General features: G+C 73.4%; 45 protein-coding genes and 1 pseudogene (1 of these 46 only partly in view). 25 read left to right on the top strand and 21 right to left on the bottom strand.

The genetic code is table 11. The features are described from left to right. Together ABTZ58_RS28485 and ABTZ58_RS28480 are read left to right on the top strand one after the other, a co-directional pair. Positions 1–293: the 3' portion of a DUF5997 family protein gene (locus ABTZ58_RS28485; RefSeq protein ID WP_351362567.1), read on the top strand. 91 nt of this gene lie to the left of the window's left edge; only the last 293 of its 384 coding nucleotides appear in the window; its start codon lies off the left edge, out of view; its stop codon occupies positions 291–293. Between the two features lie 311 nt (positions 294–604). Then, the gene (locus ABTZ58_RS28480) at positions 605–1093 is read left to right on the top strand and encodes a hypothetical protein (protein WP_351362625.1); all 489 of its coding nucleotides are present in this window, start codon (positions 605–607) and stop codon (positions 1091–1093) included. On the opposite strand, the gene ABTZ58_RS28475 is transcribed toward ABTZ58_RS28480, so the two are convergent. Continuing rightward, complete coding sequence (locus ABTZ58_RS28475) at positions 1059–1391, bottom strand: hypothetical protein (RefSeq protein ID WP_351362564.1); 333 nt, start codon at positions 1389–1391, stop codon at positions 1059–1061. The two genes, ABTZ58_RS28480 and ABTZ58_RS28475, sit on opposite strands and share 35 nt — an antisense overlap. Positions 1392–1674: 283 nt before the next feature. Between ABTZ58_RS28475 and ABTZ58_RS28470 the strand changes: the two genes are divergently transcribed. Further along, positions 1675–2901, top strand: a complete 1227-nt coding sequence (locus ABTZ58_RS28470) for a GAF domain-containing protein (protein WP_351362561.1) — start codon at positions 1675–1677, stop codon at positions 2899–2901. A gap of 106 nt (positions 2902–3007) precedes the next feature. Then, positions 3008–4525 carry an aldehyde dehydrogenase gene (adh, locus tag ABTZ58_RS28465; RefSeq protein WP_351362558.1) on the top strand — a complete coding sequence of 506 codons (1518 nt, stop codon included), beginning with the start codon at positions 3008–3010 and terminating at the stop codon, positions 4523–4525. A 57-nt stretch (positions 4526–4582) separates the two neighbouring features. On the opposite strand, the gene ABTZ58_RS28460 is transcribed toward adh, so the two are convergent. From ABTZ58_RS28460 to ABTZ58_RS28450, 3 genes are all read right to left on the bottom strand, one after another. Further along, positions 4583–4816: a DUF4115 domain-containing protein gene (locus ABTZ58_RS28460; protein ID WP_351362555.1), complete on the bottom strand. Its 234-nt coding sequence runs from the start codon at positions 4814–4816 to the stop codon at positions 4583–4585. Between the two features lie 29 nt (positions 4817–4845). Then, entirely contained in the window at positions 4846–5970 is a 1125-nt protein-coding gene (locus ABTZ58_RS28455; protein ID WP_351362552.1) for a serine/threonine-protein kinase, read from the bottom strand. A gap of 132 nt (positions 5971–6102) precedes the next feature. Continuing rightward, the gene (locus ABTZ58_RS28450) at positions 6103–7380 is read right to left on the bottom strand and encodes a DEAD/DEAH box helicase (protein ID WP_351362622.1); all 1278 of its coding nucleotides are present in this window, start codon (positions 7378–7380) and stop codon (positions 6103–6105) included. 456 nt (positions 7381–7836) lie between these two features. On the opposite strand from ABTZ58_RS28450, the gene ABTZ58_RS28445 reads away from it, so the two are divergent. The 7 genes from ABTZ58_RS28445 (at position 7837) to ABTZ58_RS28415 (ending at position 15547) form a co-directional block, all read left to right on the top strand. Beyond that, complete coding sequence (locus tag ABTZ58_RS28445) at positions 7837–8751, top strand: ABC transporter ATP-binding protein (protein WP_351362549.1); 915 nt, start codon at positions 7837–7839, stop codon at positions 8749–8751. Then, positions 8748–9626, top strand: coding sequence for an ABC-2 transporter permease family protein (locus ABTZ58_RS28440; RefSeq protein ID WP_351362546.1), 879 nt, complete (start codon positions 8748–8750; stop codon positions 9624–9626). Before ABTZ58_RS28445 ends, ABTZ58_RS28440 begins: the two co-directional genes overlap by 4 nt. A gap of 74 nt (positions 9627–9700) precedes the next feature. Then, the gene (locus ABTZ58_RS28435; RefSeq protein WP_309095435.1) at positions 9701–10405 is read left to right on the top strand and encodes a response regulator transcription factor; all 705 of its coding nucleotides are present in this window, start codon (positions 9701–9703) and stop codon (positions 10403–10405) included. Continuing rightward, entirely contained in the window at positions 10402–11919 is a 1518-nt protein-coding gene (locus tag ABTZ58_RS28430; protein WP_351362543.1) for a sensor histidine kinase, read from the top strand. The genes ABTZ58_RS28435 and ABTZ58_RS28430 overlap by 4 nt, the downstream gene beginning before the upstream one ends. A 105-nt stretch (positions 11920–12024) precedes the next feature. Further along, complete coding sequence (locus ABTZ58_RS28425; RefSeq protein WP_351362540.1) at positions 12025–12531, top strand: MarR family winged helix-turn-helix transcriptional regulator; 507 nt, start codon at positions 12025–12027, stop codon at positions 12529–12531. A 205-nt stretch (positions 12532–12736) separates the two neighbouring features. Further along, the gene (locus tag ABTZ58_RS28420; protein ID WP_351362537.1) at positions 12737–14338 is read left to right on the top strand and encodes an MFS transporter; all 1602 of its coding nucleotides are present in this window, start codon (positions 12737–12739) and stop codon (positions 14336–14338) included. A 351-nt stretch (positions 14339–14689) separates the two neighbouring features. Then, positions 14690–15547: a hypothetical protein gene (locus ABTZ58_RS28415; protein WP_351362534.1), complete on the top strand. Its 858-nt coding sequence runs from the start codon at positions 14690–14692 to the stop codon at positions 15545–15547. 11 nt (positions 15548–15558) lie between these two features. Here the strand turns inward: ABTZ58_RS28415 and ABTZ58_RS28410 are convergent, their stop codons facing one another. From ABTZ58_RS28410 to ABTZ58_RS28400, 3 genes are all read right to left on the bottom strand, one after another. Next, positions 15559–16638 carry a sensor histidine kinase gene (locus tag ABTZ58_RS28410; RefSeq protein ID WP_351362531.1) on the bottom strand — a complete coding sequence of 360 codons (1080 nt, stop codon included), beginning with the start codon at positions 16636–16638 and terminating at the stop codon, positions 15559–15561. Continuing rightward, entirely contained in the window at positions 16631–17320 is a 690-nt protein-coding gene (locus ABTZ58_RS28405) for a response regulator transcription factor (RefSeq protein WP_351362528.1), read from the bottom strand. The genes ABTZ58_RS28410 and ABTZ58_RS28405 overlap by 8 nt, the downstream gene beginning before the upstream one ends. A 66-nt stretch (positions 17321–17386) precedes the next feature. After that, complete coding sequence (locus ABTZ58_RS28400; protein WP_351362525.1) at positions 17387–18097, bottom strand: VanZ family protein; 711 nt, start codon at positions 18095–18097, stop codon at positions 17387–17389. A 134-nt stretch (positions 18098–18231) separates the two neighbouring features. Between ABTZ58_RS28400 and ABTZ58_RS28395 the strand changes: the two genes are divergently transcribed. The 3 genes from ABTZ58_RS28395 to ABTZ58_RS28385 all read left to right on the top strand — a co-directional run bounded on the left by ABTZ58_RS28395 (position 18232) and on the right by ABTZ58_RS28385 (position 25805). Continuing rightward, the gene (locus ABTZ58_RS28395) at positions 18232–18621 is read left to right on the top strand and encodes a VOC family protein (protein WP_351362522.1); all 390 of its coding nucleotides are present in this window, start codon (positions 18232–18234) and stop codon (positions 18619–18621) included. Positions 18622–18919: 298 nt separating this feature from the next. Then, positions 18920–23188 carry a HAMP domain-containing protein gene (locus tag ABTZ58_RS28390; RefSeq protein ID WP_351362519.1) on the top strand — a complete coding sequence of 1423 codons (4269 nt, stop codon included), beginning with the start codon at positions 18920–18922 and terminating at the stop codon, positions 23186–23188. A gap of 97 nt (positions 23189–23285) precedes the next feature. Next, on the top strand, positions 23286–25805 hold the full coding sequence (locus tag ABTZ58_RS28385) for a SpoIIE family protein phosphatase (protein ID WP_351362516.1): 2520 nt from the start codon (positions 23286–23288) through the stop codon (positions 25803–25805). A gap of 33 nt (positions 25806–25838) precedes the next feature. On the opposite strand, the gene ABTZ58_RS28380 is transcribed toward ABTZ58_RS28385, so the two are convergent. Then, positions 25839–26435, bottom strand: coding sequence for a TetR/AcrR family transcriptional regulator (locus ABTZ58_RS28380; protein ID WP_351362513.1), 597 nt, complete (start codon positions 26433–26435; stop codon positions 25839–25841). A 139-nt stretch (positions 26436–26574) separates the two neighbouring features. Here ABTZ58_RS28380 and ABTZ58_RS28375 point away from each other — a divergent pair, with 139 nt between their 5' ends. Then, positions 26575–27501: an NAD(P)-dependent oxidoreductase gene (locus tag ABTZ58_RS28375; RefSeq protein ID WP_351362619.1), complete on the top strand. Its 927-nt coding sequence runs from the start codon at positions 26575–26577 to the stop codon at positions 27499–27501. A 35-nt stretch (positions 27502–27536) separates the two neighbouring features. On the opposite strand, the gene ABTZ58_RS28370 is transcribed toward ABTZ58_RS28375, so the two are convergent. The 7 genes from ABTZ58_RS28370 to ABTZ58_RS28340 form a co-directional block, all read right to left on the bottom strand. Continuing rightward, the gene (locus ABTZ58_RS28370; protein ID WP_351362510.1) at positions 27537–28889 is read right to left on the bottom strand and encodes a M1 family metallopeptidase; all 1353 of its coding nucleotides are present in this window, start codon (positions 28887–28889) and stop codon (positions 27537–27539) included. Between the two features lie 77 nt (positions 28890–28966). Continuing rightward, complete coding sequence (locus ABTZ58_RS28365) at positions 28967–32833, bottom strand: Pls/PosA family non-ribosomal peptide synthetase (protein ID WP_351362507.1); 3867 nt, start codon at positions 32831–32833, stop codon at positions 28967–28969. Positions 32834–33099: 266 nt separating this feature from the next. Then, positions 33100–34077 (bottom strand): pirin family protein, encoded by a 978-nt coding sequence (locus ABTZ58_RS28360; RefSeq protein ID WP_351362504.1) that lies wholly within the window; start codon positions 34075–34077, stop codon positions 33100–33102. 80 nt (positions 34078–34157) lie between these two features. Then, a complete protein-coding gene (locus ABTZ58_RS28355; RefSeq protein WP_351362501.1) occupies positions 34158–34625 on the bottom strand; it encodes a MarR family winged helix-turn-helix transcriptional regulator in 468 nt (155 codons plus the stop codon). A 160-nt stretch (positions 34626–34785) separates the two neighbouring features. Next, the gene (locus tag ABTZ58_RS28350) at positions 34786–36300 is read right to left on the bottom strand and encodes an MFS transporter (RefSeq protein WP_351362498.1); all 1515 of its coding nucleotides are present in this window, start codon (positions 36298–36300) and stop codon (positions 34786–34788) included. 216 nt (positions 36301–36516) lie between these two features. After that, entirely contained in the window at positions 36517–37161 is a 645-nt protein-coding gene (locus ABTZ58_RS28345) for a DUF5701 family protein (protein ID WP_351362617.1), read from the bottom strand. Positions 37162–37267: 106 nt separating this feature from the next. Beyond that, a complete protein-coding gene (locus ABTZ58_RS28340) occupies positions 37268–37720 on the bottom strand; it encodes an Lrp/AsnC family transcriptional regulator (protein WP_351362495.1) in 453 nt (150 codons plus the stop codon). Between the two features lie 111 nt (positions 37721–37831). Between ABTZ58_RS28340 and ABTZ58_RS28335 the strand changes: the two genes are divergently transcribed. Then, complete coding sequence (locus ABTZ58_RS28335) at positions 37832–38458, top strand: LysE family translocator (RefSeq protein ID WP_351362492.1); 627 nt, start codon at positions 37832–37834, stop codon at positions 38456–38458. A 36-nt stretch (positions 38459–38494) separates the two neighbouring features. Here the strand turns inward: ABTZ58_RS28335 and ABTZ58_RS28330 are convergent, their stop codons facing one another. Genes ABTZ58_RS28330 through ABTZ58_RS28315 form a run of 4 tightly spaced genes read right to left on the bottom strand, consistent with a single transcriptional unit; the run spans position 38495 to position 43454 of the window. Next, the gene (locus tag ABTZ58_RS28330; RefSeq protein WP_351362489.1) at positions 38495–39103 is read right to left on the bottom strand and encodes a sarcosine oxidase subunit gamma; all 609 of its coding nucleotides are present in this window, start codon (positions 39101–39103) and stop codon (positions 38495–38497) included. Beyond that, positions 39096–41942 (bottom strand): sarcosine oxidase subunit alpha family protein, encoded by a 2847-nt coding sequence (locus ABTZ58_RS28325; RefSeq protein WP_351362485.1) that lies wholly within the window; start codon positions 41940–41942, stop codon positions 39096–39098. The genes ABTZ58_RS28330 and ABTZ58_RS28325 overlap by 8 nt, the downstream gene beginning before the upstream one ends. Then, positions 41939–42220, bottom strand: coding sequence for a sarcosine oxidase subunit delta (locus ABTZ58_RS28320; protein WP_351362482.1), 282 nt, complete (start codon positions 42218–42220; stop codon positions 41939–41941). Before ABTZ58_RS28320 ends, ABTZ58_RS28325 begins: the two co-directional genes overlap by 4 nt. A gap of 13 nt (positions 42221–42233) precedes the next feature. After that, positions 42234–43454 (bottom strand): sarcosine oxidase subunit beta family protein, encoded by a 1221-nt coding sequence (locus tag ABTZ58_RS28315; protein ID WP_351362479.1) that lies wholly within the window; start codon positions 43452–43454, stop codon positions 42234–42236. 96 nt (positions 43455–43550) lie between these two features. On the opposite strand from ABTZ58_RS28315, the gene ABTZ58_RS28310 reads away from it, so the two are divergent. The 8 genes and pseudogenes from ABTZ58_RS28310 to ABTZ58_RS28275 all read left to right on the top strand — a co-directional run bounded on the left by ABTZ58_RS28310 (position 43551) and on the right by ABTZ58_RS28275 (position 53955). Continuing rightward, on the top strand, positions 43551–44228 hold the full coding sequence (locus ABTZ58_RS28310) for a GntR family transcriptional regulator (RefSeq protein ID WP_351362476.1): 678 nt from the start codon (positions 43551–43553) through the stop codon (positions 44226–44228). A gap of 116 nt (positions 44229–44344) precedes the next feature. Next, entirely contained in the window at positions 44345–46765 is a 2421-nt protein-coding gene (locus ABTZ58_RS28305; protein ID WP_351362474.1) for a SpoIIE family protein phosphatase, read from the top strand. Positions 46766–46865: 100 nt separating this feature from the next. Further along, positions 46866–47303 carry a DUF779 domain-containing protein gene (locus ABTZ58_RS28300; RefSeq protein ID WP_351362471.1) on the top strand — a complete coding sequence of 146 codons (438 nt, stop codon included), beginning with the start codon at positions 46866–46868 and terminating at the stop codon, positions 47301–47303. A 9-nt stretch (positions 47304–47312) separates the two neighbouring features. Beyond that, positions 47313–47831 (top strand): SRPBCC domain-containing protein, encoded by a 519-nt coding sequence (locus tag ABTZ58_RS28295; RefSeq protein WP_351362468.1) that lies wholly within the window; start codon positions 47313–47315, stop codon positions 47829–47831. Further along, a pseudogene (locus ABTZ58_RS28290) lies at positions 47828–48001 on the top strand (GNAT family N-acetyltransferase); the annotation flags it as partial. The gene ABTZ58_RS28295 and the pseudogene ABTZ58_RS28290, both read left to right, overlap by 4 nt. 453 nt (positions 48002–48454) lie before the next feature. Beyond that, the gene (locus ABTZ58_RS28285; RefSeq protein WP_351362465.1) at positions 48455–49843 is read left to right on the top strand and encodes a cytochrome P450; all 1389 of its coding nucleotides are present in this window, start codon (positions 48455–48457) and stop codon (positions 49841–49843) included. Beyond that, positions 49827–50834 (top strand): (-)-alpha-amorphene synthase, encoded by a 1008-nt coding sequence (locus tag ABTZ58_RS28280; protein WP_351362462.1) that lies wholly within the window; start codon positions 49827–49829, stop codon positions 50832–50834. Before ABTZ58_RS28285 ends, ABTZ58_RS28280 begins: the two co-directional genes overlap by 17 nt. 214 nt (positions 50835–51048) lie before the next feature. Continuing rightward, positions 51049–53955, top strand: a complete 2907-nt coding sequence (locus ABTZ58_RS28275; RefSeq protein WP_351362459.1) for an ATP-binding protein — start codon at positions 51049–51051, stop codon at positions 53953–53955. A gap of 82 nt (positions 53956–54037) precedes the next feature. Here the strand turns inward: ABTZ58_RS28275 and ABTZ58_RS28270 are convergent, their stop codons facing one another. After that, on the bottom strand, positions 54038–55519 hold the full coding sequence (locus ABTZ58_RS28270) for an MFS transporter (protein WP_351362614.1): 1482 nt from the start codon (positions 55517–55519) through the stop codon (positions 54038–54040). A gap of 186 nt (positions 55520–55705) precedes the next feature. Between ABTZ58_RS28270 and ABTZ58_RS28265 the strand changes: the two genes are divergently transcribed. Beyond that, positions 55706–55894: a response regulator gene (locus ABTZ58_RS28265; protein WP_351362456.1), complete on the top strand. Its 189-nt coding sequence runs from the start codon at positions 55706–55708 to the stop codon at positions 55892–55894. Between the two features lie 232 nt (positions 55895–56126). On the opposite strand, the gene ABTZ58_RS28260 is transcribed toward ABTZ58_RS28265, so the two are convergent. Next, positions 56127–57533: a cytochrome P450 gene (locus ABTZ58_RS28260; RefSeq protein ID WP_351362453.1), complete on the bottom strand. Its 1407-nt coding sequence runs from the start codon at positions 57531–57533 to the stop codon at positions 56127–56129. Between the last annotated feature and the right edge of the window lie 138 nt (positions 57534–57671).

The raw sequence follows: 57671 nt of genomic DNA, 5'->3' as shown, positions 1-57671 counted from the left end.
GGGAGGGTGTCGTCTCGCGCGCCGAGCTGAACGAGCTCCAGGCGAACCCGCCGCAGTGGCTGCAGGACCTGCGGCGCAACGGCCCGCACCCCCGCCCCGTGGTCGCCGCGAAGCTCGGCGTCTCCATCGCGGGCCTGGCCCGCGGGGGTGTCACCGAGGCCCTCACCACCGAAGAGATCGAGACGCTGAAGCAGGAGAGCCCCGAGTGGCTGGTGCGGGAGCGCGCCACCCAGGCCGAGGTCCGCAAGGAAGCGGCCCGCCTCAAGAAGAAGCACGCCGAACGCAACGACTGACCCTCGCCTCCCGTCTGAGACGGCCCCTAGAACGGAAGCCCTCCGGTGGGGGCCGTCGTCGCGCTCCCCCATGTGCGGCCGGGGTGCCGGACGCGTCCGGAGTTGACCGGGGGCTTTCGGGTCGGCACCTTGGCGTGCTTCCTTTCGACCGGGACATTGCCCGGCATAAACGCCAGGCCGCGCCACCCCTTCCAGCCCGTAGAAATATCTACGACCATGGCTGTGGCCGGGCGGCGCTCGGAACCCCGTGGGTCACCGGCCCGTGTCCCGCGCGCGCCACCGCGGCGCCGCCGACTGTGCCTGGGGTGGCCATGCAGAGCGTCATGTGGAAGCAAGCCGTCGAGTGGCTCGCGGCGGCCGCGACGGATCCCCAGGAGTGCAAGCGCGAGTGGGACTACGGCACGGGCACGGCGCTGGTGGAGGCCGGGCGGTACTGGGACGTGCTCAGCGTGCCCGACCGGCTCGGCCTGCTCGCGCTGGACCTCCTGTGGCGCGACCCGCTGCGGGTGCCGGGCCCCACCCTGGTGGACTCGGCCGCGCGCAGAGTGGGGTTCTTCCTGCCACCTGATCCGGTCAGCGAGTGGGTGGGCTTCGGCGTCCGGCACCTCGGCCGGGGTTCCTGGATCGCCGTGCCGCCGCCGTACCGGCCCGCGGGCCGCCTGGAGTGGCTCGTCCCGCCGGACGGCACCGGCGCGCTGCACGCGCCCGCTGCCCTGGAGTCCGCCCTGCGCGAGGCCACCGGCACGCTCGCCGTGCTGGCGCCGGTCAGCGCGGAGCCGGTGGTGCCGGACGGCTGGTGAGGAGGGAGCCCATGGAGCGGCCGGCGGCCGGGTGAACCCCGGATGTGGCGACCGGCCCCATGTGCGGGCCGGCCGTCCACGAGGGGACGGCGGTCCAAGTCTCGCTCTCGGTCGGCGCGGCGAAGGAGACCCACTGGCCGTCGCGGTGCTCGGGCACCGTGTGGCCCCTCGCCTCCCACTCGGCGACCAGGGCCGCGTAGATCGGCGGATGGCCCGCGTAGGCGCTGGTGATCTCGGCGTACGGACGGGACGTGGCGTCGCTGTGGGGAAGGCGCCGCGCCGTGTCAGTGCTGTCCATGCCAGGGAAACGGGGCGCCGCGCGCCGGTGGTACGCGGGTGGGACGCCGTCCGTCGGGTCGAGTGAACGCGTCACCCGTACGGCGGCACGCGGGCACCGGACAAACATCCAGTCAGGCGGTCGCCCGTTCAGCCCGGGGGTCGACTCCCGGCCGTTCGGTCATTTTCGAGCCACCTGCCCTGTGGAGTGGCGCTTCCGGTCGCGCCGGGCTTCTCGACCGGGCCGGGCACATCCGGTAACACTGACCCCACGCCGAGAACCGGTACGACGGCAGGGAGAGGCCATGTCACAGCGCCCTGACCTCCAACAGCGCAGGACCGTGCTGGAGCACGAGTGGTCCCGCTGGGTGCCGCGGCTGAGCGTCCCGGGCGTCCGCCCGGGCGGCACCGCCGCGCTGCGCCACGAGGTGACCGAGTCCTGGGCGCGTTCCCTGATCAGCGTGGATCCCGGCCGCGACAGCGCGCCGGTGACCGACGGGGGCCCGGTGCACCAGCGCTGGAGGTCCTCACCTCTGTACCGGCCGGTGACCGCCCTGGCCGGCGAACTGCGCAGCATCGCCGAGGACGCCGGGTTCGTCACGGCCGTCACGGACGCGTCCGGCACCATCCTGTGGACCTGCGGCGGGGCGACCATGCGCCGCCGCGCCGAGCGCGTCAACTTCGCGCCGGGCGGCCGCTGGGACGAGCAGGCCATGGGCACCAACGCCCTGTCCCTCGCCCTGCGCACCGGCCGCCCCAGCTCGGTCTTCTCGGCCGAGCACCTGGTGTCGGCACTGCACGGCTGGGTCTGCTACTGCGCGCCGGTGCACGGCCCGGACGGCCGGGTCCTCGGCGTCCTTGACCTGTCCACCACCTGGGACCGCTCGCACCCGCTGGCCATGTCGACCGTCCGGACACTGGTGTCCACGATCGAGGCCCGCCTCGGCACGGAGGCGGCGTCCCGGCCCGGCCAGGTGCGGCTCACCTGCCTGGGCACCGAACAGGCCACGCGGGAGGGCCACCGACTCGCCCTGCGGCCACGCCAGTTGGAGATCCTCACGCTGCTCGCGCTCGAACCCGACGGCTTCTCGCCGGAACGGCTGCGCGCCGCCCTGTACGGAGACCGGCCGGTCACCGCGTCCACCTTCAAGGCGGAGGTATCCCACCTGCGCCGCGCGCTCGGCGGTGGCGTCTCGCCCCGCCGCTACGCCCTCACCACACCCGTGTCCTGCGACGCCGTGGACGTGCTGCGCGCGCTGGAACAGGGCGACACGGACACCGCCCTGCGCCACTACGGCGGCCCGCTGCTCCCCCGCTCCGAGGCGCCCGGCATCGAGGAGTGGCGCACCCGCCTGGAGGTGGCCGTACGGGAGGCCGTGCTGGCGAGCACGCGCCCCGAACACGCCCTGCGCTACGGCGAACGGGCGCCGTACGACGCCGAGATCCACGAGCACGCGCTGCGCCTGCTGGGGCCGGACGACACCCGCCGGGCGATCGCGGCGGGCCGGCTGACGGCGGCGCTGCGCGACTGACGCACGGCCCGTGGCGGGCGCCAACCTTGCGCCAACCTGCCGGGAGCACAGTGAGGGGCGTCACGACGGCGTGACCGTCACATGCCCTGCCCCGAGGAGAGCCGCCATGGTGTACGCGCAACCAGGAACCGACGGCAGCATCGTCAACTTCGCCCGGCGCTACGACAACTTCATCGACGGCGACTGGGTGGCCCCCGTCGAGGGCCGCTACTTCGAGAACCCGACCCCCGTGACCGGCGAGGTCTTCTGCGAGGTGGCCCGCTCCTCCGCGGCCGACGTCGACCTCGCCCTGGACGCGGCGCACTGGGCGGCCGACGCGTGGGGCCGCACCTCCACCACGGAACGCGCGAACGTCCTCAACCGGATCGCGGACCGCATCGAGCAGCACCTGGAGAAGATCGCGGTCGCCGAGACCTGGGAGAACGGCAAACCGGTCCGCGAGACGCTCGCCGCCGACATCCCGCTGGCCGTGGACCACTTCAGGTACTTCGCGGGCGTCGTCCGCGCCCAGGAGGGCAGCATCGCGGAGATCGACGCCGACACCGTCGCCTACCACTTCCACGAGCCGCTGGGCGTGGTCGGCCAGATCATCCCGTGGAACTTCCCGATCCTGATGGCCTCCTGGAAGCTGGCCCCCGCGCTGGCCGCCGGCAACTGCGTCGTCATCAAGCCGGCCGAACAGACCCCGGCCAGCCTGCTCTACGTCGTCGACCTGATCGCCGACCTGCTGCCACCCGGCGTGCTGAACGTCGTCAACGGCTTCGGCGTGGAGGCGGGCAAGCCGCTGGCGTCCAGCCCGCGCGTGGCGAAGGTGGCGTTCACCGGCGAGACCACGACCGGCCGGCTCATCATGCAGTACGCGAGCGAGAACATCATCCCCGTCACGCTGGAACTGGGCGGCAAGAGCCCGAACATCTTCCTGCCCGACGTGCTGGCCGCCGACGACGACTTCCTGGACAAGGCCGTCGAGGGCTTCGTGATGTTCGCCCTCAACCAGGGCGAGGTCTGCACCTGCCCGTCCCGCGCCCTGATCCCCTCGTCGATCTACGACGACTTCATGGCCCGCTGCGTGGAACGCACCAAGGCCATCGTCGGCGGCGACCCCCTGGACCCGGCCACGATGATCGGCGCCCAGGCGAGCAACGACCAGTACGAGAAGATCCTCTCCTACCTCGACATCGGCCGGAAGGAGGGCGCCGAGGTCGTCACGGGCGGCAACTCCCGGACGGTTCCCGGCCTGGAGGGCGGCTACTACATCGAGCCGACCATCTTCCGCGGCACCAACGACATGCGGATCTTCCAGGAGGAGATCTTCGGCCCGGTCGTCTCGGTCACCACCTACGACTCGGTCGACGAGGCGCTGAAGATCGCCAACGACACGCTGTACGGCCTCGGCGCGGGCGTGTGGACCCGCGACGGCAACACGGCGTACCGCCTGGGCCGCGAGATCAAGGCGGGCCGCGTCTGGACCAACTGCTACCACGCCTACCCGGCCCACGCGGCCTTCGGCGGCTACAAGAAGTCGGGTATCGGCCGCGAGACGCACAAGATGATGCTCGACCACTACCAGCAGACGAAGAACCTGCTGGTGTCGTACTCGGCGAAGAAGCTCGGGTTCTTCTGAGGCCTCACGGGGCTCGCGTCGGTCCGCCTCCGCCTCTGTCTCTGTCTCTGTCTCTGTCTAGTCGCCCCTGCCGTAGGTGAGGCGTTCGACTCCACCGGGCGGGAAGTCGTTCGGGACCTCCCTGCCGTTGACGACGAGCCGGAGGAGGGAGGCGTCGCCGAGGACCAGGGTGATCCGGTCGTCGTCCGTGAAGTTCCTGGACTCGCCCTCGTCCAGGACTCCGTCGAAGAGAACGCGGTCGTCGTGGTCCTTCGCCGAGACCCAGCTCGGGCCGCGCGCAGCGGTCACCACGACGGTGACCCTGCCCTCGGGCGCTGCGCTCACCCGGGACGGCGCGGGCGTGGACGGCGGGGCGGAGGGCTGGGACGTGGCCCGCCGGGATTCCGAGGCGGAGACCGAGGGGCCACCGCCCTTGTCGTCGCCCACGTCCCTGTGAGGACGAGAAGGCCGGCCACGAGCGCGCTCGTCACGACCGCGGCCACGATCAGCGGGAGGATCAGGCGGGGTGTGCGCGGGGCTTCGGCCGGGGTGTGCCGGACAGGGGCGTCGGCGCGGCCGGGAGCGTCGGGAGGTTCGGCCGGGGCCGGCGGTGCGGCCCCGGGCAGATCAGGCGCGGTCGAGGCGAGTGCGGCCCGGTCCGGAGATGGGTCCGGACCCGGACCGAAGGAGCTCAGGAGCGCCTCGAGCGTGGGGCGGCCGGCCGGGTCCTTGGCGAGGCAGGCGGCGACCAGCGACCGCAACTCCCCGGGCACGGCGGAGAGATCGGCGGACTCGTGCACCGACCGGTACATCAGTCCCAGGGGGGTGCCGGTGCCGAACGCGCTGCCCCCGGCCGCCGCGACGAGGACGGCGCCGAGTGCGAACACGTCGGCGGCACCGTCGACTTCACCGCCCTGCGCCTGCTCGGGCGCGAGGTAGCCGGGGGTGCCGAAGGCCGCTCCCGTGGCGGTCAGCCGGGTGGACTCGACGGCCCGCGCGATGCCGAAGTCGAGCACGCGTGGGCCGTCGTCGGCCATGATGATGTTGCCCGGCTTCAGATCCCGGTGGACGAGCCCGCAGGCGTGGACGGCCTGGAGAGCCTCGGCCAGCGCGGCCCCGAGCGACCTCAACCGCCGTTCGTCCATGGGGCCTTCGCGCTCGATCAGCTCAGCGAGCGTGGGACCCGGAATGTACGCCGTGGCCAGCCAGGGCGCCCTGGCGTCGAGATCGGCGTCCACGACCGGAGCCGTGTGGAAACCGCCGACCCTGCGGGCGGCCTCGACCTCTGCGCGGAAGCGCGCACGGAAGTGCGGGTCGGCCGCCAGCTCCGGCCGGGCCACTTTGACCGCGACGGCCCGACCGCCCCGTGACCGGGCGAGGTAGACCGTCCCCATGCCGCCCGCGCCCAGCTCCCGCTCGACCGCGTACACACCGATCCGCCGTGGCAGGTCCGCGCCGTTCCCCATCGCCTGCACGCCTTCCCTTGCGCACGGGTCACGGTTGTGAGGCCATCCGCTCCGGCCGGTCTCCGGCCGGTCCCGCGTATCCGTCCAGCAGCGTAGACGAACCAGCCGCCCGGGCAGTCCGGGTAGCCGGGGTCAGCCGGTGCGGCGTACCCGGGCCGCCTTGCGGGCCTCCGCGAGCTTGCGGGCCTCGTTGGTCTTGCGGGACGCCCTGCCACCGGAGCCGCCCTTGGGGTCCTTGGTGTTGCCCAGGCCGCGGAACGGGACGTTGTGGTTCTTGGGGCGCGGCAGGGCCGGCCCGCCGTCCAGTGGTGTGCCGGGAGGGGTCCTGGCGCCGGTGATCCGGCTCAACTCCGCCTCGCCGGACCGCACTTTGGCGACCCGGGGGACGATGTCGGCGTCCGCGAGGACCTGGCTCGTCTCGCGGCGCTGCGCCGACAGGACGAGGGTCACGACGGTGCCGGAGCGGCCGGCCCGGGCCGTGCGGCCCGCGCGGTGCAGATAGTCCTTGGGGTCGGTGGCCGGGTCGACGTTGACCACGAGGTCGAGGTCGTCGACGTGCAGACCGCGTGCGGCGACGTTCGTCGCCACCAGTGCGGTGACCTGTCCGTTCTTGAACTGGGCCAGGGTGCGGGTGCGCTGCGGCTGGGCCTTCCCGCTGTGCAGGGCGGCGGCGGCCACGCCGCTGGCCCGCAGGTGCCGCGTGAGCTGGTCGACGCCGTGCTTGGTGTCCAGGAACAGCAGGACGCGACCGTCCCGGGCGGCGATCTCCGTGGTCACGGCGTACCGGTCCGGGCCGTGGACGACGAGGACGTGGTGCTCGATGGTGGGGACCGCGCCGGACGAGGGGTCCACGGAGTGGACGGCGGGGTCGCGGAGGTAGCGCTGCACCAGCTGGTCGACGTCGTGGTCGAGGGTGGCGGAGAACAGCATCCGCTGTCCGTCGGGGCGTACCTGGTCCAGGAGTTCGGTGACCTGTGGCAGGAACCCCATGTCGCACATCTGGTCGGCCTCGTCCAGGACGACGATGCGCACCCGTCCCAGTCGGCAGCCCTTGCGTTCGACGAGGTCGTGCAGCCTTCCCGGCGTGGCGACGACGATCTCGGCGCCGTCGCGCAGCGCGGCGGCCTGCCGTCCGATGGACACCCCGCCGACCACTGTGGCGAGTCGCAGCCGCAGCGCCTCGGCGTACGGGGTGAGCGCCTCACCGACCTGCTGCGCCAGCTCCCTGGTGGGCACCAGGACGAGCGCCAGCGGTTCCTTCGGCTGCGCCCGCCGGCCCGCCGTCCGGGCGAGCAGGCCGAGGCCGAAGGCGAGCGTCTTGCCGGATCCGGTGCGGCCGCGGCCCAGGACGTCCCGTCCCCCGAGCGCGTCGGGCAGCGCCGCCGCCTGGATCGGGAAGGGCACCGTCATGTCGCGTTCGCCGAGCGTCCGCAGGAGGTCGGCGGGCAGCCCCAGCCGCGCGAAGGACGTCGCCGTGGGCACGGCCGTGGGGTCGGTGGGTGCTGATTCGCTCACGTCGAGCCTTCCTCCGAGGGGACCGTACCGAGGCAGGCGCGGCGGGGACGCGGTCGCCGGCCAGGGGCACCGAACGGGCACCGGCACAGCGACGCTGCAAACGGGCAACGTTAGCACGGGGCGCGTCGACGGGTTCGCGGCGGTCGCGCCGCCGCGGCAGCGCTCTACATGGGAGTTTCATGGGAGTCCTCGCCCCGCGCAGCGCCTCCGGTGAGATCGTCCCAGGTCACGAGCCTGCCGTTGTCATGAGGCGCACATGTTCGTTCAGCTCCGGTCCAAGCAGGCCCCCGACAGTGGGGCAGCGCACACGGGTCCTCGTGTGCCTCGCTGACACCGGATCGGGAGTCCCGAATGATCGAAGTGCAGGGTCTGACGAAACGCTACGGTGACGTCCTCGCCGTGGACGATCTGACGTTCACGGTCCGGTCCGGGGCGGTGACCGGTTTCCTGGGGCCCAACGGCGCCGGCAAGTCGACCACGCTGCGCATCGTCCTGGGCCTGGACGCCGCCACTTCCGGTACCGCGCGCGTGGGCGGGCGGCCGTACGCCCGGCAGCCCGCCCCGCTGAAGGCGGTCGGGGCGGTGCTGGACCCGGGCGCGGTGCTGCCCAGCCGCAGCGCCTGGCACCATCTGCTGGCGCTCGCGGCCGGCAACGGTATCCCGCGCGGCCGGGTCGCCGAGGTGCTGGGGGAGGTCGGGCTGGAGAAGGCGGGCCGGCGCCGGGCTGGGACGTATTCGCTGGGCATGCGTCAGCGGCTGGGTATCGCCGCGGCGCTGCTGGGTGATCCACCGGTGCTGGTCTTCGACGAACCGCTCAACGGGCTGGACCCGGAGGGCATCGTGTGGATCCGCGCCCTGATGCGGAAGATGGCCGCCGAGGGACGCGCGGTGCTGATGTCCAGCCATCTGATGAGCGAGATGGAACTGACCGCCGACCATCTCCTCGTCATCGGGCGCGGGAAGCTGATCGCCGACACGACGATGAAGGACTTCATCGCGGCGCACTCCGCACGCGAGGTGGTGGTGCGCAGCCCGCAGGCCGATGTCCTGCGCGGCCTGCTCGTCGCCGCGGCGCAGGTGCGGGCCGAGAGCGCCGACACCCTGGTCGTGACCGGTCTGGAGGCCGCCGGGATCGGGGCTGTGGCAGCGGCCGCCGGCGTGGAGCTGCACGAACTCGCACCGCGCCAGGAGTCGCTGGAGGCTGCGTTCATGAAGTTGACCCGCGACGCGGTGGAGTACCGGGCGGAGAAGGGAACGGGCCGATGAGCCACACCACCACGCAGCCGTCCGTCACGCCGGCGACGACCGGGCGGGGACGCATGCGGCGCCCCCGGGCGTCCGGGGACCGGACACGGGACGGGAGGACGACCTTCTGGCACAGCCTGCACGCCGAATGGATCAAGATCCGTACGATGCGGTCGACGCTGTTCCTGGTCCTGGGCACGCTGACGTTCACGATCGGGCTGGCGTCGCTGAGCGGCTCGGCCGCCGGCAGCGACTTCGCGTCCATGAGCCCGGCGGACCGGGAGGCGTTCGATCCGCTGGCCACCAGCCTCCGCGGCTATCTGCTGGCGCAGATCGCGCTGGGGCTGCTGGGCGGCCTGACGATCACCTCCGAGTACGGGTCGCGCACCATCGTGCCCACCCTCACGTCGGTGCCGCACCGGGCACGGGTGCTGGCGTCCAAGGCCGTGGTGCTGGTGGGTGTGGCGCTGCCGGTCGGGATCACGGTGACGCTGGCCGGGTTCCTGGCCGGGCAGACGGCGCTGTCCGGGGCGGGGGCCCCGCATCTGGCGCTCACCGACGGCGTGGCCCTGCGCGGCATCGTCGGTGGTGGCATGTATCTGGCACTGGCGGGGCTCTTCGGTCTGGCTCTGGGCACGATGATCCGCTCCACCACGGCGACGGTGACCACCCTGTTCGGCGTGATGCTGATCGTCCAGGCCTTCGCTCCTGCGCTGCCCGGCAGGATGGGTGACTGGGTGTCGGCGTACTGGCCGCCGATCGCCGGCGGGCAGATCGTCACCAGTGTGCGGGATCCTGAACTGCTGGGCCCGTGGGCCGGGCTGGGCGTCATGGCCGGGTGTGTGACGCTCCTGACGGCGGCGGCGTTCGTCGTGTTCCGCAGGCGCGACGCCTAGGACCTGTCGTTCGGATCAGGTCGCTGCGGGGCGGGACAGTGGAGGCGGAGGATCATCGGTTGAGGACGGGTGCCGTGACGACGCAGCGACTGCTGGTGGTGGAGGACGAGCCGACGCTGCGTGAGCTGTTGTCCGCCAGCCTGCGGCTGGCCGGCTTCGAGGTGATCGCGGCCGAGACGGGCGCCCAGGCCCTGGACGCGGTCCGTGACCAGCGTCCCGACCTGATCGTCCTGGACGTGATGCTGCCGGACTTCGACGGGTTCGAGGTCGCCCGCCGACTCGGCCGGGAGCGTCCCGGGGCCGACGGGCGCGAGCACCCGCCGATCCTCTTCCTCACCGCCCGGGACGCCACCGAGGACCGGATCAGCGGTCTGCGGGCCGGCGGCGACGACTACGTCACCAAGCCCTTCAACCTGGAGGAGCTCGTCCTGCGCATCCAGGCCGTGCTGCGCCGCACCAGCGGCCACCACCGTGGCGGAGTGCTGGTCGTGGACGACCTGGAGCTGGATCCCGGCAGTCATCTGGTGACCCGCTCCGGCCGACCCGTTCAGCTGTCGCCCACCGAGTTCAGTCTGCTGCGCGTGCTGATGGAGAACGCCGGGCAGGTCCTGTCCCGGGATCAGCTGCTGGACCGGGTGTGGCACTACGACTTCGACGGGGACGACTCGATCGTCGCCTCCTACATCAGCTACCTGCGCCGCAAGATCGACACGGGTGAGCCGAAACTGATCCACACGGTGCGCGGCACCGGCTATGTGCTGCGCAGGCCGCGCGCATGAGTGCGCCTGTCGCGGCGGGGCCGTTCAGCCGTCTGTCGCTGCGGGGACGGGTGGTCTCCCTCACCTTGCTGCTCGTCGTCGCCGCGCTGCTCGCCAGTAACGCGCTGCTGGTCACCCTGCTGCAGCGGCACCTGGTCGAGCAGCTGGACGCGAGGCTGCGCACCGCTGCCACGGTGGTCGCGCGGTTGCCGTCGGCCCCGGCGGCCGGGGAACGGGAAGCCGAGCCGCGCGGTGCCGCGGAGGGTGAGCTGATCGGTGAGGTGTTCGTCGCCCACCTCGACGGCCGGGGCCGCGTCCGGCACACGCTGCGTGTGGCCACCGACAGCGCCCCGCGGCTGCCGGTGCTCGACCGCGCGGCCGTCGAGGCCCGTGCCGGGCGCCCCTTCCAGGTTCCGGCCCGGGGCGGGGGCGACGCCTGGCGGGTGATCGCGGTGCTGCCGGACGGCGCCGGCCGTCCGGCGGCGGCCACGGCGCCCGGCGCCGTGGTGGTGGCCGGTTCGCTGGCGCCGGTGCATGCCACGATCCGGCACCTGGGCGGGTGGATGCTGGTGATCGACTCGCTGGTGCTGGTGCTGCTGGGCGTCATCGCCTGGTTCGCCGTGCGGGCCGGGCTGCGGCCGCTGCGGCGCGTCGAGACGACGGCGGCGGCCATCGCGGGCGGGGATCTGTCCAGTCGTGTCCCGCAGCCGGCCGCCACCCGCACCGAACTGGGCCGTCTGTCGGCCGCGCTGAACGGCATGCTGGAGCGGATCGAGGCCGGGGACGCGGCCAGAGCGGCCACCAACGAACGTATGCGCAGCTTCATCGCGGACGCCAGCCACGAACTGCGCACCCCCCTGTTCGGGATCAAGGGGTTCACCGAGCTGTACCGGATGGGCGGCATGCCCGAGCGCGCGGACGTCGACGCGGCGATGAGCCGTATCGAGGGTGAGGCGGCGCGGCTGGTGCGCCTCGTGGAGGACCTGTTGCTGCTGGCCCGTCTCGACGAACAGGCCGCCGCCGGGGCCGGCCTGGCCCTGCGTCTGACCCCGATGGACTTGCGCACCCTGGCCGCGGACGCCCTGCACGATCTGCGAGCCCTCGCCCCCGAGCGCCCCGTCACACTCACCGGACCAGGCGGTGGCCCGCCCGGCCGTGCCCCCGTGCTGGGGGACGAGGCCCGCCTGCGGCAGGTGACGTCCAACCTGGTCGGCAACGCGATCGCCCATACCCCGCCCGGCACGCCGGTGCGCATCGGGGTGGGGACGCTGGAGGATCAGGCCGTCCTCGAACTCAGCGACCGGGGGCCCGGGATGAGTGCCGAGCAGGCCGCCCACGTCTTCGACCGCTTCTACCGCGCGGACACCGCCCGCGGCCGCACCCCGACCGGTGGTGCGGGGCTCGGCCTGTCCATCGTGCAGTCCTTGGTGAACGCGCATCACGGCCGGGTCGAGGTCGACACCGCCGTCGGCGAGGGCGCCACCTTCCGGATCCGGCTGCCGCTGCACGCCGACAGCGCGGTCACCGGTCCCTGACCGCTTCCCCGCACCCGACCGGAGCGGACCCGGGCCCTGTTCCCGAGGGCACCCGAGGAGATCAGTATGTTGACATAGGTTTCTCTGCATAGGTAACGTGCGGGCGTGACCGGAAGCAGTGAGGCTCGTGAGAGCCGGGGCGTCGACCAGGTGGCCGTCGGCCTCGTGGCCTGTCTGCCCGCGCTGAACCGGCAGCTCAAGCAGCTCATCGACCGCGAACTGCCCTATCCCAAGCTGCCCGAGCGGCAGTTGGCCCTGCTGCAGTACGTCGCCGAGCACGACGGCGCCACCGTCCACAGGGCAGCCGACGCGCTGCGCATGATGCCGAACAACGTCAGCGCCCTGGTCACCCGCCTCACCGAGGCGGGCCTGCTGGAGCGGCATCAGGACGACGCCGACAAGCGGGTGGCGCATCTGTGTGTCACCGCTCTGGCACGCCAGCGCATCGGCGAGGTGGAGAAGATCGCGGCGGCGCAGCTCGCGCCCGCGCTGCGCCACCTCACCGACGGTGACCTCGACGCCCTCGGCTCGGCGCTCGGCGCCCTCGGAGCTCTCACACGGCGCCTGCGCGACGAGTCCGTCCGAACCGGTCCGTCCGACCGGTCCCGCTGACCGGTCCGTCCGACCGGCCCGGCTCGCCGCTTCCCCCACCGCCCCCGCCGCTGTCGCCGCGGGGCAGGATCTGCCGCCCTCGCCACTCCCCCGCCCCCCTGCCGCTGACGCCGCGGTGGGGGCGGGGTGTCGCGCCGATGCGCAACTCCCCCTTCCGTCCACGCGCCCTCAACCGCGTGCCCCACGTATCGAGGACAACTCACCCGTGTCTGTCACCGCTGTCTCCACAGCGCCCAAGCCCGTGGCCGGCCGCCGCGGTCCCCGCGCCAACCCCTGGCTCACGCTGGTCGCCGTCGCCTTCGGCCTGTTCATGGTCGGGCTCGACGGCTCCGTCGTCGCGATCGCCAACGCCGAGATCGCCCGCGACCTGAACGCCACCACCGCCGAACTGCAGTGGGTCACCAACTCCTACCTGCTCGCCCTCGCCGCCACCCTCATCCTCGGCGGCAAGCTCGGCGACCGCTTCGGGCGCCGCACCCTCTACCTCGTCGGCGTCGTCGGGTTCACCCTCGCGTCCGTCGCGATCGGCCTGGCCGGGTCGGTCGAGGGCGTCATCGCCTTCCGTGCCGTACAGGGCGCCTTCGGCGCGATGCTCATGCCCAACACCCTCGCGCTGCTGCGTGCCGTGTTCCCGCCGGGGAAGTTCGGCATGGCGGTCGGCATCTGGGCGATGATCTCGTCCGTCTCCACCGCGCTCGGCCCCATCGTCGGCGGACTGCTCGTCGAGCACGTCGACTGGGAGTCCGTCTTCTACATCAACGCCCCCATCGGCGTCATCGCCCTCGTCTTCGGCCTCATGGTCCTGCCGCAGTCCAGGAACGAGGCGGCCGCGGGCCAGAAGTTCGACGTACCCGGTGTCGTGCTGCTCGCCCTCGGACTGCTCGCCGTCGTCTTCGGCGTCGTCAAGGGCGAGACATGGGGCTGGACTTCGGCCGGCACGCTCGGCGCGATGTTCGCGGGCGTCGTCGTCCTGGCCCTCTTCGGCCGGTACGAGACCCGCGTCGCGCACCCGCTCCTGCCGATGCGCCTGTTCCGCGACCCGGCCCTGACGATCGGCACGGTCGTCACCGCGCTGAACTTCTTCATCCTGCTCGGCGTGATCTTCTTCGTGATGCTGTACCTGCAGAACGTGCGCGGCTTCACCCCCGTCGAGTCCGGTGTGCGCACGCTGCCGCTGAGCCTCGCCTCCATGGTGGCCTCGCCGCTCGGCGCGAAGCTCACCGAGCGGTTCGGCCCGCGCCTGACCATGCCCCTGGGCATGGTGCTCCAGGCCGGCGCCGCCTTCACGATGCTCGCCTGGAGCGCCGACACGGCGTACCACACCCTGTGGCCGCCCTTCGTCGCGCTCGGTCTCGGCGTCGGCATGGTGATGTCCGCGTCCTCCGACGCGATCGTCGGCAACGCCCCCGTGCAGGACGGCGGCGTCGCGGGTGGCCTGCAGGCCACCTCGCTCCAGGTCGGCGGCGCGCTCGGCACGTCGGTGCTGGTCTCCCTCATCAGCAGCCGCGTCGGCGCCACGCTCGGCGGTTCGCTGACCGACGCGGGCGTGCCGCACGCGGTGGCAGCGCGCTTCGAGGAGGCGAAGGACGCCGTCGCCATGGGCGTCGCCCCGGTCTCGGAGGGCATGCCGGCGCAGCTCAGGGCCGCCGTGACCGAGGGCAGCCACACCGCCTTCATGAACGGCGTCCACACCGCCGTCCTCGTCACCGGCGTCCTCGCCCTCGTCGGCGCGGCCCTCGCGGTGCTCGGCCTGCGCGGCCGAAGCGACGCGAACGAAGCGGAGGCGCCGGCCGGCACCGGCCACTGACGCTCCGCCCCTCCGCACAGCGCACCGCGGACGCCGCCGTCACGATCCCGTGCCCCGGCGGTGTCCCGGCCCGCGGCCGCGCCCTCGGCACCACCGGCCCCCGTGCCGGGTCGGTGCCCGCGCCGATCCCGCCCGGCAGACGGCAGTTGGGCGGTGCGCCGGCCCGCGCGAACGGTGCGAACGCGCCCGGCCCGGGCAGCCGCGTGCTCATCACCGCCGAAGGCATGCGGCCCCGGGCGATCGAGTCGCCAACAGTCCGCGCTGCGGTGGCGTGCGGTTTTCCGGCGACCGAGAATGAAGAGAAGCAACTCTTCAAGGGACCGCGCCGCTTGCCAGACCTCGGACAGTGCCATGACAGATCTCGGCTTCGTGGGCCCGAGTCGGCCCGCCAACGACTACAGATTCCTGAGCGTCACCGACGGCGACACCCCGAACATCGCCATGGCGATCCGCATGGTGTCCATCGACACCCCGGAAAGCGACTTCGGCGGCGCCCCCGCCACCGCCCAGGCCGCTCTGGACCGCACCCGGGCACGACTGCTGGACGGCACCTACGACGCCCTGCCGCAAGGCCTGCGCGACCATCTCGTCTCCCGGATCACTCCCGACGCCGCGCAGCGGCATCAGGCCGCGGGCAAGGCGGCGGCCGAGGCCCACGCGGACATGGTGGCCACGCGCCTGACCCGCCCCGACGGCTCCCAGCGCAAGCTGGCCGTGCTCGCCACGGGCGAGCTCGTCGAGAGCAACGGACGTCTGCTGGCGTACACCGCGCCCTGGTTCGGCGGCGGTTCCTCCGATCCGCTGCCGCCGCGCGACGACCCGCGCCGGCGCACGTTCAACCTGGACATGGTCGCTCTCGGCTGGGCGGCCACCTTCCTCATCTACCCCTCCATCCCCTCCTCCGCCGACCTGAACCTGCTGCTGGACGAGGCCGAGCAGGCCTGGACCCAACAGCTCGGCGCCTGGGCGGAGTTCGGCGAGGACCTGCTGCTGGGGTACGAGTACCGGGCCTGCGTCAAACTCGGTGCCCGCGAGGTGACCGACCCGGCCAAGGCCATCGGGCAGGCCTACCAGCGGGTGTGCGTGGACCTGCGGACACTGACCGAGGTGGGCGTGTACGGCTACCACGGCGTGCCGCCCCAGCACCGCCTGTGGATCTGGGAGGAGGACCTCGAACAGGCCCGCGAGGACCTGCCGATCACGACCTGAGGGACTGGGGCCTATGAAGGCCCGCCGGGAAGGCGGACCGTGGCGACGAGGCCGCCTTCCGCGCGGGGGGTGAGGTCGAGGGTGCCGTCGTGGGCGCGGACGACGCTGTGGACGATGGCCAGGCCCAGGCCGACACCGGCGTGGTCGCCGGTGCGTGCGCGTTCCGTTCCGCGCTGGAAGGGTTCGGTGAGGGTGGGGACCAGCTCCGGTGGCACGGGACGACCCGTGTTCTCGACCCGCAGCACGCTCGCGTCGGGCCGCGCCTCGGTGTGGACGGTCACCGTGCCGCCGCGGAGGTTGTGGACGACGGCGTTCTGGACGAGGTTCGTCACCATCCGCAGCAGGAGTTCAGCGGAGCCACTGGTCCGTGTCGCCGTGCCGGTGACGTCGAGGTTGATCCGGCGCTCCTCGGCGAGGGGCAGCAGCGTTTCGGCGGCTTCCTCCGCGAGGAGGGAGAGGTCGACGCCCGCACGGACGAAGGTCCCGCGGTCGCTGCGGCTGAGCAGCAGGAGCGCCTCGGTGAGGCCGATCGCGCGGGCGTTGGCGGCGTGCAGACGTTCGATCAGCTCGTCCCGGTCCCGTGTGGGGTCCTTGCGGGCGACGTCGAGGAGCGCCCGGGAGATGGCCAGCGGGGTGCGCAGTTCGTGGGAGGCGTTCGCGGCGAACCTCCGCTGCTCGGTGACGTGCGACTCCAGTTGTTCGAGCATGGTGTCGAAGGCGTCGGACAGCTCGCGGAACTCGTCCCGGCGGCCCTCCATGCGGATCCGGTGGGACAGCGATCCGCTCCCGGCCCTGCGCGCCGCGTCCGTGATCCGGGTGAGGGGCGCGAGCATCCGGCCGGCCAGGATCCATCCCCCGACGAGGCCGAACACGAGCAGGAAGGCCATCGCCAGGGCCGCGGCCGGGGCGAAGGTGCGCACGAGGAGGTAGCGGTTGGGCGAGACACCCAGCAGGCCCTGGCTGTTGTCGGGTACGTAGCGCAGCAGGAACATCCACACCACGGCCAGCAGGAGAGCCCCGGCGACGGCGAGGAAACCGGCGTAGCTGAGGGTGAGCTTCAGCCGGGCGCTGAGCCCCGGGCGGCTACGCATGCGTCCGGTCGGGGCGGGCGCTGCCGGTGTCGATGCGGTAGCCGACGCCGGGCACCGTCGCGATGATCCATGGCTCGCCGAGCCGCTTGCGCAACGCCGAGACGGTGATGCGGACGGCGTTGGTGAAGGGGTCGGCGTTCCCGTCCCAGGCCCGCTCCAGCAGCTCCTCGGCGCTGACGACACCACCCTCGGCGGCGACGAGGACGTCGAGCACGGCGAACTGCTTGCGGGTGAGCGCGACATAGCGTCCGTCGCGGAAGACCTCCCGGCGGAAGGGGTCGACACGCAGCCCCGCGATCTCACGGACCGGGGGCCGGGCGTACGCGCGCCTGCGGTCGAGCGCCCGCAGGCGCAGCACGAGCTCGCGCAGTTCGAACGGTTTCGTCAGGTAGTCGTCGGCGCCGAGCTCGAACCCGGACTCCTTGTCGTCGATCCGGTCGGCGGCGGTGAGCATCAGGATCGGGATGCCGCTGCCGGAGGCGACGATGCGCCGGGCGATCTCGTCACCGGAGGGACCGGGGATGTCGCGGTCGAGCACGGCGAGGTCGTAGGCGTGCACGCCCAGCAGCTGAAGGGCCGTGTCGCCGTCGCCCGCGATGTCGGCCGCGATGGCCTCCAGCCGCAGTCCGTCACGGACCGCCTCGGCCAGGTGGGGCTCGTCCTCCACGATCAGTACGCGCATGTCCGCAGCCTAGGCAGCACGCCATATCGCGGGCGTATGGGACCTGTGCCCTGCGCGCGGGCCGGGTCAGCCCGCCCGTGCGTACGCGGGACCGGGCCGGCCGTCCGACGGCGTCCGCGCCGGCCCGCGCCACCAGCGGCGCGACGCCAGCGCGGCCAGTGCGGCGCCGGTGGCGTTGACGAGGACGTCGTCCACGGAGGACACGCGGTCCAGCCGCAGGACGTACTGGGCGGTCTCGACCAGGGCCGAGCAGCCCGCACCGAGCGCGAAAATCCGCGGCACGGACGCCGGTGCCGCCCATCGCGTCGGGGCGAAGAACCCCAGGGCCGCGAAGATCAGCAGGTTGCCGGCGATACCGAGCGGGCCCATCGTGACCAGGTCCCGCAGCGGCACGAGGCTCACCCGGGCGGGGACGGTGTCCGGGTCGGCGCCTCCCGGCATCATGGTCATCCACAGGAACGGCACCGTCCCGTGGACCATGCCCACCTCGGCCAGCGACGTCCGCCACGGTGACGCGGCACCGGCGGCCCGCCGGCGGTGGGCCAGCGCCCACCCGACGAGCGCGGCCGGCGGCAGCGCGACCAGTGTCATGAGCAGCACGCCGTTGAACGTGCCGAAGCAGCCGTGCCACCGCCCGGCCATGCAGGCCGGAGCGGCCATGGTGAGCGGCCGCCACAGGACGAGCCCGGCGCCCACGGCACCGAGGGCCACCAGGGCGAGGAGCACGATCCTGAGCGTGCGGCGCAGGAGGGCTGACAGGGATGTGCCGGCATTCATGGCTCCCATTGCAGACGGGGGGCCGTTGCGACGGCGTATGCGGTTCTCGATACGCCCGCCATACAGGGACCGGCACCAATCTGCCGCCTGGGCAAGGGAATTGAGCTGCTATGCCCGCTTGCTAGGCTGGCCGGATGGCATCGATCAAGCAGTTCCAGGTCACCTTCGACTGCGCGCAGCCCGAGCGCGTCGCCCGCTTCTGGTGCGAGGTGCTGGGGTACGTCGTACCGCCGCAGGCGCAGGGCGAGCAGGCGTGGTCCGCGTGCGTCGACCCCTCGGGCGCGGGTCCGCGCCTGTACTTCCAGCGGGTGCCCGAGGGGAAGGCCGTCAAGAACCGGGTGCATCTCGACGTGCGGGTCGGTACCGGGCTGGTGGGGGAAGCGCGCGTGACCGCGCTGGAGGCCGAGTGCGCACGGCTGGTCGAGCTCGGCGCGGTACGCGTGCGGCTGCTGCCCGCCGACGAGGACAACGAGTCCTGCCTCCTGATGCAGGACGTCGAGGGCAACGAGTTCTGCCTCGACTGAGCGTCCCGAGCCGGCCCCGTCACCCCTGCCCCGCCTCCCGAAGGAATTCCTCCGGGAGGTGAGGCATGTTTCCGCCGAGGGTGGGGACTCGGACAGATTTGCCCGCCCGGGTGCGGAGGTGGCCGTTCCGGGCAGGCTTTGTGAGGGACTCGAAACGTGGGTTAGCCTGCGGCGTATTTCTCATCGAGCAGATCCGTGACTGCACAAACGCATGCACGACAGCCAGGCCGCCGCCGCGGTCCTGGGAGTTCCGAGTCCTCGGCCACGAGGGCTCTTGGGGAGCGGAACGAGGGTGCGCATGACCAGCGACAGCGCCGGGGCCGTCGACGTGGTGCCGGGCGACCAGGAGCTGCGGCGGCTGCTGGCCGGCCTGACCGCCGTACGGGACGGGGACTTCGGTACCCGGTTGCCCGACGACGCGGACGGCCTCATGGGCGACATCGCCAAGGTCTTCAACGGCATGGTCGACCAGCTGTCCGTGTTCACCTCCGAGGTCACCCGCGTGGCCCGTGAGGTCGGGACCGAGGGCACGCTCGGCGGGCAGGCGGAGGTGCCGGGCGTCTCGGGCACCTGGGCCGACCTGACCGACTCGGTCAACGCCATGGCGGGCAATCTGACCACGCAGGTCCGTGACATCGCCCAGGTGGCCACGGCGGTGGCCAAGGGCGACCTGTCGCAGAAGATCGACGTGCCCGCCCGCGGCGAGATCCTGCAGCTGAAGGAGACCGTCAACACGATGGTCGACCAGCTCTCCGCCTTCGCCGACGAGGTCACCCGCGTCGCCCGCGAGGTCGGCAGCGAGGGACGCCTCGGCGGCCAGGCCCAGGTGCCCGGCGTGGCCGGCGTCTGGCGGGACCTGACCGACTCCGTGAACCACATGGCCGGCAACCTCACCAGCCAGGTCCGCTCCATCGCCCAGGTCACCACGGCGGTGGCCGAGGGCGACCTGTCGCAGAAGATCACCGTCGACGCGCGCGGCGAGATCCTGGAGCTGAAGTCCACCATCAACACGATGGTCGACCAGCTCTCCGCCTTCGCCGACGAGGTCACCCGCGTCGCCCGCGAGGTCGGCACCGAAGGACGCCTCGGCGGCCAGGCGGACGTCAAGGGTGTCAAGGGCACCTGGCGCGACCTGACCGACTCGGTGAACTTCATGGCCGGCAACCTCACCGGCCAGGTCCGCAACATCGCCCTGGTGGCCACCGCCGTCGCCAAGGGCGACCTGTCGCAGAAGATCACCGTCGACGCGCGCGGCGAGATCCTGGAGCTGAAGTCCACCATCAACACGATGGTCGACCAGCTCTCCGCCTTCGCCGACGAGGTCACCCGCGTCGCCCGCGAGGTCGGCACCGAAGGACGCCTCGGCGGCCAGGCGCAGGTGCGCGGGGTGTCGGGCACCTGGAAGGACCTCACCGACAACGTCAACGTGATGGCCTCCAACCTGACCGGCCAGGTCCGCTCCATCGCCCAGGTCGCCACCGCCGTGGCCCGCGGCGACCTGTCGCAGCGGATCACCGTCGAGGCCAAGGGCGAGGTGGCCGCGCTCGCCGAGGTCATCAACACGATGGTCGACACGCTGTCGGCGTTCGCGGACGAGGTCACCCGCGTCGCCCGCGAGGTCGGCACCGAAGGACGCCTCGGCGGCCAGGCGCACGTGCCGAACGTCGCCGGCACCTGGAAGGACCTCACCGACAACGTCAACTCGATGGCCAACAACCTCACCGGCCAGGTGCGCAACATCGCGCTGGTGACGACCGCCGTGGCCAAGGGCGACCTGTCGAAGAAGATCGACGTCGACGCGCGCGGCGAGATTCTCGAACTGAAGACGACGATCAACACGATGGTCGACCAGCTCTCCGCCTTCGCCGACGAGGTCACGCGTGTCGCCCGCGAGGTGGGCACCGAGGGCCGGCTGGGCGGCCAGGCCGAGGTCGAGGGCGTCTCGGGCACCTGGAAGCGCCTGACGGAGAACGTCAACGAGCTGGCGGGCAACCTGACCCGGCAGGTGCGGGCGATCGCCGAGGTGACCAGCGCGGTCGCCGAGGGCGATCTGACCCGCTCGATCAACGTGGAGGCGTCCGGCGAGGTCGCCGAGCTCAAGGACAACATCAACTCCATGGTGGAGTCCCTGCGCGAGACCACCCGGGCCAACCAGGAGCAGGACTGGCTCAAGACCAACCTCGCCCGGATCTCCGGGCTGATGCAGGGCCACCGCGACCTGCCCGTGGTCGCCGAGCTGATCATGGACGAGCTGGTCCCGCTGGTGTCGGCCCAGTACGGCGCCTTCTACCTCGCCGAGGACGGCGAGGACGGGCCCGAGCTGCGGCTCGTCGGCTCCTACGGCTACCCGGAGGACAGCACCCGGCCGACCCGGATCGCCTTCGGCCGCACCCTGGTCGGCCAGGCCGCGCGCAGCCGGCGCACCATCGTCGTGGACGAGCTGCCGCCCGACTACGTCACCATCTCCTCGGGGCTCGGCCAGGTCGTGCCGTCGGCGCTGGTGCTGCTGCCGATCGTGGTGGAGGGCCAGGTCCTCGGCGTCATCGAGCTGGCGTCCGTCACCGCGTTCACCCAGATCCACCGGGACTTCCTCGCGCAGCTGATGGAGACCCTGGGGGTCAACCTCAACACCATCGTGGCCAACGCGCGGACCGACGAGCTGCTCGTCGAGTCGCAGCGCCTCACGGCCGAGCTCCAGGCCCGTTCCACCGAGCTGCAGGTGCAGCAGGAGGAACTCCAGCGCTCCAACGCGGAACTGGAGGAGAAGGCCTCGCTGCTGGTGGCCCAGAACCGGGACATCGAGGCGAAGAACCTGCAGATCGAGCAGGCCCGGCAGGAGCTGGAGACCCGTGCCCAGCAGCTGTCGCTGGCCTCCAAGTACAAGTCTGAGTTCCTGGCCAACATGAGCCACGAGCTGCGCACCCCGCTCAACAGCCTGCTGATCCTGGCCCAGCTGCTGGCGCAGAACCCGTCCCGCAACCTCACGCCCAAGCAGGTCGAGTACGCGCAGATCATCCACTCCGCCGGTTCGGACCTGCTCCAGCTGATCAACGACATCCTCGACCTGTCCAAGGTGGAGGCCGGGAAGATGGACGTCGCGCCCGAGCGGGTGGCGCTGCGCCAGCTCATCGAGTACGTCGAGGCCACCTTCCGGCCCATGACGACGCAGAAGAGCCTGGAGTTCACCGTCACGACCGCGCCGGGCGCCCCCGCCGACCTGCTCACGGACGACTCCCGGCTGCGTCAGGTGCTGCGCAACCTCCTGTCGAACGCCGTGAAGTTCACCGAGCAGGGCGGCGTGGAGCTGAGCATCGAGCCCGCGGCGGACCACGAGGTGCCCGAGGGCGTGGTCCGGGGCGGCGCCGTGGTGGCCTTCCGGGTGAAGGACACCGGCATCGGCATCCCGGAGCAGAACCTGGAGACGATCTTCGGCGCCTTCCAGCAGGCGGACGGCACGACGAGCCGCAAGTACGGCGGCACCGGCCTGGGGCTGTCCATCACGCGGGAGATCGCCCAGCTGCTCGGCGGCGCCGTCACGGTGGACAGCACGCCCGGGCAGGGCAGCACGTTCACGCTGTTCCTGCCGGTGGCCCGCCCCGACTTCGAGGAACTGCTCAACCACGGCAGGGCCCCGGAGCGGGACTCCGCCGAGGCCCTGCCGCAGGACGCGTCGCAGTCGGTGCCGGTGCCCCAGATCGGGCCGGGACCGCGGCCCCGGCGTCTGCTCGTCGTGGAGGAGCGGCCGCGCGGTCTGCTCACCCTCGTCGCGGAGAGCGTGGTCGCCGACCTGACGCACGGCCGGTCCGACGGCGGGCGGCCCGCCGTCGACATCATCACCGCCGTGGGCGCACAGGAGGCGGCCGGTGCCCTCGCGGCCGACCCGTGCCACTGCGTCGTCCTGGAGCTGGGCATGGGCGACGGCGAGGCGTCCCGGTTCCTGCAGGCTCTGGAGGGCGACTCGGCGCTGGCGAGCGTCCCGGTGCTGGTGCACAGCAGCCACCCCACGGACGTCGCCCTGGACGAGACGCTGCGCGCCCGCACGGCGGGCGGGGCGCTGGAGCTGCTGTCCAGCCTCGACGAGCTGCGCGAGCGGATCGCCCTGCACCTGTCCGCTGAGGAACCCGGTGACGTGCTGTCCCTGGTCCGGCCCGAGGAGGCGCAGGCGCTGACGCCGCCGGTGGTCGACGACGCCTCGGCGGGCCGCACCGTCCTGGTCGTCGACGACGACGCGCGCAACCTCTTCGCCCTCAGCGGCATCCTGGAGCTGCACGGCTTCCGGGTCCTGCACGCGGAGAACGGGCGCCGGGGCATCGAGACGCTGGTGAACAACCCGGATGTCGCCATCGTGCTGATGGACGTGATGATGCCGGAGATGGACGGGTACACGGCGACCGCGGAGATCCGCAAGATGCCGCAGTACGCCGACCTGCCGATCATCGCCGTGACGGCGAAGGCGATGCCCGGCGACCGGGACAAGAGCATCGCCTCGGGCGCGAGCGACTACGTCACCAAGCCGGTCGACACGCGCGACCTCATGGCCTGCGTCCGCCGCTGGCTGCCCGCGTGAGCCCGCCGGTGCCCGACCCGCACACCGGCGGGCCGGGCACCCCGCAGGGCCAGCCGTTCCGCGCCACCGGGCGCTGAAGCCGAGGAGCATCCACACCGTGAGCATGTCCGAGCAGCCGAGCGAACCGCAGGCCGACGAGCCGCAGCGCGACTTGGCCGGCCTGGTGTCCGCCACCCCGTCGGGGACGGCGGAGGCCGCCCAGCCGGAGTCCGACGAGCAGTGGGTGGTCCCCGACGGGCAGCTGACGTCCCCCGAGGCGCTGCTGTCGGAACTCGGCGGTGTCTCGACCGCCTCACCGGTGGGGCGGCTTGCGGCCACCGTGGAGCGGCTCAGCCGGGAGGTGCGGGCCGCCCAGGCGGAGGCCGAGGGGCGTGCCCTGATCGAGCTCGCCAAGGGCGTCCTGGTCGAACGGCTGAAGTGCGGTCCGGCCCAGGCCGCCCGCCAGCTCTCCGAGCTGGCCGAACAGGCGCAGGTCAGTCCCCTGGAACTCGCCGTCGACGTCATCAACCAGGCCGCCCGGGACCGGATGTCCGAGGTGACCGACGCGTTCCTGGCCGCCACCAAGGCCGCCGACGAGGCGGAGGCCGAGTCGGCCGCCGTGCGCCTGCGCGCGGCCGAGAGCGGTGTGCTGGCGGCGGACGACACCCAGGCCGTGGCGGACGCCCTGCTGGAGCAGGCGCTGCGCCCCCTCGGCGCGGTGGCCGTGGCCATATGGGCCGCGGGTCCCGACGGTTCGCTCACCCTGGCGGGCAGCGCCGGCTTCTCCCCCGCCGAGGCCACGCGCTGGCGCTACGTCCCGCCGGAGGTGGTGACGGTGGCGCGCCGGGGCCTCGTCGAGCGCGAGGGGCACTGGATCACCGCCCTGAAGGAGACCGGGCTGCCCACGATCGGGCTGCACCACCATCCGGACGGCGGCCGGGCCGCCCTGCCCGCCGGCACCGGGGGGCGCGTCCACGGGGTGCTGGAGATCGCCTGGCCCGAGCCGCTGGAGCCGCAGCGCCCGCAGATCGTCCGGCAGGTGGAGGCGCTGGCGGAACTGTGCGCGCACACGCTGGAGATGTACACGCCGCTGCCGACCGGGGCCCAGGAGCCGCGTGTCGTGCCGGACGCCGCCGAGCTGATGGACCTGGCCGACGGGCTGCACGATCCCGCCCTGGTCCTGGTGCCGCACCTGGACGCCGACGGGCATCTGGTGGACTTCCGCATCCAGCACGTCAACGACCGCTTCCTCGATCCGGCCGGCCGGCCCCGGGCGGTGGTCAACGGCGCGCTGCTGCTGGAGGCCTATCCGATGGCCGCCGGTGACAGCGAGCTGTTCCAGCGCGTCGAGCGCGTCTACGCCACCGGTGAGCCCTTCCGGGCCCGGCGGATGAGCCTCACCGCCCTCGTCGACCAGGTGCCGCTGTCGGCGATCGCGGACATCAGCATCAGCCGGCACGGCACGTCGGTGCTCCTCATCTGGCGGATCGAGGACGAGACGGCGCGGCTGGCGAGCCTGCTGCAGAACGCCCAGCGCCTCGGCCGGATCGGCGGGTTCGAGGAGAACGTCCTGACCGGTGAGATCACCTGGAACGGGCAGCTGTTCGACCTCTACGGGCGCCCGCAGTCGAGCACGCCGGTGCCCCTGGAGGAACTGCCCGCCCACGCCCACCCGGACGACGGCGTCTCCATCCGCCGTTTCCTGCGCACGCTGCTGCACCACCGGCGGCCGGCTTCCGCGGCCTTCCGGTTGCAGCGGCCGGACGGGGTGACCCGGCACATCCGGATCGTCGCCGAGCCGGTGCTCGACACCGACGACCGGCTGCTCCTGGTACGCGGCGCCTGCCAGGACATCTCCGCGCAGCACTGGACGGAGGTGGCGCTGGCCGCCACCCGCGACCAGCTGGCGCACACCGAGCAGCAGGCCACCGAGCGCAACCGGCTGACCTTGCAGCTGCAGCACGCCATCATGCCGCCGACGCAGGCGCCGTTGCAGGTGGCCGGCCTGCAGGTGGCGGTCCGTTACCGGCCGGCGGAGACCGAGCAGCTGGTGGGCGGCGACTGGTACGACGCCGTCGTCCTGCCGTCCGGGATGGTGCTGCTGTGCGTCGGGGACGTGGCCGGGCACGGCATCGAGGCCGCCACCAGCATGGTGGTGCTGCGCAACGCGCTGCGGGGCCTCGCGGTGACCGGCGCCGGGCCGGGGCAGCTGCTGTCGTGGCTGAACATCGTGGCGCACCATCTGACGGGCGCCGTCACCGCGACGGCGGTGTGCGGGCTGTACGACCCGCAGCGGCGCACCCTGCGCTGGGCCCGGGCGGGCCACCTGCCCCCGGTCCTGGTCCGGGACGCGGAGGCGGCCCCGCTGCCGCTGGGCAGCGGTCTCCTGCTGGGCGCGGTCCCCGAGGCCGCGTACGAGGAGAAGGAGATGCAACTCGCCGCCGGGGACACGCTGCTGATGTACACGGACGGCCTGATCGAACGCCGGGACCGGCCGGTGGAGGAGTCGCTGACCCATCTGCTGACCACCGCGCGCGCGGCCCCCACCACCCTCGACCAGCAGCTGGACCGCCTGCTGACCTACAGCAAGTCGGACACGGACGACGACACGTGCATCGTGGGCATCCGGGTGGGCTGACCGCCAAGTGGCGGCGGCACGCGCGGCGGCCGGTCAGCCGTCGGTGCGCGCCGCCGCGTCGAGCAGCGGCCCGAGTTCTCGGGCGACGGTCGTCAGGGGGCGCACGTCCCGCTCGGCCCGGGCCAGGAGGATCGCCCCCTCCAGGGCGCTGATCATCAGCGTGGCGAGCTGCCCCGCCCGTTCCTCGGGCACGCCCGTCTCGGCCAGGGCCCCGGCGACCGCCGAGGTCCAGGCGGTGAACGCGGCGGACGCGGCCTCCCGGGTGGAGGGGGCCGACTCGGCGCAGTCCACCGTGGCGGCGGCCACCGGGCAGCCGCCCGCGAAGCCGGCGGTCTCGTACTCGTCGGTCCACTGCCGCACCATCGCGGCGAACAGCCCGCTCGGGGTCGGCTCGGGCAGCGCGGCCAGGTAGCGGGTGACCCGGCCCGCCGCGTAGCGGCCCGCCCAGCCGACGGCCTCCTCGACCAGCTGGGTCTTGCCGCCGGGGAAGTAGTGCTGGAGCGACCCGCGCGGGGCGTCGGCCTCGGCGGCCACCTCGCGCATGCCGGTGGAGACGACGCCGTCGCGCCGGATCAGCTGGGCCGCGCTGAACACCATCCGCTCGCGCGGCCCCCGTTCCGACACCGCCATCGCCGACCTCCACCGCCGCGTCCACTCGCTTCGACCCCACCCTATGACCGGTGTCATAAACCCGGCTACTATGACCGCTGTCATAACCGAGGGCGGCAGGAGCGGCCCGGCCGCGCCGGGCCGGAAGAGGCGGTGCATCGTGGACGTCGGTTTCATCGGCCTGGGGGTCATGGGGCAGCCCATGGCACTCAACCTCGCCCGTGCCGGGACGCCGCTGGTGGTGTGGAACCGCACCGCGCAGCGGTGCGCACCGCTGCGGGCCGCGGGCGCCGAGGTCGCCGCGAGCGCGGCCGAGGTCTTCCGGCGGTGCGGCACGGTGTTCCTGATGCTGGCCGACGAGGCCGCCGTCGACGCGGTGCTGGGGCGAGGCGGACCGGACTTCGCCGCGCGCGTCGCCGGACGCACCGTCGTCCACATGGGCACGACGTCCGCGGAGTTCTCCAGCGGCCTCCAGGACGACGTCCGCGCCGCGGGCGGCCGGTACGTCGAGGCACCGGTGTCGGGATCGCGCGTCCCGGCCGAGCGGGGCGAGCTGGTGGGAATGCTGGCGGGTGACAGCGCCGCAGTGGCGGCCGTGCGGCCCCTGCTCGCCCCGATGTGCCGGGAGGCGTTCGGGTGCGGGGCGGTCCCGGGCGCGCTGCTGATGAAGTTCTCGGTGAACCTGTTCCTGATCACGCTGGTCACGGGGCTCGCCGAGGCGTTCCACTTCGCGGACCGGCACGGCGTCGACCGGCGGCTGCTCCGGGACGTGCTGGACGCCGGGCCGATGGCCAGTGCCGTCTCCCGGGTCAAGGCGCCGAAGCTGCTGGAGCGCGACTTCGCCGTCCAGGCGGCCGCCGCGGACGTCCTGAAGAACAACCGCCTGATCGCCGAGGCCGCCCGCGCGGCGGACCTGGCGTCCCCGCTCCTGGACGTCTGCCACGCCCTCTACGAGGAGACCGTCGCGCGGGGCCACGGCGCCGAGGACATGGTGGCGGTCCTGCACGCCCTGGAGGCCCGGACGGCGTCGGCCGCCGTCACACCACGTCCCCCGGCTCCCGGGACCGCGTCGGCACCGTCGGCCTGACGGGCGCTGCTGGGCCGTGTCAGCAGCGTTGCAGGTCAATACGCCTGGCCCGCCGCGCGCGGCCCGGCCCCGGGCAGCGGCGGCAGGGCCGTCCCGTGGATCCACGCCCGCAGCAGTTCGTCCACCGGCTCGGTGGCGAAGCGGGACACGTGCGCCGTGAAGGCGTCGGTCGTCACCGTGCCGCCCCGGTGCTGCCGGGCCCAGTCCCGCAGCATGCGGAAGAAGGCGATGTCGCCCAGGGCGTGGCGCACCACGTGCAGGACGAGCCCGCCGCGTTCGTAGAGCCGGTCGTCGAACATGGACTTGCGCCCCGGGTCCGCAAGCCGCAGGTCCTGCGGCAGTGACGACAGCAACCGGTGCGCCGAGGCGGCGAGTTGCTCCGCCGTGCGCCCGCCCGAGCGCTCCGACCACAGCCACTCCGCGTACTTCGCGAACCCCTCGTTCAGCCAGATGTGCCGCCAGTCCGCGATGGTCACGCTGTTGCCGAACCACTGGTGCGCCAGCTCGTGCGCCACCAGGCGCTCCGAACCCCGCACCCCGTCCACGTGGTTGGCGCCGAACAGTGACAACCCCTGCGCCTCGACGGGCACGTCGAGCTCCTCCTCGGTGACCACGACCGCGTACTCGTCGAACGGGTACGGCCCGAACAGCTCCTGGAAGACCTCCATCATCCGCGGCTGGCGCGCGAAGTCGCGCGAGAAGTCGCCCAGCAGACGCGCCGGGATGTGCCCGTGCTGCGGCACGCCGCCCGGCCCGGGGTCGCCCAGCAGCACCGTCTGGTACGTGCCGATCGCCAGTCCGACCAGATAGCTGGAGGTCGGTGCCGGCTGCTCGTACACCCAGGTGGTCGTGCTGGCCTTCGTCGTCCGGGTCAGCAGCCGCCCGCCCGCCACCACCGCGTACGCCGACGGCGTGGTGACCGAGATCTGGTACGACGCCTTGTCGGCGGGCCGGTCGTTGCACGGGTACCACGACGGTGCCCCGATCGGCTGACTGGCCACCAGCGCGCCGTCCTCCAGTTCCTCCCAGCCGAGCCCGCCCCACGGGCTGTCGACCGGCTCGGGGTTGCCGGACCAGCGCACCTCGACCGTGAAGGCGGCACCGGCGCGGACCGGCTTGGCGGGGCGGACGCGCAGCCTGCCGCCGCGGTGCGTGTAGTGCGGCTGCCGTCCGTCGACCCGCACCCGGCCGATTCTGTAGTCGGCCAGGTTCAGCACGAACTCGGTCAGCGGCGCCCGTCCCGCTATGGCGTTGATGCGGGCCGTCCCGGACAGCCGGTTGGGGCCCGGGCGGTAGTCCAGCGCGAGTTCGTACCGGTGCACCCGGTACCGCGGGTCGCCGTGCTCCGGGAAGTACGGGTCCGCGCCCGCCACCTGCTGGACTGCCACTGCCGTCTGTGCTCCCTGCGCCGTGCCGCTGCCATGTGGTGCCGGTCCGCCGTCCGCCGGCTCCGCGCGGCCGGCGCTCAGGAGCGCCATGCCTCGATCGGGTTGCCGAGCCAGCGGGTGTCGTCGGGGACGGACTCCGCGGCCATGACGAGCGACGCGGGACCCAGCGTCGTACGGGCCCCGATCGTGCTGCCGGGCAGGACGATCCCGCCAGGACCCAGCGTCGCGCCCTCACGGAGGACCACAGTATCCGTCCGCAAGATCCGGTCGTGGAAGAGGTGGGTCTGCAGGACGCAGCCCCGGTTCACGGTGGCCGCGTCCCCGATGGTCACCAGGTCGGTCTCCGGCAGCCAGTAGCTCTCCACCCACGCGCCCCTGCCGATCCGCGCGCCCAGACCCCGCAGCCAGGCCGTCGTCACCGGCGTGCCCGGCACGGCGCCCGCCAGCCACGGCACGGCGAGCACCTCGACGAAGGTGTCCGCCAGTTCGTTGCGCCACACGAAGGGGGACCACAGTGGATGCTCCCCGCTGCGGTGCCGGCCCACGAGCGCCCACTTGGCGACGATCGAGACGAGGGCCGCGACCGCTCCCGCCGTGAGGAGCACGAGTCCCGACAGCGGCGGCGCCCACGCCCCCAGCGCGCACAGCGCGGCCACCGTCAGCACCGCGAGACCGGCCGAGCAGATCACCGGGGCGAGCCGGCACAGCTCCACGAGACCGCGCGCCCACAGCAGGCGTGCCGGCGGGTCGTACGTCCGGCTCCCGTCACCGCCGGCCGCCGCACGCGGCAGCTTGACCGGGGGCAGCCCCAGGTAGGAGCTGCCCTTCTTGGCCTTCTTCGGTGTCGCCGACAGCACCCCGACCAGTCCGCCGTCCGGCACCGACCGGCCCGGCGCGGTCATCCCGGAGTTGCCGAGGAAGGCCCGCCGCCCGATCTCGGCCCGCCCGATCCGCATCCAGCCGCCGCCGAGTTCGTACGGCGCGGTCAGCGTGTCGTCGGCCAGGAACGCGCCCTCGCCGACGGTCGTCAGGCTGGGCAGGGCCAGCACCGTCGACACCTCGGCGCCGCGCCCGACGCGCATTCCGAGCAGCCGCAGCCACACCGGTGTGACCAGCCCGGCGTACAGCGGGAACAGCGTCTCCCGGGAGCGGTCCATCAGCTGCGTGACCGTCCAGGCCTGCCAGCCGGTCCTGCTGTGCGTCGGGTACGTGCCCTCACTCAGCCCCAGGCTCAGCAGCCGTACGGCGGCCAGGATCAGCAGCGCGTACGCGGCCCCGTAGGCGAGCGTCGCCGGGACGAGGGCGAGCGCGACCCCGCGTACGGTCACGTCCGGCGTGAGGAAGGAGTGGGCCACCAGGAGCGCCGCCGCGCCCGCGAGGACCGGCAGGGCGCTCAGCGCGAAGCCCGTCACGCCGTACATCACCCGCCAGTGCGCGCCCCGCGCCGGGCGTTGTCCCGGCCAGTTGCGCTTGGCCTTGCCGAGTTTGACGGCGGGCGCGCCCGCCCACCGCTGCCCGGTGGGGATCTGCCCGGTGACGGCCGAACCGGGCGCCACCTCGGCGCGCTTGCCGACCCGGGCGCCCGGCATGAGCAGGCTGCGCGTGCCGACGACGGCGTGCGCGCCCACCTTCACCGGGCCGATCTCCAGCCGGTCGCCGTCCAGCCACCAGCCCGACAGGTCGACCTCGGACTCCACGGCCGCACCGCGCCCCAGCTTGAGCATCCCGGTGACCGGGGGCAGCGAGTGCAGGGCGGCGTCCGGGCCGATCCTGGCGCCCAGCGCCCGCGCGTACCGCTCCAGCCAGGAGCCCGTCAGCGAGGTGGCTCCGCTGAATTCGGCGAGCCGCTCCGCGGTCCACAGCCGCAGATGCACGCCGCCGCCGCGCGGGTACCGGCCGGGCCGCACGCCACGGAGCAGCAGCCGTGCGCCTCCGGCGGCCAGGGCGAGGCGCCCCGGCGGGCTGAGCAGGGCGACGGCCCCGGCGGCGAGGAGCCACCAGGGGGCCGTGGGCAGCCAGGTGCAGCCGGGCAGCAGGGCGCCGAGGGCGGCCAGTGCCACGGTCCAGCGCAGGCCGAGCAGGGTGAACAGCGGTACCAGGAGCAGCAGTTGGACGGCCTGGGCGCGCCTCGGCACGGGAGCGACGGTGCGCCGGGGCTCGTCGTCGTGCGCCGACTTCTCCAGCCGCCGGGCGAGCTTGCGCAGCACCGGCTGCTGGTAGATGTCCAGGACGGCCGCGCTCGGGTAGCGGGTCCGCAGCCGGGTGGTCAGCTGGGCGGCGGACAGACTGCCGCCGCCGATTCCGAAGAAGTCGTCGCCGGCGCCGGTGACCGGGATGCCCAGCACCTCGGTCCACTGCTCGGCGAGCCAGGCCTCGGTGCCGTGGAGCGGCTCGGCGGGGCCGCCGGTCCGCAGGCCCTCAAGCGGCCAGGGCAGCGCGGCCCGGTCCACCTTGCCCGAGGTGCGGGTCGGCAGTTCCTCGACCGGCGCGAGCAACGGCACGAGTGCGGCGGGCAGTTCGGCGCGCAGCTTCTCCACGGCGAGGGCGTGGTCCCAGCCGTCCTGGGTGACGACGTAGCCGACCAGGAGCTGGTTGCCGCCGCGGGCGGTCCGCACGGCGGCCGCCGCGCCGGCGACCGAGGGCAGGGCCTGGAGTGCGGCATCGACCTCGCCGAGTTCGATCCGGCGCCCGCCGAGCTTGATCTGCTCGTCGGCCCGTCCGAGGAAGACCAGCCCCTCGGGCTCGGCCCTGACGAGGTCGCCGCTGCGGTACGCCCGTTCCCAGCCCAGGGACTCCAGCGGCGCGTACTTCTCCGCGTCCTTGCCGTCATCGAGGTAGCGGGCCAGCCCGACCCCGCCGATCACCAGCTGCCCGCTCGCGCCCATCGGCACGGGTTCCCCGGCCTCGTCGACGACGGCCAGGTCCCAGCCGGCCAGGGGCAGCCCGATGCGGATCGGCTCCCGGCCGCTCAGCAGCGAGGCGCAGGCCACCACGGTCGCCTCGGTCGGCCCGTAGGTGTTCCAGACCTCGCGTCCCTCCGTCACCAGCCGCTGGGCCAGTTCGGGCGGGCAGGCCTCCCCGCCGAAGATCAGCAGCCGTACGTCGTTGAGGGTCTCCGGCTCCCACAGCGCGGCGAGCGTGGGCACCGTCGACACGACGGTGATCTCCTGCTCGACCAGCCAGGGCCCGAGGTCGGCGCCGCTTCTGACCTGTGCACGCGGCACCGGCGCCAGACAGGCCCCGTGGCGCCAGGCCAGCCACATCTCCTCGCAGCTGGCGTCGAACGCCACCGAGAGGCCGGCCATGACCCGGTCCCCGGGCCCGATCGGCTCCTCGGTGAGGAACAGGGCGGCCTCGGCGTCCACGAAGGCGGCGGCGCTGCGGTGCGAGACGGCTACGCCCTTCGGCCTGCCGGTGGAGCCGGACGTGAAGATGATCCACGCGTCGTGTCCGACGCCGGGACGCGCGGCGGGGGTGCCGGACGTGCCGTGCGCGGTGATCTCGTGCCCGGCCCCGACGACGGCCCGCACGTCCGCCTCGCCGAACACCAACGCGGCCCGCTCTTCCGGGTCCTCGGCGTCGACGGGCACATAGGCGGCACCGGCCGCGAGCACGGCGAGGACCGCGATGTACAGCTCGTTGGTGCCGGAGGGGACCCGGACCCCCACCCGGTCCCCGAGTCCGACGCCGGCGGAGGCGAGCCGCCTGCGCAGCCGCTCGACGTCCGCGGCCAGCGCCCGGTAGGTCAGGCAGGTGGTGCCGTCGTCCAGGGCGGGCTCGTCCGGGTACGACCGCACGGACGCCTCGAAGACGTCGACGAGCGTGCGCGGCGATGCCGCCGGACCTCCCGGGAAACGTGCCGTGTCCCCGAACCGCCGGTGGATCTGTGCGCCGAACTCTTCGTCGAGCAGGCCGAGAGCGTCGCTCTCCTGTACGGCTGCCATCCCGGTCCTCGCGTCTGGATCCCGGATGCCTCCGGGGCGCTGGTGGGCCCGCAGGTGTGCCTGGGGTTGTCCGGCTCCAGCTGCCAACAAGCCGGAAATCTTAGTACCAGGCTGGGTTTGGGCGCTTCGCCGCGCCACCCGGGGTGGCCGTCCGGGGGTGTCGCGGGGCTGACGGGAAGAGCCTGACCTGGGGCTTCTCAGGGCGGGGAGACTTCCCCCACACGACTTCCCCCACACCGGCGGGCCGGGCGCACCGGATCTGCCGGTCAGCGCGCCCTTCCCCGCGGCTTCAGCGGCATGTTGGGCAGGGCCGGTGCGGGGAGGGGGTCGCCGTCGTAGCCCTGGACGACGCCGAACCGCGTGCCCCGTGTCCAGTCCTCGCGCGCCTGCACGATCTCCTCGTGCGAGCGGGCGATGAAGTTCCACCACATGATGATCTCCTCCCCGAAGGGAGGCCCGCCGAGCAGTACCGTCCGGGCCGGGGCGCCGGAGTCGTTCGCGAGGGTCAGGGTCGCGGATCCGCAAGGCAGGTAGCCGAGTTCGGCCGGTTTCAGCGGGGCGCCGGCGAGACGGACGTCGCCGGTGTCGACGAGCAGGCCGTGTTCGAAGGCGGTGTCCACGGGGAGGGTGAGCGTCGCTCCCGGTTCGAGGGTGATCTCGGCGCCGAGCAGGGGCGTGAAGGTCCGCACCGGGGAGGTGCGGCCGGCGAGTGTGCCCAGGAAGACGCTGACGGCGGCGCCGTCGACGCGTACCGGCTCGGGCACGTGGTGCTGGAAGTCCCGGGCGGTGTCGCGGTGTTCGCCGGGCAGGGCCACCCACAGCTGGACGCCGTGCAGGACGGTCGTCGCCGGGGTGGAGACCTCGGAGTGGGCGATGCCGTGTCCGCCGGTCATGAGATTGAGCTCGCCGGGGCGGATCAGGGCGTGGGTGCCGAGGCTGTCGCGGTGCTCGATCTCCCCGCTGAAGAGCCAGCTCACGGTCTGCAGGCCGGTGTGCGGATGCGGGGGCACGACCATGCCCGTCGCGGTGGCGTCGACCGGGCCGTAGTGGTCGGCGAAGCACCAGGCGCCGATCAGGGACCGGGCCCGCTGGGGCAGCGTCCGGCGCACGGGCAGGGCGCGCGGGCCGCCCAGGGGCACCTCCCGCGGGGACAGTACCTCGACGTGCGGCGTCCCGGCCGGTGCGCCGCCGTCCGCGCTCGCCCCGCAGCGCAGGGCCTCCGGCGCGGTTTCCACGTTGCTCACCGGGACCACCCCTCACCCACTCCGGTTGTCACATCAACCACTATGTCACGCGGTCCGGCGGACGGCCACGGCGGATGTCGTCAGGGTCGCTCCTCGTCCATCCGGGCGAGCACCCGCTCGGAGATCTCGGCCAGGGTCCGCAGCTCCGCCGGGGTGACGTGGTCGAGGAACAGCTCGCGCACCGCGGCGACATGACGGGGAGCGGCGGCCTCGATCGCCGCACGCCCCGCGTCCGTGATCACCACGAACGCGCCGCGGCCGTCCTCCGGGCACTCCTCGCGCACCACCATGCCGCGCCCGGCCATGCGTGCGATGTGGTGGGACATCCGGCTCTTCTCCCACTCCAGGGCGCGGGCCAGGTCGTGGTGACGGCGGCGCCCGTCGGGGACGTCCGTCAGCTGGACGAGGACCGCGAAGTCGGCGGGCGAGAGGTTCGACACCGACTGCAGCAGACGTCCCAGACGCCCTCCGAGCCGCTCCTGCAGACGAACGAAGCCCCGCCAGGCGCGCTGCTCCTGAGGCGTCAGCCATCGCGCTTCTTCTGCCATGGGCGAAGTCTACGCATGGTTGACACATCATCCACTTCCCGCCTGTGGTCCGGTCCCGTCCGCGGCCCGGCGGCCTGCCGGGTTCACGACGGCCTTCGTCGTCGCCGCCCTGGGCGGTGAGCTGCCGGACCCCGCGCCGGCGCCCGCGACCGGCTGAGGTTCAGCTCTGCCGGGCGTGCACCGGGCTGTTGGCGACGTCGTCCGGGCAGGTGGGGTGCGCCTCCCGCGAACGCCGGTCGCGCCGCCAGTCGAACGCCGCGAGGGCCAGGGAGGCCGCCATGCCGACGATGCCGGCGACCAGCGCGAGGAAGAGGGCGCCGCGGTAGTCGTCGTCACGGTGGCCGAGCACCAGGTAGAAGAGGCCGGGCAGGGCCGCTGTGCCCACGGCGGCGCCGAGCCGCTGCCCGGTCTGCAGCGCGCCGCCCGCAGCCCCGGCCATGTGCACGGGGACGTCCCGCAGGGTCATGGTGATGTTGGGCGAGATCACGCACCCGCCGCCGAGGCCGCCGAGGAACAGGGCCGGAGCGGACAGCCAGGGGGCGATCCCGATCGGCGCGAAGCGCAGCAGCAGCGCGGTGCAGCCCAGCCCGAGGATCACCCCCGTGAGCCCGCCCACGGTCAGCAGCCGGCCGAGCCGGTCCACCAGCCGGCCGGAGACGGCGGCGGCGCAGGCCGAGCCGACGGCGAAGGGCGTCACGGCGAGGGCGGACCGCAGCGGCGAGAAGCCGAGCCCGTGCTGGTAGAAGAGGGCGAAGACCAGCCAGATGCCGCTGAAGCCGATGAAGTAGAGCGTGCCGACGCCGGCGCCGACGGCGTAACCGCGCACCTCGGTGAACAGGCGCGGGTCGAGCAGCGGCTGGGTGTCCCGGGCCAGCAGGCGGCGCTGCCACAGGGTGAAGACGACCAGCAGGGTGGCGCCGACGGGGAACAGCCACCACAGTCGGGTGAGGCCGCCGCCCTCGGCCTGCACCAGCGGGTACATGAGCGCCAGGACGCCGAGGCCGAGGAGCAGCACCCCGGGCAGGTCCACGTGTCCCCGGCCCGACCGCCGGGTGCGGGGCAGCAGGCGGCGGCCCAGGAGCACGGCGAGGATGCCGATGGGGACGTTGATGTAGAAGATCCACCGCCAGCCCTGGGGGCCGTCGGCCAGCGCCAGGATCAGCCCGCCGGCGAGCGGGCCGACCGCGGAGGAGATGCCGACGGTGGCGCCGAAGAACCCGAAGGCGCGTCCGCGTTCCGCGCCCCGGAACATCTGCTGGATGAGCGCGGAGTTCTGCGGTGCCATGAAGCCGGCCGCCAGGCCCTGGGCGAGGCGGGCCGCCACCAGCAGGGCGATGCTGGGAGCCGCTCCGCAGGCCGCGCTGAACAGCACGAAGCCGCTGAGGGCGAGCAGGAAGATGCGGCGCCGGTCCAGCGCGTCGCCGAGGCGGCCGGCGGTGACCAGGGCCAGGCCGAAGCTCAGGGCGTAGCCCGACACCACCCATTGCACCTGCGCGGCGGAGGCGTGCAGCTCCCGCTGGATGGTGGGCAGGGCCACCGCCACGATCGACACGTCCAGCAGGCTCATGAAGCCGGCGACCAGGGTGACCCAAAGGGCCCGCCAGCGGCGCGGCTCCGGCTCGTGGTCGCTCTCCGCTGTGCCCCGGGTCCCGCCGCCCGGCGCCGATGCCGTCACATGAGCTCCTTCCGCCAGGGGCCGACCCGGGCGAACCAGGTTCCCCACCAGGGCACCAGCACACACGACCGGACGCGCGTCCGCGACCGCGGGCGGGCGGGCCACTCACCCGGGCCACCTTCCGTCACCCACGGTGATCGTCTTCCCAAGCAGCACGAGCCGGCCCGCGCCGGCGCCCTGAGGCCGTGTCGGCGGGAGGGACATCGCGGACATGGCCTAGGCCCCGCGGCCCGTCGCCGAGGCGAAGCCGAGCCAGGTGTGGCGGTTGTTCCACCAGCACCAGCCGACCTTCGGGGCGTCGCGGCGCTCGCGGCCGTCCCGCCCGGTGCCGTTGCTGATCCAGATCGCCGGGGTGCGGGCGTCCAGCCTGCCGTCGGGCTTGCGCAGCCGGGAGCCGATGGTCATGAAGCAGCGGTTGCGCTCCAGGGCCTCGGGCTGCTGGAGCAGCCAGTGGATGCCCTCGGTGAGGACGAGCGGGGTGCGGTCCTCCCCGGTGAGCGCCGGCAGGGCCTCCTCGGGGCTCCGGTTGGCCAGGTGGTCGCCCCGGTCGACGCCGGTGACGAGGTAGAGCGGGGCTTCGGGCAGCTCGACGCCGCACGGCGTGAACGCGTCGACGTCGGGCATGTCGACGACGACGAAGCCCGGCTTGCCGTCGCGGCGCAGCAACGGCGCGAGGGCGGAGGCGGGGACCCGGTCCGGGTGCACGGCCAGCAGGGCACCGTCGCCCTCGGCGGCGGCGGCGAAGGCCCGGACATCGTCGGCGGACAGCCCGGCGATCTCGTGCACCCCCAGCTCGATCAGCCGCTCGGCCTGCGCGGTCGGGGCCGGCAGTGCCGGGAGGACGGTGGACGGGTCGGGCAGGGCATCGGGCACGGTGCTCCCTCGGGTCGGCGACGCGGGCGAACTCCTGGGCAACGACCGGGCACTTGGGGTCGTTCCCGCTCCGGCCGGCTGCGGGAGCATGCGGTCACTCGGGCAGCGGCCGGTCGTCCACCACGTGTTTCATGACCAGCGTGGAGTTCAGGCGCTGGACACCCGGCAGCCGGGCGAGGCGCTCGTCGTAGAGCTGCTGGAAGGCGGCCAGGTCGGTGGTGGCGACGCGCAGCAGGTAGTCGGGGTCACCGAACAGGCGCTGGGCCTGCAGCACGTGCGGGACGGCCGCCACGCCCTCCTCGAAGGCGGAGACGGTGCCGGCGTCCTCCCAGCGCAGGGTGACGAAGACGAGGGCCTCGAAATGGAGGCCCACGGCGGCCGGGTCCACCACCGCGCGGTACCCGCGGATCGCGCCCTCGCGTTCCAGGTCGCGCAGCCTGCGGTGACAGGGCGAGACGCTCAGCCGCACACGGGCGGCCAGCTCGGTGACGGTGAGACGGCCGTCCCGCTGCAGCTCGGTGAGAATTTTCCGGTCGAGGGCATCCATGGCGAAGATTCTGCCCCGGATCTCGCGATCATGGAGTAAAGAAGGGAACACCTTCGCGCCGTTCCGGCCTAGCCTTCCTCTCGCACCACGGCACGTGAGAGGGATCGCTTCATGGACACGACGACGCTGGCGGCCTTCCTGGCCATGGATCTGCTGCTGGTGTTCACACCCGGCGCGGACTGGGCCTTCGCGATCACGGCGGGCCTGCGCGACCGGTCGGTCGTGCCGGCGGTCGCCGGGCTGGTGGCCGGCTACGCGGGATACACCCTGCTCGCCGTGGCGGGTCTGGTCGTGGTCGTGGCGAGCTCGGGGACCCTGCTCACCGCGCTGACCGTCGCGGGGGCCGGCTACCTGGTGTGGCTCGGGTGGGAGACGCTGCGGCAGCCGGCCGTGCCGGGGGCCGCCGGGCCCGGGGCGGGGACGGAGGGCTCCTCCCGGCTGAGGGTCATGCTCCGGGGCGCCGGGACCAGCGGGCTGAACCCGAAGGCGCTGCTGCTGTACTTCTCGCTGTTCCCGCAGTTCATCGACCCTGCGGGCAGTTGGCCGGTCGCCACGCAGACCGGTCTGCTCGGCGCCCTGCACATGACCGCCTGCGCCGTCGTCTACCTCGCGGTCGGGGTCCTGGCCCGCACGGTGCTGAGCACCCGGCCCGCCGTGGCCCGGGCGGTCACCCGGGCCTCCGGTGCGGTGATGATCGTCATCGGCGGTCTGCTGCTGGTTGAACGCCTGGGCGGCTGACGGCCCGGCTCGCGGGAAGCGGCGCGACCGTCGCCGTCACGGCACCTCCGGTCCGCGGAACTCGCCCATCGCGTCGATGAGCCAGCGCCCCAGGTGGTCGGCGAACGAGGAGCGCGGGAACAGGCGGTAGGCCGGCCGGTCGTCCACCTGCCAGATCAGCACGCCCACGGGACCGACCGTGGTCGACACCGCGCGGCCGGGTCCGAAGGCCCGCGGGTGCAAATCCAGCGGGCAGCCCTTCTCCAGCACCTGCCGGGCGGCGGGGCCGCTCAGCTCCAGGGTGGTGCGCTGGGCGGAGACGTCGACGACCGACCCGGGGTCCGCTCCGAGGACCTCCCGCAACTCGGCGGTCAGGGCCGCCCCGTCGGCCCCGGACAGCACCAGCCACTCGTCCGGGCCGAGCCAGACCAGCGTGTGGCGCCCGGATGAGGTGGTGTGGCCGCAGTGGTCCGGGAGCGGCGCGCCCAGGGTCTTCTCCAGGCGCCCGGCGGCTTCGCGGGCGGGGTCGGCGCGCAGGTTCACCATGGTGCGGAACGGCAGTTCGGTCAGCGTGACGCCCCGGGCGCCGGTGACGGCGGCGGCGCGCATCCGCTCCGCCAGGTGCGCCAGGGGGCTCACCCGTGCGTCGGTCGTGGGGTCAGCCATCGCGCCTGGTCCCTTCCGGGTCGTAGAGGACACAGTCGGTCACCTCGACGGGCACCAGGTCCTCGCCCACGGGGGCGAGCAGGGTCTCGCCGATCCGTGACCGCCCGCCGGCGACGAGCGCGAGGGCGAAGGGGCGGCCGAGGGCCGGGCTGTAATAGCTGGAGGTGACGTGCCCGAGCATCGGCACGGGCACCGTGTCCGGACGGACGTCCGGGGCGACGAGCTGGGTGCCCTCCGGCAGCCGGGTGGCGCGGTCGGCCGGCAGCAGGCCGACCAGGTGCCTGCGGTCCGGGCGGGCGGTGTCGGCGCGGGAGAAGGAGCGTTTGCCGAGGAACTCCTTGTGTCGCGACACCACCCAGGCCATGCCCGCGTCCTGCGGGGTGACGGTGCCGTCGGTGTCCTGCCCGACGATGATGTAGCCCTTCTCGGCGCGCAGCACGTGCATGGCCTCGGTGCCGTAGGGGGTGATGCCGTACGGCTGCCCGGCCTCGTGCACCCGCTCCCAGACGGCCTGGCCGTACCATGCGGAGACGTTGATCTCGTAGGCGAGTTCGCCGGAGAAGGAGATCCGGCAGATGCGGGCCGGGACACCGCAGGCGAGGGTGGTCTCGCGGAAGGCCATGAAGGGGAACGCCTCGGCCGACAGGTCCACCTCCGGTGCGAGCGGCGCGAGGACCTGGCGCGAGCGGGGGCCCACCACCGCGATCGTCGCCCACTGCTCGGTCACCGAGGTGCAGTACACGTCGAGTTCGGGCCACTCGGTCTGCAGCCACTCCTCCAGCCAGTCCAGGACCGCGGCGGCGTTGCCGGTGGTGGTGGTCGTGAAGTAGCGGCTGCCGTCGAGGCGCAGGGTCACCCCGTCGTCGAAGATCATGCCGTCGGGCTTGCACATCACGCCGTAGCGGGCCGTGCCGGGCTTCAGCTTCCTGAAGGCGTTGGTGTACACGCGGTCGAGGAACTCGCCCGCGTCCGCGCCCCGGATCTCGATCTTGCCGAGGGTGGAGGCGTCCATGAGGGCCACGCCCTCGCGGGCCGCGCGGCACTCCCGGGCCACGGCAGCGTCCATGTCCTCGCCGGGCCGGGGGTAGTAGCGGGGGCGCTTCCACTGCCCCACGTCCTCGAACACCGCCCCGTGCGCCAGGTGCCAGGCGTGCAGGGAGGTCGTCCGCACCGGGTCGAACAACTCGCCGCGCTCCCGCCCTGCCAGGGCGGCGAAGGCGACCGGCGTGTACGGCGCCCGGTAGGCGGTGGTGCCGATCTCGCCGGGGGAACCGCCGAGGAGCCCGGCGAGCACGCCGATGGCGTTGACGCCGGACGTCTTGCCCTGGTCGTTGGCCGTGCCGAGCGAGGTGTAGCGCTTGACGTGCTCGACACCGCGCATGCCGGTGCCGGTGGACCGCCGCAGGTCGGCGACCGTGACATCGCGCTGGAGGTCGACGAAGTGCGTGTCCCACGTGCCGTCGGTGCCGGGGACGAGCCACAGGGCGCGCGTCGGGGCGCCGGGAAGGGTGCCGGGAGAGGCGGCGGCGGGCGGCGGTACGGGCACCGGGAAACCGGCCTCCGTCGCGGCCAGCGCCCCGGCCCGCGCCCCTTCGGCCAGACAGCCGTCCAGGTCGTACGTCCCGTTGGCCGCGCCCACGATCCGCTGGCCGGGGACGGTCCCGGCGGGGACGAAGGCGGCCCGGTCCGCGTCCCAGCGCAGCCGGCCCTGGCGCTGGCTGTGCAGGTGCACCACCGGGCTCCAGCCGCCCGATACGGCCAGCAGGTCGCAGTCGAACGACTCGGGGGCCCCGGTGGGTTCGCCGTCCGCGCCGATCCCGCGGACGGTGACGGAGGTGATCCGTGACGTGCCGGCCGTGCTGACGACCGCGGCTGACGTGCGGACGGGCACACCGGTCGCGGCGGCGACCTCGGCGGCCCGCGCGGACCGCCCGGCCCTCGCGTCCACGACCGCCGCCACGGCCACGCCCGCGGCGTGCAGGTCCGCGACCGTGTCGTACGCGCTGTCGCCGGTGGTGCTCACCACGGCCCGTGAGCCCGCCGCGACGCCGTAGCGGCCGAGGTACGTGCGGACGGCCCCGGCGAGCATCACCCCGGGCCGGTCGTTGCCGGCGAAGACCAGGGGACGTTCGTGCGCGCCCGTCGCCAGCACCACCCGGCGGGCCCGGATGTGCCACAGCCGCTGCCGGGAGACGCCCTCGACAGCGGCCGGACCCAGGTGGTCGGTGCGCCGCTGGAGGGCCGTCACGTAGTTGTCGTCGTACGCGCCGAAGGCCGCGGTGCGCGACAGGACGACGGCCTCGGGTGCCGCCTCCAGCGCGGCGCGCAGCCCGGCGACCCGGTCGAGGTCGCCGGACAGCAGGGAACCGCCGGGCTCGGGCTGGTCGTCGAGGAGCAGCACGCGGGCGCCGGAACCGGCGGCGGTGGCGGCGGCCGCCAGCCCGGCCGGTCCGGCCCCGACGACCAGCACGTCGGTGTGGACGTACTTCTTGTCGTAGACGGCCGGGTCGGGGGCCGGGTCGAGCCGGCCCCGGCCGGAGAGGGTGGTGGCGGACAGGCCGTCGTACAGCTCCACCGTCGTGGCCGGGAGCATGCTCTCCGCGCAGGGGCCGTCGATGCGCAGCAGGGCGTTGGGCTCCTCGACGCCCGCGGCGACGATGCCGCGCGGGCGGCCCCGGTAGAGGGAGGGGGCGGCCTCGACGAGACCGTGGGCGAGCAGGGCGGAGGCGACGGTGTCGCCGGGGTGGCCGGTGAGCTCCCGTCCGTCGACGGTGAACCGCAGCACGGTGGCGCGGTCCACCCGGCCGCCGCGCGGGAGCCGGAAGCGCTGGTCGGTCATCGGGTCCCTCCGGGGCGGGGCTCGTCGAGCCGGTACGAGGTCAGCACCTCGTGGGTGGCGGTGTCGCGCAGGACGTTGAACCAGCGGCGGCAGCCGGTGCCGTGCACCCACCGCTCGGCGAACTCGCCTTTGGGGTTGTCGCGGTGGAAGAGGTAGGCGGCCCACTCCTCGTCGCTCAGGCCGGCGGGACGCACCGGGTACGGGACATGGGCCTGTCCGCCGTAGTGGAACTCCGTCTCGTCCCGCGGGCCGCACCACGGGCAGGTGATCAGCAGCACGGTGGTGTCCTCCTCAGTGGGCCACGGCCGCCGCGCCGTGTTCGTCGATCAGGGCGCCCGTCGTGAAGCGTTCGAGGGCGAAGGGCGCGCTCAGCGGATGCGGCTCGCCCGTGGCGAGGGTGTGCGCGAAGGTCCAGCCGGCCGCCGGGGTGGCCTTGAAACCGCCGGTGCCCCAGCCGCAGTTGACGTAGAGGTCCGTCACGGGGGTGCGGCCGATGATCGGGGAGGCGTCCGGGGTGACGTCGACGATGCCGGCCCAGGTGCGCAGGACATGGGCGCGGGCGAAGACGGGGAACAGCTCGACGGCGGCGGCCATCTGCCGTTCGATGACGTGGAAGGAGCCGCGCTGCCCGTACCCGTTGTAGGAGTCGACGCCCGCGCCCATCACCAGTTCGCCCTTGTGGGCCTGGGAGACGTAGACGTGCACGTGGTTGGACATGACGACGGTCGGGTGCACCGGCTCGTGCAGCTCGGAGACCAGCGCCTGGAGCGGATGGGACTGCACGGGCAGCCGCACGCCCGCCCGTCCGGCCAGGACGCTGCTGTGCCCGGCCGCCGCGAGGCCGACCCGCCCGGCGTGGATGCGGCCGCGGTCGGTCTCGACGCCGACGACCCGGTCGCCGTCCTTGAGGAAGCCGGTGACCTCGCAGCCCTGGATCAGGTCGACGCCCAGGGCGTCGGCGGCGCGGGCCAGCGCCCAGGCGACGTGGTCGTGCTTGGCGATGCCGGCGCGGGGCTGGAAGGTGGCGCCGAGGACCGGATGACGGATGTGGGGGGAGACGTTGAGGATGGGGCAGACCCGGGCGACCTCGTCCGGCTCCAGCCACTCGGCGTCGATGCCGCCCAGCCGGTTGGCGCTCGCGCGGCGGACGCCCTCGCGGACGTCCTGGAGGGTGTGCGCGAGGTTGAGGACGCCACGCTGGCTGAACAGGAAGTCGTAGTCCAGTTCCTCGGGGAGGCGCTCCCACAGCCTCAGCGCGTGCTCGTACAGGGCGGCGCTCTCGTCCCAGAGGTAGTTGGAGCGGATGATCGTGGTGTTGCGGGCCATGTTCCCGCCGGCCAGCCAGCCTTTCTCCAGCACGGCGACGTTCGTGATGCCGTGGTTCCTGGCGAGGTAGTAGGCGGTGGCCAGGCCGTGCCCGCCGCCGCCGACGATCACGACGTCGTAGGAGGAGCGCGGCTCGGGGTTGCGCCAGAGGAAGTCGGGGTGCTCGGGCGGCGGTCGGTCGGTCATGCCGGGCTCCATCCTGACGGCCGACTCATGCACAACTGATATATCAGTCCGTGCGGTACGGTATGGGAGCTCACCGGACGGGTCAAGGGGGCCTTCATGCAGCAGCTGGTGACCGAGCCCGGGGCCCGGGAGCCCGGGAGCGAGGAGCTGTCCCTCGCCGAACGCGCCTACCGCGCCATCCGCGACCGGCTCGTCATGCTGGAGATCCGCCCCGGCGCACCCGTCCACGAGGAGCAGCTGGCCCAGTCCCTCGGCGTCGGCCGCACACCGGTGCGCGAGGCGCTCAAGCGGCTTCAGTACGAGCGGCTGATCACGACCTACCCGCGGCGCGGCACCTTCGCCACGGAGGTCAACATCACCGACCTCGCCCACATCTGCGAGGTGCGTCTGGAGCTGGAGCCGCTGGCCGCGGCCCGGGCCGCGCGCCGGGCCACGGCCGCGGACCGGGCGGTCCTGACCACGCTGCGGCCAGAACTCGACGGCGCGGCTCCCGGCCGGCAGGACGCCGAGCTCATGCACCTCGACCTCAAGGTCCACCGCGCGCTCTACGCGGCCGCGCACAACCCCTACCTGGAGGACACCCTCGTCCGCCACGACAACCTCGCCACCCGCATCTGGTGCCTGTTCCTCGACCGCCTGCCCGGCATGGCCGGGCACGTCGCGGAGCACGGGCCGCTGATCGAGGCCGTCGTCGCGGGTGAGCCGGAGCGGGCGGCGCGGCTGGCCCGCGGGCACGTCGAGGGGTTCGAGCGGGCGATCCGCACGGTCATCTGAGGCGTCGCCGCTGGTCACCGGCGCCCCTGTCGGCAGACGCGCCCCGCGGGGGCAGGAGCGGGACAATCGGGGCAGGAGCATCGTGAGCAGCCGAGGGCGTCACATCCGGAGGCACCGTGGAGGGACGCGTACCGGAGGACCTGGCGGTGGTCGTCGACGCCGGCGGGGCGGTCCTGGTGTGGAGCGACGGGGCGCGCCGCCTGCTGGGGCACACCTCCGCCGAGATCGTGGACAGGCCCGTCGCCGAGCTGCTGGCCGCCGCCCTCCCCTCGTCCACGCGGCGGCACGTGGCAGACGGGCAGCCGTGGTCCGGCGAGGTCGCGCTGCGGCACCGGAACGGTGACCGGATCGTGGTCCGGCTGCAGGGGACGCCGTTGCTGGACGCGGACGGCAGGCGGCTGTGGCTGGTGACCGGCAGCGCCCCGGCGCACCTGGCCCGGCGCACCGGGTACCGGCCCACGGCCCTGTGGGACCTCACGCTCTCCCAGCTGCCCGTGCCCGTGGCGGTCTACGACCGGCAGGCGCGGCTCGTCGCCGCCAACGAGATCATGACGCAGGTGATGGGCCGGACCGAGGAGGAGATGCGGGGCCTGACGCTGTGGGAGATCCAGCCCAGCCCGCCCTTCGACACCTACGACCGGCTCCAGCGGGAAGTGCTGCGCACGGGCGAGATGATCTTCCACGAGGACAACGGCCAGGCCCCGGGCGAGACCCGGCCGCACGCCTGGTCGATGTTCCTGGCGCCGCTGAAGGACGAGTCCGGCGCCGTGCAGGGCATGTCCGCGACGGTGTTCGACACCACGGAGCAGTACTGGGCCCGACGGCGGCTGGCGGTGCTCAACGAGGCCAGTCTGCGGATCGGGAGCACCCTGGACGTGACCCGGACGGCCGAGGAGCTGGCCGAGGTGGCCGTCGGCGCCTTCGCGGACTTCGTCACCGTGGACCTGCTGGAGTCCGTGGCGCTGGGTGCGGAGCCGGGCCCGCTCCCGGCCGACGCCCCGGTCACCGTGCGGCGTACCGCGCAGCGGTCGGTGCTCCCGGGCTGCCCGGAGTCGGTGGTCGCCGCCGGCGACGTGACCCGCTACCCGGTGGGCACGCTCCCGCTGCGGACCCTGGCCGCGGGCCGGGCCACCCGGCACCGGCCGGGCGACCCGGAGCTGCGCCAGTGGCTCGCGACGACCCCCGCGCGTGCCGAGTCCATGACCCGGCACATGATCCACTCGGTGATGATGGTGCCGCTGCGCGCCCGGGGCGTGACCCTGGGCCTGGTGCACTTCCTGCGGCACCGGACGCCCGAGCCGTTCAGCGAGGACGACCTGCTGCTCGCGGAGGAGATCGTCGCCCGTGCGGCCGTGAGCGTGGACAACGCCCGCCGCTACACCCGCGAACGCCGTACGGCGCTGGCGCTCCAGCGCAGCCTGCTGCCCGAGCGGCCCCCGCGGCTGGCGGCGATGGAGGTCGCCTACCGCTATCTGCCGACCGGCTCCGGGGCCCCGCAGGCCGCACCGGGAGCGGACATCGGGGGCGACTGGTTCGACGTCATCCCGCTCTCCGGCGCCCGCGTCGCCCTGGTCGTGGGCGACGTGGTGGGCCACGGCATCCAGGCCTCGGCGACGATGGGCCGGCTGCGGACCGCCGTGCGCACGCTCGCGGACGTCGACCTCGCCCCCGACGAGCTGCTCACCCAGCTGGACGACCTCGTCATCCGGCTCGACCGGGAGGAGGGCCCGGAGGCGCGCGGGGCCGAGGAGGCGTCGGGGCAGGTCGGCGCCACGTGCCTGTACGCCGTGTACGACCCGGTGTCCCGGCGCTGCACCATGGCCCGGGCGGGGCATCCGCCGCCCGCCCTGGTCACGCCCGGCGGCGACGTCCGCATCCTCGACCTGCCGGCCGGTCCGCCGCTCGGCCTGGGCGGGCTGCCCTTCGAGGCCGCCGAGGTGCTCCTGGAGGAGAACAGCCTGCTCGCCCTCTACACCGACGGGCTGATCGAGGCGGCCGACCACGACGTCGAGGTGGGAGTCGCCCTGCTGCGCCGGGCGCTGGGCGACCCGGCCGGCAGCCTGGAGGAGACCTGCGACCGGGTGCTGCGTGCCGTGCCGGCCGGCCGGCCCGCCGACGACATCGTGCTGATGCTGGCCCGCACGGCCGTGTTCGACGAGGGGCAGGTCCGCACCTGGGAGCTGCCGCCCGAACCGGCGGCGGTGGCCCGGGCCCGCAAGATGGCGGGCGGGCAGCTGGCCGAATGGGGCCTGGTGGAGGCGGAGTTCGCCACCGAACTGATCGTCAGCGAGCTGGTCACCAACGCGCTGCGGTACGGCGGCGCTCCCATCGAACTGCGCCTGATCCGCGACGCGACCCTCATCTGCGAGGTGTCCGACGGCAGCAGCACCGCGCCGCACCTGCGGCGGGCCCGCGTCTTCGACGAGGGCGGACGCGGGCTGCTCCTGGTCGCCCAGCTCGCCGAGCGGTGGGGCACCCGCCAGACGGTCACGGGCAAGACCATCTGGGCGGAGCTGCCCCTGTCCGCCGGAGCGTGAGGCGGTCGCCGGCGGGACCTCCCGTCCGCACCGGTCCGTTCCGGCCCGCGAGGAGGTACGTTCGTCGGGGTGGTTGCCGGTCCGGCCCGGGAGGGAACGCATGACCACACGCACGGCACGTGTCGAACTGACGCCCGCCGCCGAGGACCTGCTGCGGCGGCTGACCGCCACGCACGGCCCGGTGATGTTCCACCAGTCCGGCGGCTGCTGCGACGGCAGCGCCCCGATGTGCTACTCGCTCGGCGAGTTCCGGGTCGGCGCCTCGGACGTCCTGCTCGGGCACGTCGCCGGGGACGTCCCGTTCTGGATGAGCGCGGACCAGTACCGGTACTGGTCGCACACCCACCTCACCGTGGACGTCGTCCCCGGCCGGGGCGGCGGCTTCTCCCTGGAGGCCCCGGAGGGCGTCCGCTTCCTGCTCCGCTCCCGGCTCCTCACGGACGAGGAACTGCGCCGCGTCGAGTCGGAACCCCCGCTGCCGACCGGGGCGGACGGGACGCAGGCGCGAGGGGGGTGGCAACGGCCGGACGCGCCCTAGGGTGGCCCCATGTACACCACGCGGGTCTCCGGCCGTGTCGACGCGCCGTGTGCGGTGGTCTACCGGGCGCTGGTCAGCGCCGAGGCGATCGCGCGGTGGCGGGTGCCGGACGGGATGACCTGCGAGGTGCACGAGTTCGAGGCCCGGGAGGGCGGCGGGTTCCGTGTCTCGCTCACGTGCGAGGCGCCGGACGCCGTGGGGAAGTCGGCCGCGCGCACCGACACCTACCACGGCCGCTTCGCGCGGCTCGTGCCGGACCGGGAGGTCGTCGAGGTGCTGGAGTTCGAGACGGACGACCCCGCGCTCGGCGGCACGATGACCCTGACGAGGACGCTCACCGACGACGGGACGGGCGGCACGGACGTCGTCGTGCTCCACGAGGGCGTCCCCGACGCGGTCCCCGCCGCCGGCATCGAGACGGGCACGCGCGCGGCCCTGGAAAAGCTCGCCCGGTTCGTCGAGTCGGACATCTTCAGTCCCTCTCCTACGGATCAAGGACACGGGCGCGCTCGGGATCGCCGTCCATGACCGAACACGGCCCCCTTCCCTGGCCACCTGCCCCGCTCAGCACCGAACGGCTCGTGCTCCGCCCGTCCGAGGCCCGCGACCGCGCCTGGTTCCTCCACCTGTTCGCCTCCCCGGAGGTCGGGGCCCACCTGGGTGGCGCCCGACCGCGTGCCGAGCTGGATCACTGCGTCGGGGTGCGCCCGGCGTCCGCTCCACCTCGGCCGGCATCCGGCGCCCGGGGCCGGCAAGCGGGGCGAAGCGTGGGACTGCTGAGGGTCTTCATGGTGGACGCGGGAATGGCGGTGGCGCAGATAGTGATCGGCACGGGGGAACTCCCGGGGGTTCTCCGGCACCGTCGGAGAGTTTTCACCGTTCATGAACCGCGGAACGCGCTTCGGAAGTGATGCACCCAGCGCTTCGGTGTGCACCCGTGCGCCCCCCTGGAAAAAGGGTTCATCAAGTCGGCGGCAAGCTTGAACTGGGCAGGACATGGTGCAAGTGCCCTGCAGGTGCAGCGGCACTCTATATTTCTGGCCGACCGAAGCAGGTGGCATTCGATGAACGGCTGCGTTCCGAACCCGGAACAGGCATGGACGGTTGGTACTGCTCCAGGCATATTCCCATCCATCGGCCACGGTATCGCCTTGTTCCGCCGGCCGCTGGAGTTTCTGCATTCTCTCCCCGCGCAGGGCGATCTGGTCGAGATACGCCTCGGTCCTCAGCGGGCGTGGATGGTGTGTCACCCGGAACTGGTCCACAGGATGCTCCGGGACACCCGCACGTTCGACAAGGGCGGCCCGCAGTACGAGCGGCTGCGGACCCTGATGGGCGGCGGGGTCGTCACCTGCCCGCACAGCGAGCACCGCAGGCAGCGCCGGCTGCTGCAACCCACCTTCCGTCCGGCCGCCGTCGCCGGGCACACGGACCTGATGGCCGAGGAGACGGCGTCACTGTGCCGGGACTGGCGGGGCGGGCAGCGGGTCGACGTCAGCGCGGCCATGCTGGGCCTGACGACGCGGCTGGTCAGCCGCGTCCTGTTGTCCGACGCGCTCGGCCCGGCCGCCACGGACGAGGTGCGGCGCTGTCTCGCCGCCATCGTCCGCGGTCTGTTCGTCCGCACCGTCGTACCCATCGACGTGCTGTTCCGCCTTCCCACTCCCGCCAACCGCCGTTACCGGCGCGCGGTGGAGCGGACCCACGAGCTCGTCGACGCCGCGATCACGGAGCGCCGCCGGGGAGCCCCCCGCGACGATCTGCTGGGACTCCTGCTCGCGGCCACGGACCAGGACGACGAGCAGGCGCCGGTCACCGACCAGGAGGTCCACGACCAGTTGGTGTCCCTGCTGCTGACCGGCTCCGAGAGCCCTTCGATGTGCCTCGCCTCCACCGTCGGCCTGCTGGCCCGGCACCCGGAGGTGGAGCGCCGGCTGCACGCGGAGGTGGACTCCGTCCTCGCCGGGCGGTTGCCGGAGGCCGGTGACCTGCCGCGCCTGGTCTACACCCGGGCCGTCCTCACCGAGACGCTGCGCCACTCACCGCCCGGCTGGCTCTTCACCCGGGTCACGACCCGGGAGACGCAGCTCGCCGGACGCCGACTGCCACGCGGCACCACCGTCCTGTACAGCCCCTACCTGCTGCACCATGACGCGGCGTCGTTCCCCGAGCCGGAGCGGTTCCTGCCCGAACGCTGGCTGGAGGGCGAGGCGGCGGCCGGTCCGCACGGGGCCCTGATCCCGTTCTCCGCGGGCAGCCGCAAGTGCATCGGCGACCTGTTCTCCATGGCCGAGATGACGGTGGCCCTCGCCACCCTCGCCGGCCGCTGGCGGCTGCGCCATCCGCCGGGGCCCGTCGCTCCCACGCGGCCCGGGGCGACGCTGGGGCCGCGGTCCCTGACGATGATCTGCGAACCGCGGGCGGACGCACCGGGCGGCGCCTCGCCCCGGGCCGCCGCCCAGGCGCCGTCAGTCCCCGCCGTGCCCGCGGAGGCGGGAGACACCCGGAGGGACGGTGACCAGGATGTCCACCACGCATGAGGACGCCGAGGCCGTCGCGCCGGGCGGCATGCCGGCCGCCACCCTGGTGGAGCTGATCGACACCCAGCTGCACATGCCCTTCCCGTTCCGGCGGAACCCGCTCGAGTCCGAGGCCGCCGCCGACGTCGACCACTGGCTGCGCGCGACCGGTCTGGGCGGCGAACCCGGGGTCACGGCGATGATCTCCCTCACCCGTCCCGCCGAGCTCGCCTCCTACAACAGCCCGGACGCCGACGCGAAGATCCTCCGGCTCGTCGCCCGGCAGATCGCCTACCAGTTCGTCTACGACGACCGCGCGGAGGAGGTCGGGCGGCACCGCCCCGGCGAGCTGCTGCCCATGCTGTGCGAGAGCATCGCGATCCTGCGGGACGGCGCGGCGCCGAGCACCCCGCTGGGAGCGGCCCTGGCGGACCTCCACCGGCAGGTGCGCGAACGGTGCACCCCCGCCCAGGCCGCGCGCTGGGCGGACAGGAGCCGCGAGTACGTGCACGGCCTGCTCTACGAAGCGGTGGCCCAGACCCATCCCTCGCCCCTGCGGTCCGGGATCTGCACCTCGATACGGTCCCTCACCGCGGGCGTCGAGCCGTTCTACCCGCTGTGCGAGGCGGCGCAGCCGTGCGAGCTGACCGACGGGGAGCTGCACCACCCGCTGATGCGGCACCTGAGCCGGCTGTCGGCCGACGCCGCGGTGTGGATCCCCGACCTCTTCTCCGCGGTCAAGGAGCAACGGGCGGGCGAGCTGATCAACCTGGCCCTCGCCTACCAGCGGGCGCACCAGTGTCCCCTGCCGGTGGCCGTCACCCTGGCGGTCCGGCGGATCAACCGGACCATCAGGGAGTTCGAGAGGCTGTACGAGGAGATCGCACCGGAGTTGAGCCCTTCGGGCGTCGGCTACGTGGAAGGCATGGCCGGCTGGATCCGCGGGTGTTACTACTGGTCCCGCACCGTGCCGCGGTACGCGGACGCGGGGACGGCCGCGGCCCTGGAGTGAGGACGGCCGCCGGCCGGCCGGAAGGCTCCCTTCCGGCCGGGCCGGCAGGCACCCATTCGAACCACGTTACCCACGCGGTCCGCGCTCCACTCCGCGGCAGCGGGCCATTCACCCTTCTTCGTCGTGCTCGTTCCGGAATCCGGTCGGGTGTCCCACCGGGAGGCGTACGCTCTGCGCTGCCTCCGATGGCCGACGACAGGAAGCGGTACGGCACATGGCGAACGAGCTGCGGCAACCCCCGCCCGAGTCCCGGCCGTTGCTCGAACGCCGCCGGGAGCTGCGGGCCCTCGACTCGGCGCTGGCGGCCCTGCGGGACAGCGCCGACGGCGTGCCCCAGGCGCCGCGCGGCGGGCTGCTCGCCTTCACCGGCCCGGCCGGGGTGGGCAAGACCGCCCTGCTGACCGAGGCCCGTACGCGGGCCCGCGCCCGGGGCTTCACCGTGCTGTCGGGCCGGGGCGGCGAGAACGAGCAGGAGCTGGCGTTCCACGTGGTGCGCCAGCTCGTGCAGCCCGCGCTGGCGACCATGGACGAGACGGAGCTCCGTACCTTCCTGGGCAGTTGGTACGACATCGTCGCCGCCGCGCTCGGCCTGGTGGCGACACCGAGCGGCCACGCGCCGGACCCGACCGGGGTGCGTGACGGCCTGGACTGGGTGATGACGCGTCTGGCGGTCAAGAAGGCACCCGTGGTCCTCCTCCTGGACGACCTGCACTGGGCCGACGTCGAGTCGCTGACCTGGCTCTCCTCGTTCGCTCCCCGGGCCGTGGACCTGTCCCTGCTGATGGTGGTCGCCTACCGGCCCGACGAACTGCCGCCGGAGGCGGACTCCTTCGGCACCCCCGAGACGGGCAACCGGCCTTTCGCCCTGGTACCGCTAAGCGCCACGGCAGTGGCGCGGATCGTCCGGGACGAAGTGGGCGAGCAGGCCGAGGACGGGTTCTGCGAGGAGTGCTGGGAGGTCACCGGAGGGAGCCCGTTCGAGGCCGTCGAACTGGCCATCAGGCTCGGCGAGCACCGTCTGCGCGGCACCGGCGAGGACCTGCCCCTCATGCGCGACCTGGCCGCCGCCGTGACGGGGCCGGGACTGATCGAGCGCCTCCACGGGTTCGGCACCACGACCGTCCGGTTCGCCTACGCGGCCGCCGTGCTGGGCCAGGCCATCTCGCAGGAGCTGGCCGCCCGCATCGCGGCGATCGGCAGCACGGCGGCGGCCGAGGCTGCGGACAGACTGCGCGCCGCCCGCATCCTGACCGACGGCGACGGGCCCGGCGGCCGCCTGGAGTTCGTCCATCCGACCATCGCCACCACGATCTACCGGGCCATCGGGACGAGCCTGCGGGAGGGCATGCACAACTCGGCCGCCGAGGCCGTCCGCGCGGCCGGACTCGGCCCCACGGCGGCGGCCCGGCACCTGCTGGAGGTCCCCTGCGAGGGCAGTGCCGAGGCCATCGCCTGTCTGCGGCAGGCCGCGCGGGAGTATCTGCACTCCGGCGCCCCGGAGGCGGCCCGGCGGCTGCTGGACCGCGCGCTGCAGGAGCCGCCCCTCCCCGAGGAGCGCGCCGCCCTGCTGCACGAACTGGCCTGCGCCACCTTCCTCATCAAACCCGCGGCTACCGTCAGGTATCTGCGGGAGGCGCTGGCGGAGGACGGCATCGATCCCGAGCTGCGCGCCTCGATGGTGTACCGGCTGACCCAGGCGCTGGCCCACACGGACCGGATGGCTCAGGCCGCGACGGTGGCCGCCGACGAGGCGCGGCGGGCGGCCGGCCACCCCCGCATCCGGCTGCGGATGCAGGCCGACCACTTCGTCTGGAGCGCGTTCCGCACCGACGAGCAGGGCTCGGCCGGCCGTTCGCGCAGGCTCGCCCGGCTGGCCGACCGCCTGACCGGCCGCCGGCTGGAGGAGCGCTACATCCTCGGGCTGCGGGCGTGGGACGCCATGATGTGCGGCGAGCCCCGGCAGAAGGCCCTCGCGTACGCCGAGAAGGCCCTGGACGGCGGCCTGAGCTGGACCCATGAGAACCGCGGCTTCGAGGTGCCGGTCTCGGTCGCCCTGGTGTTCATGTACTGCGACCAGCCGCGACGGGCCGAGGAGCTGTTCGCCAAGGGCGTGGCCGAGTGCGAGTCCAAGGGCTGGCGCGGCTCCCACCTGGCCCTGGGCCAGACCCTGTCCGCCTACATCCGCTACCGGCGGGGCAGCCTCGCCGAGGCCGAGAACCTGGTCCGGGAGGGGCTGGACATCGCCGACCGGGTGGAAGGGGCCGTACCCGCCCAGTGGTTCGCCATCGGCATCCTGATCCAGACCCTGCTGGCCCGCGGCCGGGTGGTGGCGGCGCGCCGGCTCGCCGACAAGTACCGCTACGGGGACATCATCCCGAACGCCGTCATCTATCCCGACCCGCGCACGGTCTACGCCGAGCTGCTCCTGGCGGAGGACCGGCCCGACGAGGCGGCCGCCCTGCTGTCCGCCGTGGGCGAGTGGCTGGAGGGCCGGGACTGGCGCAACCCCGCCTGGTGCCCGTGGCAGCTGGGTCTGGCGAAGGCCCTGTACCGCCGTGCTCCGGACCGGGCCGTGCACCACGCGCGGGACGCCGTGAAGCGGGCCCGGGACTTCGGCGCGGCCTCGGCGATCGGCCAGGCGCTGCACGCCCAGGCGGAGGTGACGGGCGGTGAGGCGGCGCTCGACCTGCACGCGCAGGCCGTCGACCATCTGCAGCGCTCCCCGGCCGCGTACGAGCTGGCCCGTGCCCTGGTCGGCCACGGCGCCGCGCTGGCCCGCAACGGCCGTCTGCACGACGCCGCCGACCGGCTCTACCAAGGTCTGGAGGGCGCGGTGCACTGCGGCGCCGAGGGGCTGGCCGCACGGGCCAGGCGGGAGCTCTCCGCCGCCGGGCTCCGCCCGCTCCCCCTGCGCTACGCCCACACGGACATGCTCACGGCGCAGGAACGCAGGGCGGCCGAGCTGACGGTCCAGGGCCACCCGGCCTCCGTGGTCGCGAAGGACCTTCGGATCACCGAGCAGGGGGTACGCCAGCAGTTGTCGTCGGTCTTCCGCAAGCTCGGCACGGACGCGACGGGCCTGGCCGACGCCCTGGCGGCCTGCCCCCGCACGGGGCGCTGACGCGACCTGGCTCCGCCGCTCAGCGCGGTCGCACGTTGTGCCGGGCCCGGTGCCCCATCTGCTCCCGGAAGCCGCGCGTGCCTCACATCGGGCCGGGGCCCGCCCCGCCCTTGAGGCGCTCCAGGTCGGAGGGGCGGACCTGGATGACGAGCAGGGCGATCACCGCGGCGACGGCGGTGAAGATCGCCGCCACGATGAAGGCGGCCGAGACACCGGCGGTGAGGATCTCGTCCGACCAGGGTTTGGGCAGTTGCCCGGTGCGTTCGAACCGCAGGCGTTCGGCCGGGGTGGCCTGCCGGAGGAAGTCCGGGACCTGCCTGTCGGCCTCGTTGGTGCTGGCCGTGCCGTACATCGTCACCAGGATGGACAGGCCGAGGGAGCCACCGACCTGCTGGGTGGCGTTCAGGAGGCCGGAGGCCGCGCCGGTCTCCGGGGTGGGCACGTCGGAGAGCGCCATGAGGGTCAGCGACACGAACTCCATGCCCATGCCGAGGCTGAAGACGAGCATGGGTCCGAGGACGCTGCCGGCGTAGGTGGAGTGCACGTCGGTCAGGGTGAGCCAGGCCAGTCCGGCCGCCGCCAGGATCGCGCCGAGCACCATGAAGGGCTTGGGCCCGTACACGGGCAGGAACCGCGAGGCCAGTCCGGCGCCGACGGCGATGACCGCGCTGACCGGCAGGAACGCGAGGCCGGCCGCCAGCGGGCTGAACCCCAGCACGTTCTGCACGAAGAGCGTCAGGAAGAAGAACATGCCGAAGATCGCGGCGGCGAGGCACAGCATGATGCCGTAGGTGCCCGCGCGGTTGCGGTCGGCGAACATGTGCAGGGGGGTGATGGGCTGTCTGGAGCGCCGCTCGATCAGGATGAAGGCCACCAGCAGCACCACGGCCCCGGCGAACGAGGCCAGGGTGAGCGCGTCGCGCCAGCCCTCCTGCGCGGCCCGGATGAACCCGTAGACCAGCAGCACCATGCCCGCGGTGGAGGTGACCGCGCCGGTGATGTCGAAGCGCCCGGGGTGGCGCTCGGACTCCCGGATCCACTTGGGTGTGGCGAGCACGATGAGCAGGCCGATGGGCACGTTGACGAACAGCACCCACCGCCAGTTCAGCCACTCCACCAGCATTCCGCCGGCGAGCAGGCCGATGGCGCCGCCGCCCGCCGAGACCGCGGCGAACACCCCGAAGGCGCGGTTGCGTTCCGGGCCCTCGCGGAAGGTGGTGCTGATCAGGGCGAGGGACGTCGGGGAGGCGATGGCGCCGCCGACACCCTGCAGGGCGCGGGCGGCGAGGAGTTGGCCGGAGTTCTGGGCGAACCCGCCGAGCAGTGAGGCCAGTACGAAGAGGAGCACGCCGAAGATGAACACGCGCCGCCGGCCCAGGATGTCGCCGGCCCGGCCGCCGAGCAGCAGCAGTCCGCCGAAGGTGAGCGTGTAGGCGTTCACCACCCACGACAGGCTCGTGGTGGAGAAGTCCAGCGAGCTCTGGATGTGCGGGAGCGCGATGTTCACGATGGTGATGTCGAGGACCACCATCAACTGGCAGGAGGCGATGACGAACAGCGCCATCGCGTTCCCGCCGCCACCGGGTTCCCTGGTGGCGGTCGTCCGTGGTGCGGCCGGCTGCGGGCTGCTGCCTGCGGTGTCCACCGTTCGACGGTACGCCCGCCTCCCGGACCTCACCACTCGTGCCGTCCGGCGCGCCGGTCGCGCCCGCTCGGGGGCGGCCTTCGGGCGGGCGGTGAAAACCCGATCGTGATCCGCGTTTCGCTCGTCCAGCACACCCGTCTCGTGCGGGGAGCGTGCGCCGCGCTGCTGTCCCGTGAGGACGACATCGAGGTCGTCGCCGAGACCGACGGCGACGTGGTGGCGCGTGCCCTGGCGTGCCGGCCCGACGTGGCCGTGATCGACGTGGACTCCGCCACCGGGTCCGGCTGGGTGTGAGCCCTGCCGGGCCCGGATCGCCCCCTGGCAGAGGACGGCCGGGCGGGTCATCGAGGGTGTAACTGCCCGGCCTTCGTGGGCCCTCACGCCCCTGTTCCGGGAGCCGGCCCGAGCAGCTCAGAGCCGGAGCGGCGCGGACCAGCGCCGTTCGTCACGCGTACGGCGTGAGGCCGTACCGGGGACCCGGGAGGAACGTCGGTGCCGGATGGGCGTTCCGCCCGGCTGCTCCCGGTCAGCGGCCGCCGCGGATCAGTCCGGTGAGATAGCGCCACAGGGAGGAGCGCTGCCGGGCGGACGGGTCGGGCAGGACCTCCCCGGCCGCCTCGGGGGCGGGGTCGTCCACCGTCCCCGCCCGTCGCGCGGGCGTCGGGGCGAGTTCGTAGCGCACGGGCAGTGAGCGCAGGCCGCGCATGAACGGGGAGGAGCGCCAGGGCAGTTGGTCGGCGGGCAGGGCCAGATCGAGGTGGTGGAACCGCTCGAAGACGCGCCCCGCCCCGACCGCCGCGACCGTGGAGGCGAGTTCGCGGGCCGGGCACTGGCGGGGTCCGGCCCCCCAGGACAGGTGCGCCCGGGTGCTGATGGTGGTGCCGGAGGCGACGTGGTCGGCGAAGAGCGGATCGGCGTGCGCGGCGGCCGAGGAGACCCACACCGGGTCGCCGGCCCGGATCGTGTAGTTGCCGAGCGGGGTGTCCCGGGCCGCGAAGCGCGGGACGAAGTTGACCAGCGGCGGCTTGCGCATGACGACCCGGTTCATGGTCTCCCTGACCATGCCGGCGGACAGGCTGGCGCGCACGCTGCTCTCGCCCGAGATGACCTCCACGACGGTGTTGGAGATGAGGATGCCGACGTGGTCGGAGGTCATGCCGAGCAGCATGAACAGTTCGCGGGCCAGATGGTCGAGCGACAGGTCGGGGTGGGCGGCCAGCAGGTAGGAGGGGAAGTCGTCGCCGGGCTTCTCCAGCTTCAGCGCGGCCAGTTCGGCCAGCGTCGCCAGCAGCCGTTCCAGCGCGGCCTCGGCGTCCGGGCCCGCGTCGAGCACGCGCCACATGTCCATCAGCGCGTCGTCGCCCTGGGAGCCGGGGAAACCGAGCAGGTGGCTCGCCACCATCAGCGGCAGCGGCCGGGAGAACTGTGCGGACAGGTCGGCCACGCCGGTCTTCCCGCCCTGCCCGATCAGGGTGATCAGTTCGTCGGCGTAGGCGGTGACGGCGGACTTCAGGCGCTTGGCCTGCGGGTGGCGCGGGTCCTGGAAGGGCTTGAGGGCGACGTCCCAGGCGGTGCGCAGCGGCCGGTAGCCGGGGCCGCCCTGGATCAGGATGTGGTTGACCTCCAGGGACGGGCGGAGCGGCCAGTCGGAGGGCACGCGGCCCTCGGAACGGGCCCGCCAGTTCTCCAGCCCCTTGGGCCAGCCGTCGTCGTCCTGGAGCACCTGGAGCGCCTCGCGGTAGCCGAGGACGAGCCAGGCGGGCACGCCCAGCAGGTCGACGGGGGCGACCGGGCCGTGCTGCCTGCGCAGCCGTTCGTACACGAGCGCGGGGCGCGTCTCGTAGTCCCGGGTCAGCAGCGGTTCGGGACTCAGTGTCTCCAGCCGCGTGTCGTCCAGGTCCACGGATCCGCCGTCATCCCACTGGGAGTCCATCGTCTTGCCACCCTCCGACACGCCCTGTACCGGCACACCATCAGTCGGTAGCCGGAAACGGTGGGGACCCTACCCCAGGGGCGACTCGCCGGTAGCGACGGGGGGTGGGTGACGGGCGGCTGAGGTCACGGGGCCCGC

The organism is Streptomyces sp. NPDC094143 (assembly GCF_040303825.1).
Lineage (GTDB): Bacteria > Actinomycetota > Actinomycetes > Streptomycetales > Streptomycetaceae > Streptomyces.
The sequence above is the reverse complement of the archived record's forward strand: the minus strand, read 5'-3'. Positions and strand labels throughout refer to the sequence as shown.

What these genes read in the sequence shown, in the direction of transcription:
- ABTZ58_RS28480 (WP_351362625.1), top strand. Translation starts at nt 605, where the DNA reads ATGCAGAGCGTCATGTGGAAGCAAGCCGTCGAGTGGCTCGCGGCGGCC.
- ABTZ58_RS28475 (WP_351362564.1), bottom strand. Translation starts at nt 1,391, where the DNA reads ATGGACAGCACTGACACGGCGCGGCGCCTTCCCCACAGCGACGCCACG.
- ABTZ58_RS28470 (WP_351362561.1), top strand. Translation starts at nt 1,675, where the DNA reads ATGTCACAGCGCCCTGACCTCCAACAGCGCAGGACCGTGCTGGAGCAC.
- adh (WP_351362558.1), top strand. Translation starts at nt 3,008, where the DNA reads ATGGTGTACGCGCAACCAGGAACCGACGGCAGCATCGTCAACTTCGCC.
- ABTZ58_RS28455 (WP_351362552.1), bottom strand. Translation starts at nt 5,970, where the DNA reads ATGGGGAACGGCGCGGACCTGCCACGGCGGATCGGTGTGTACGCGGTC.
- ABTZ58_RS28450 (WP_351362622.1), bottom strand. Translation starts at nt 7,380, where the DNA reads ATGACGGTGCCCTTCCCGATCCAGGCGGCGGCGCTGCCCGACGCGCTC.
- ABTZ58_RS28445 (WP_351362549.1), top strand. Translation starts at nt 7,837, where the DNA reads ATGATCGAAGTGCAGGGTCTGACGAAACGCTACGGTGACGTCCTCGCC.
- ABTZ58_RS28440 (WP_351362546.1), top strand. Translation starts at nt 8,748, where the DNA reads ATGAGCCACACCACCACGCAGCCGTCCGTCACGCCGGCGACGACCGGG.
- ABTZ58_RS28430 (WP_351362543.1), top strand. Translation starts at nt 10,402, where the DNA reads ATGAGTGCGCCTGTCGCGGCGGGGCCGTTCAGCCGTCTGTCGCTGCGG.
- ABTZ58_RS28415 (WP_351362534.1), top strand. Translation starts at nt 14,690, where the DNA reads ATGACAGATCTCGGCTTCGTGGGCCCGAGTCGGCCCGCCAACGACTAC.
- ABTZ58_RS28410 (WP_351362531.1), bottom strand. Translation starts at nt 16,638, where the DNA reads ATGCGTAGCCGCCCGGGGCTCAGCGCCCGGCTGAAGCTCACCCTCAGC.
- ABTZ58_RS28405 (WP_351362528.1), bottom strand. Translation starts at nt 17,320, where the DNA reads ATGCGCGTACTGATCGTGGAGGACGAGCCCCACCTGGCCGAGGCGGTC.
- ABTZ58_RS28400 (WP_351362525.1), bottom strand. Translation starts at nt 18,097, where the DNA reads ATGAATGCCGGCACATCCCTGTCAGCCCTCCTGCGCCGCACGCTCAGG.
- ABTZ58_RS28395 (WP_351362522.1), top strand. Translation starts at nt 18,232, where the DNA reads ATGGCATCGATCAAGCAGTTCCAGGTCACCTTCGACTGCGCGCAGCCC.
- ABTZ58_RS28390 (WP_351362519.1), top strand. Translation starts at nt 18,920, where the DNA reads ATGACCAGCGACAGCGCCGGGGCCGTCGACGTGGTGCCGGGCGACCAG.
- ABTZ58_RS28380 (WP_351362513.1), bottom strand. Translation starts at nt 26,435, where the DNA reads ATGGCGGTGTCGGAACGGGGGCCGCGCGAGCGGATGGTGTTCAGCGCG.
- ABTZ58_RS28365 (WP_351362507.1), bottom strand. Translation starts at nt 32,833, where the DNA reads ATGGCAGCCGTACAGGAGAGCGACGCTCTCGGCCTGCTCGACGAAGAG.
- ABTZ58_RS28355 (WP_351362501.1), bottom strand. Translation starts at nt 34,625, where the DNA reads ATGGCAGAAGAAGCGCGATGGCTGACGCCTCAGGAGCAGCGCGCCTGG.
- ABTZ58_RS28340 (WP_351362495.1), bottom strand. Translation starts at nt 37,720, where the DNA reads ATGGATGCCCTCGACCGGAAAATTCTCACCGAGCTGCAGCGGGACGGC.
- ABTZ58_RS28335 (WP_351362492.1), top strand. Translation starts at nt 37,832, where the DNA reads ATGGACACGACGACGCTGGCGGCCTTCCTGGCCATGGATCTGCTGCTG.
- ABTZ58_RS28330 (WP_351362489.1), bottom strand. Translation starts at nt 39,103, where the DNA reads ATGGCTGACCCCACGACCGACGCACGGGTGAGCCCCCTGGCGCACCTG.
- ABTZ58_RS28325 (WP_351362485.1), bottom strand. Translation starts at nt 41,942, where the DNA reads ATGACCGACCAGCGCTTCCGGCTCCCGCGCGGCGGCCGGGTGGACCGC.
- ABTZ58_RS28315 (WP_351362479.1), bottom strand. Translation starts at nt 43,454, where the DNA reads ATGACCGACCGACCGCCGCCCGAGCACCCCGACTTCCTCTGGCGCAAC.
- ABTZ58_RS28310 (WP_351362476.1), top strand. Translation starts at nt 43,551, where the DNA reads ATGCAGCAGCTGGTGACCGAGCCCGGGGCCCGGGAGCCCGGGAGCGAG.
- ABTZ58_RS28300 (WP_351362471.1), top strand. Translation starts at nt 46,866, where the DNA reads ATGACCACACGCACGGCACGTGTCGAACTGACGCCCGCCGCCGAGGAC.
- ABTZ58_RS28295 (WP_351362468.1), top strand. Translation starts at nt 47,313, where the DNA reads ATGTACACCACGCGGGTCTCCGGCCGTGTCGACGCGCCGTGTGCGGTG.
- ABTZ58_RS28280 (WP_351362462.1), top strand. Translation starts at nt 49,827, where the DNA reads ATGTCCACCACGCATGAGGACGCCGAGGCCGTCGCGCCGGGCGGCATG.
- ABTZ58_RS28275 (WP_351362459.1), top strand. Translation starts at nt 51,049, where the DNA reads ATGGCGAACGAGCTGCGGCAACCCCCGCCCGAGTCCCGGCCGTTGCTC.
- ABTZ58_RS28270 (WP_351362614.1), bottom strand. Translation starts at nt 55,519, where the DNA reads ATGGCGCTGTTCGTCATCGCCTCCTGCCAGTTGATGGTGGTCCTCGAC.
- ABTZ58_RS28260 (WP_351362453.1), bottom strand. Translation starts at nt 57,533, where the DNA reads ATGGACTCCCAGTGGGATGACGGCGGATCCGTGGACCTGGACGACACG.